At 69.8% G+C, this 55,593-nt stretch carries 54 protein-coding genes and 7 pseudogenes (2 of these 61 running past the window's edge); 20 read left to right on the top strand and 41 right to left on the bottom strand.

Going from position 1 to position 55,593, the window contains the following annotated elements:
* A protein-coding gene (locus OG594_RS23310; protein WP_266602036.1) for a pentapeptide repeat-containing protein crosses the window boundary here: on the bottom strand, positions 1 to 1,259 show its 5' portion. 988 nt of this gene lie to the left of the window's left edge; only the first 1,259 of its 2,247 coding nucleotides appear in the window; it begins with the start codon at positions 1,257 to 1,259; its stop codon lies beyond the left edge, outside the window.
* Between the two features lie 1,721 nt (positions 1,260 to 2,980).
* On the opposite strand from OG594_RS23310, the gene OG594_RS23305 reads away from it, so the two are divergent.
* The 3 genes and pseudogenes from OG594_RS23305 to OG594_RS23295 all read left to right on the top strand — a co-directional run.
* On the top strand, positions 2,981 to 4,525 hold the full coding sequence (locus tag OG594_RS23305) for a S8 family peptidase (protein WP_266602034.1): 1,545 nt from the start codon (positions 2,981 to 2,983) through the stop codon (positions 4,523 to 4,525).
* A 109-nt stretch (positions 4,526 to 4,634) separates the two neighbouring features.
* Positions 4,635 to 5,102, top strand: coding sequence for a hypothetical protein (locus tag OG594_RS23300; protein ID WP_266602032.1), 468 nt, complete (start codon positions 4,635 to 4,637; stop codon positions 5,100 to 5,102).
* Positions 5,103 to 5,415: 313 nt separating this feature from the next.
* Positions 5,416 to 5,517, top strand: a pseudogene (locus tag OG594_RS23295) (IS5/IS1182 family transposase); the annotation flags it as partial.
* A gap of 259 nt (positions 5,518 to 5,776) precedes the next feature.
* On the opposite strand, the gene OG594_RS23290 reads toward OG594_RS23295, so the two are convergent.
* On the bottom strand, positions 5,777 to 6,085 hold the full coding sequence (locus tag OG594_RS23290; protein WP_323185284.1) for a hypothetical protein: 309 nt from the start codon (positions 6,083 to 6,085) through the stop codon (positions 5,777 to 5,779).
* A 110-nt stretch (positions 6,086 to 6,195) separates the two neighbouring features.
* Here OG594_RS23290 and OG594_RS23285 point away from each other — a divergent pair, with 110 nt between their 5' ends.
* Positions 6,196 to 6,603 carry a hypothetical protein gene (locus tag OG594_RS23285; RefSeq protein ID WP_266602030.1) on the top strand — a complete coding sequence of 136 codons (408 nt, stop codon included), beginning with the start codon at positions 6,196 to 6,198 and terminating at the stop codon, positions 6,601 to 6,603.
* Positions 6,604 to 6,736: 133 nt separating this feature from the next.
* Positions 6,737 to 8,179, top strand: coding sequence for an NF041680 family putative transposase (locus tag OG594_RS23280; protein WP_266600414.1), 1,443 nt, complete (start codon positions 6,737 to 6,739; stop codon positions 8,177 to 8,179).
* A 50-nt stretch (positions 8,180 to 8,229) separates the two neighbouring features.
* On the opposite strand, the gene OG594_RS23275 is transcribed toward OG594_RS23280, so the two are convergent.
* Complete coding sequence (locus OG594_RS23275) at positions 8,230 to 8,439, bottom strand: hypothetical protein (protein WP_266602028.1); 210 nt, start codon at positions 8,437 to 8,439, stop codon at positions 8,230 to 8,232.
* 670 nt (positions 8,440 to 9,109) lie between these two features.
* Positions 9,110 to 9,507: pseudogene (locus tag OG594_RS23270) on the bottom strand (transposase); the annotation flags it as partial.
* A gap of 802 nt (positions 9,508 to 10,309) precedes the next feature.
* Here OG594_RS23270 and OG594_RS23265 point away from each other — a divergent pair.
* Complete coding sequence (locus OG594_RS23265; RefSeq protein WP_323185283.1) at positions 10,310 to 10,792, top strand: DUF2690 domain-containing protein; 483 nt, start codon at positions 10,310 to 10,312, stop codon at positions 10,790 to 10,792.
* A 475-nt stretch (positions 10,793 to 11,267) separates the two neighbouring features.
* A complete protein-coding gene (locus OG594_RS23260; protein ID WP_266602026.1) occupies positions 11,268 to 11,555 on the top strand; it encodes a hypothetical protein in 288 nt (95 codons plus the stop codon).
* A 654-nt stretch (positions 11,556 to 12,209) separates the two neighbouring features.
* Here OG594_RS23260 and OG594_RS23255 read toward each other — a convergent pair.
* Positions 12,210 to 12,668 (bottom strand): MarR family winged helix-turn-helix transcriptional regulator, encoded by a 459-nt coding sequence (locus OG594_RS23255; RefSeq protein ID WP_266603136.1) that lies wholly within the window; start codon positions 12,666 to 12,668, stop codon positions 12,210 to 12,212.
* A gap of 219 nt (positions 12,669 to 12,887) precedes the next feature.
* Here OG594_RS23255 and OG594_RS23250 point away from each other — a divergent pair, with 219 nt between their 5' ends.
* Positions 12,888 to 13,853 (top strand): alpha/beta hydrolase, encoded by a 966-nt coding sequence (locus OG594_RS23250; RefSeq protein WP_266602024.1) that lies wholly within the window; start codon positions 12,888 to 12,890, stop codon positions 13,851 to 13,853.
* Between the two features lie 66 nt (positions 13,854 to 13,919).
* On the opposite strand, the gene OG594_RS23245 is transcribed toward OG594_RS23250, so the two are convergent.
* Positions 13,920 to 14,327, bottom strand: coding sequence for a RidA family protein (locus OG594_RS23245; protein ID WP_266602022.1), 408 nt, complete (start codon positions 14,325 to 14,327; stop codon positions 13,920 to 13,922).
* A gap of 109 nt (positions 14,328 to 14,436) precedes the next feature.
* Here OG594_RS23245 and OG594_RS23240 point away from each other — a divergent pair, with 109 nt between their 5' ends.
* The gene (locus tag OG594_RS23240; RefSeq protein ID WP_266602020.1) at positions 14,437 to 14,817 is read left to right on the top strand and encodes a helix-turn-helix domain-containing protein; all 381 of its coding nucleotides are present in this window, start codon (positions 14,437 to 14,439) and stop codon (positions 14,815 to 14,817) included.
* A 79-nt stretch (positions 14,818 to 14,896) separates the two neighbouring features.
* The gene (locus tag OG594_RS23235; protein ID WP_266602018.1) at positions 14,897 to 15,121 is read left to right on the top strand and encodes a hypothetical protein; all 225 of its coding nucleotides are present in this window, start codon (positions 14,897 to 14,899) and stop codon (positions 15,119 to 15,121) included.
* A 90-nt stretch (positions 15,122 to 15,211) separates the two neighbouring features.
* Here OG594_RS23235 and OG594_RS23230 read toward each other — a convergent pair whose 3' ends face one another.
* Positions 15,212 to 16,210 carry a YafY family protein gene (locus tag OG594_RS23230; RefSeq protein ID WP_266602016.1) on the bottom strand — a complete coding sequence of 333 codons (999 nt, stop codon included), beginning with the start codon at positions 16,208 to 16,210 and terminating at the stop codon, positions 15,212 to 15,214.
* 94 nt (positions 16,211 to 16,304) lie between these two features.
* On the opposite strand from OG594_RS23230, the gene OG594_RS23225 reads away from it, so the two are divergent.
* Positions 16,305 to 16,880, top strand: coding sequence for a DinB family protein (locus OG594_RS23225; protein ID WP_266602014.1), 576 nt, complete (start codon positions 16,305 to 16,307; stop codon positions 16,878 to 16,880).
* Positions 16,881 to 17,012: 132 nt separating this feature from the next.
* Positions 17,013 to 17,426, top strand: coding sequence for a DUF1761 domain-containing protein (locus OG594_RS23220; protein ID WP_266602012.1), 414 nt, complete (start codon positions 17,013 to 17,015; stop codon positions 17,424 to 17,426).
* 62 nt (positions 17,427 to 17,488) lie between these two features.
* On the opposite strand, the pseudogene OG594_RS23215 reads toward OG594_RS23220, so the two are convergent.
* Positions 17,489 to 18,032, bottom strand: a pseudogene (locus tag OG594_RS23215) (hypothetical protein).
* Between OG594_RS23215 and OG594_RS23210 the strand changes: the two are divergent.
* A pseudogene (locus OG594_RS23210) lies at positions 18,031 to 18,882 on the top strand (IS5 family transposase). The pseudogenes OG594_RS23215 and OG594_RS23210 overlap by 2 nt on opposite strands.
* A 15-nt stretch (positions 18,883 to 18,897) precedes the next feature.
* Here the strand turns inward: OG594_RS23210 and OG594_RS23205 are convergent.
* Positions 18,898 to 19,896, bottom strand: a complete 999-nt coding sequence (locus OG594_RS23205) for an SMP-30/gluconolactonase/LRE family protein (RefSeq protein ID WP_266602010.1) — start codon at positions 19,894 to 19,896, stop codon at positions 18,898 to 18,900.
* Positions 19,897 to 19,954: 58 nt separating this feature from the next.
* Positions 19,955 to 20,857, bottom strand: coding sequence for a helix-turn-helix domain-containing protein (locus tag OG594_RS23200; RefSeq protein WP_266602008.1), 903 nt, complete (start codon positions 20,855 to 20,857; stop codon positions 19,955 to 19,957).
* A gap of 140 nt (positions 20,858 to 20,997) precedes the next feature.
* Here OG594_RS23200 and OG594_RS23195 point away from each other — a divergent pair, with 140 nt between their 5' ends.
* Together OG594_RS23195 and OG594_RS23190 are read left to right on the top strand one after the other, a co-directional pair.
* Entirely contained in the window at positions 20,998 to 21,513 is a 516-nt protein-coding gene (locus tag OG594_RS23195) for an SRPBCC family protein (RefSeq protein WP_266602006.1), read from the top strand.
* Positions 21,514 to 22,263: 750 nt separating this feature from the next.
* Positions 22,264 to 22,679: pseudogene (locus OG594_RS23190) on the top strand (LysR family transcriptional regulator); the annotation flags it as partial.
* A gap of 118 nt (positions 22,680 to 22,797) precedes the next feature.
* Here the strand turns inward: OG594_RS23190 and OG594_RS23185 are convergent.
* Positions 22,798 to 23,004, bottom strand: a complete 207-nt coding sequence (locus OG594_RS23185) for a YozE family protein (protein ID WP_266602004.1) — start codon at positions 23,002 to 23,004, stop codon at positions 22,798 to 22,800.
* 748 nt (positions 23,005 to 23,752) lie between these two features.
* Positions 23,753 to 24,100 carry a three-helix bundle dimerization domain-containing protein gene (locus OG594_RS23180; protein WP_266602002.1) on the bottom strand — a complete coding sequence of 116 codons (348 nt, stop codon included), beginning with the start codon at positions 24,098 to 24,100 and terminating at the stop codon, positions 23,753 to 23,755.
* Between the two features lie 315 nt (positions 24,101 to 24,415).
* Here OG594_RS23180 and OG594_RS23175 point away from each other — a divergent pair, with 315 nt between their 5' ends.
* Complete coding sequence (locus OG594_RS23175) at positions 24,416 to 24,664, top strand: hypothetical protein (protein WP_266602000.1); 249 nt, start codon at positions 24,416 to 24,418, stop codon at positions 24,662 to 24,664.
* Entirely contained in the window at positions 24,661 to 26,436 is a 1,776-nt protein-coding gene (locus tag OG594_RS23170) for a cupin domain-containing protein (protein ID WP_266601998.1), read from the top strand. Before OG594_RS23175 ends, OG594_RS23170 begins: the two co-directional genes overlap by 4 nt.
* A gap of 171 nt (positions 26,437 to 26,607) precedes the next feature.
* Here the strand turns inward: OG594_RS23170 and OG594_RS23165 are convergent, their stop codons facing one another.
* Positions 26,608 to 26,988, bottom strand: a complete 381-nt coding sequence (locus OG594_RS23165) for a helix-turn-helix transcriptional regulator (RefSeq protein WP_266378548.1) — start codon at positions 26,986 to 26,988, stop codon at positions 26,608 to 26,610.
* 162 nt (positions 26,989 to 27,150) lie between these two features.
* On the opposite strand from OG594_RS23165, the gene OG594_RS23160 reads away from it, so the two are divergent.
* Complete coding sequence (locus tag OG594_RS23160; protein WP_266603134.1) at positions 27,151 to 28,365, top strand: MFS transporter; 1,215 nt, start codon at positions 27,151 to 27,153, stop codon at positions 28,363 to 28,365.
* Between the two features lie 203 nt (positions 28,366 to 28,568).
* On the opposite strand, the gene OG594_RS23155 is transcribed toward OG594_RS23160, so the two are convergent.
* The 7 genes and pseudogenes from OG594_RS23155 to OG594_RS23125 form a co-directional block, all read right to left on the bottom strand.
* Positions 28,569 to 29,006, bottom strand: a complete 438-nt coding sequence (locus tag OG594_RS23155) for an NUDIX domain-containing protein (protein WP_266601995.1) — start codon at positions 29,004 to 29,006, stop codon at positions 28,569 to 28,571.
* A 30-nt stretch (positions 29,007 to 29,036) separates the two neighbouring features.
* A pseudogene (locus OG594_RS23150) lies at positions 29,037 to 29,837 on the bottom strand (SDR family NAD(P)-dependent oxidoreductase).
* Complete coding sequence (locus OG594_RS23145) at positions 29,809 to 29,985, bottom strand: hypothetical protein (RefSeq protein WP_266601993.1); 177 nt, start codon at positions 29,983 to 29,985, stop codon at positions 29,809 to 29,811. The pseudogene OG594_RS23150 and the gene OG594_RS23145 overlap by 29 nt, the downstream one beginning before the upstream one ends.
* A 29-nt stretch (positions 29,986 to 30,014) precedes the next feature.
* Positions 30,015 to 30,305 carry a hypothetical protein gene (locus OG594_RS23140; protein ID WP_266601991.1) on the bottom strand — a complete coding sequence of 97 codons (291 nt, stop codon included), beginning with the start codon at positions 30,303 to 30,305 and terminating at the stop codon, positions 30,015 to 30,017.
* 769 nt (positions 30,306 to 31,074) lie between these two features.
* Positions 31,075 to 31,800 carry a bifunctional 2-polyprenyl-6-hydroxyphenol methylase/3-demethylubiquinol 3-O-methyltransferase UbiG gene (locus tag OG594_RS23135; RefSeq protein WP_266601989.1) on the bottom strand — a complete coding sequence of 242 codons (726 nt, stop codon included), beginning with the start codon at positions 31,798 to 31,800 and terminating at the stop codon, positions 31,075 to 31,077.
* Between the two features lie 287 nt (positions 31,801 to 32,087).
* Positions 32,088 to 32,543, bottom strand: coding sequence for a WYL domain-containing protein (locus OG594_RS23130; protein WP_266601987.1), 456 nt, complete (start codon positions 32,541 to 32,543; stop codon positions 32,088 to 32,090).
* A gap of 25 nt (positions 32,544 to 32,568) precedes the next feature.
* Positions 32,569 to 32,979, bottom strand: a complete 411-nt coding sequence (locus OG594_RS23125; RefSeq protein WP_266601985.1) for a YafY family protein — start codon at positions 32,977 to 32,979, stop codon at positions 32,569 to 32,571.
* A gap of 97 nt (positions 32,980 to 33,076) precedes the next feature.
* On the opposite strand from OG594_RS23125, the gene OG594_RS23120 reads away from it, so the two are divergent.
* On the top strand, positions 33,077 to 33,712 hold the full coding sequence (locus OG594_RS23120; RefSeq protein WP_266601983.1) for a TIGR03086 family metal-binding protein: 636 nt from the start codon (positions 33,077 to 33,079) through the stop codon (positions 33,710 to 33,712).
* A 401-nt stretch (positions 33,713 to 34,113) separates the two neighbouring features.
* Here OG594_RS23120 and OG594_RS23115 read toward each other — a convergent pair whose 3' ends face one another.
* Positions 34,114 to 35,670: an alpha/beta fold hydrolase gene (locus tag OG594_RS23115; protein WP_266601981.1), complete on the bottom strand. Its 1,557-nt coding sequence runs from the start codon at positions 35,668 to 35,670 to the stop codon at positions 34,114 to 34,116.
* A 538-nt stretch (positions 35,671 to 36,208) separates the two neighbouring features.
* Entirely contained in the window at positions 36,209 to 36,379 is a 171-nt protein-coding gene (locus tag OG594_RS23110; protein ID WP_266601979.1) for a hypothetical protein, read from the bottom strand.
* Positions 36,380 to 36,874: 495 nt separating this feature from the next.
* Here OG594_RS23110 and OG594_RS23105 point away from each other — a divergent pair, with 495 nt between their 5' ends.
* Positions 36,875 to 37,915 carry a methyltransferase gene (locus OG594_RS23105; RefSeq protein ID WP_266601977.1) on the top strand — a complete coding sequence of 347 codons (1,041 nt, stop codon included), beginning with the start codon at positions 36,875 to 36,877 and terminating at the stop codon, positions 37,913 to 37,915.
* A gap of 100 nt (positions 37,916 to 38,015) precedes the next feature.
* Here the strand turns inward: OG594_RS23105 and mgtE are convergent, their stop codons facing one another.
* From mgtE to OG594_RS23010, 19 genes and pseudogenes are all read right to left on the bottom strand, one after another.
* Positions 38,016 to 39,374, bottom strand: a complete 1,359-nt coding sequence (mgtE, locus tag OG594_RS23100) for a magnesium transporter (RefSeq protein WP_266601975.1) — start codon at positions 39,372 to 39,374, stop codon at positions 38,016 to 38,018.
* Positions 39,375 to 39,636: 262 nt separating this feature from the next.
* Positions 39,637 to 40,380 (bottom strand): VOC family protein, encoded by a 744-nt coding sequence (locus tag OG594_RS23095; RefSeq protein ID WP_266601973.1) that lies wholly within the window; start codon positions 40,378 to 40,380, stop codon positions 39,637 to 39,639.
* 181 nt (positions 40,381 to 40,561) lie between these two features.
* Positions 40,562 to 41,515, bottom strand: a pseudogene (aroC, locus tag OG594_RS23090) (chorismate synthase).
* Positions 41,515 to 41,676: a hypothetical protein gene (locus OG594_RS23085; RefSeq protein ID WP_266601971.1), complete on the bottom strand. Its 162-nt coding sequence runs from the start codon at positions 41,674 to 41,676 to the stop codon at positions 41,515 to 41,517. Before OG594_RS23085 ends, aroC begins: the two are co-directional and overlap by 1 nt.
* Positions 41,673 to 42,644, bottom strand: a complete 972-nt coding sequence (gene metF, locus OG594_RS23080) for a methylenetetrahydrofolate reductase [NAD(P)H] (RefSeq protein ID WP_266601969.1) — start codon at positions 42,642 to 42,644, stop codon at positions 41,673 to 41,675. The genes OG594_RS23085 and metF overlap by 4 nt, the downstream gene beginning before the upstream one ends.
* Complete coding sequence (locus OG594_RS23075) at positions 42,641 to 43,627, bottom strand: carbohydrate kinase family protein (protein ID WP_266601967.1); 987 nt, start codon at positions 43,625 to 43,627, stop codon at positions 42,641 to 42,643. The genes metF and OG594_RS23075 overlap by 4 nt, the downstream gene beginning before the upstream one ends.
* A gap of 1 nt (position 43,628) precedes the next feature.
* Positions 43,629 to 44,822 carry a methionine adenosyltransferase gene (metK, locus tag OG594_RS23070; protein ID WP_266601965.1) on the bottom strand — a complete coding sequence of 398 codons (1,194 nt, stop codon included), beginning with the start codon at positions 44,820 to 44,822 and terminating at the stop codon, positions 43,629 to 43,631.
* 208 nt (positions 44,823 to 45,030) lie between these two features.
* A complete protein-coding gene (wrbA, locus tag OG594_RS23065) occupies positions 45,031 to 45,654 on the bottom strand; it encodes an NAD(P)H:quinone oxidoreductase (RefSeq protein ID WP_266603132.1) in 624 nt (207 codons plus the stop codon).
* A gap of 20 nt (positions 45,655 to 45,674) precedes the next feature.
* Entirely contained in the window at positions 45,675 to 46,199 is a 525-nt protein-coding gene (locus OG594_RS23060; protein ID WP_266601963.1) for a flavin reductase family protein, read from the bottom strand.
* 24 nt (positions 46,200 to 46,223) lie between these two features.
* Positions 46,224 to 46,871 carry a phenazine biosynthesis FMN-dependent oxidase PhzG gene (gene phzG / locus OG594_RS23055; protein ID WP_266601961.1) on the bottom strand — a complete coding sequence of 216 codons (648 nt, stop codon included), beginning with the start codon at positions 46,869 to 46,871 and terminating at the stop codon, positions 46,224 to 46,226.
* Between the two features lie 10 nt (positions 46,872 to 46,881).
* Positions 46,882 to 47,715: a PhzF family phenazine biosynthesis protein gene (locus OG594_RS23050; protein WP_266601959.1), complete on the bottom strand. Its 834-nt coding sequence runs from the start codon at positions 47,713 to 47,715 to the stop codon at positions 46,882 to 46,884.
* Entirely contained in the window at positions 47,700 to 48,083 is a 384-nt protein-coding gene (locus tag OG594_RS23045; RefSeq protein ID WP_266601957.1) for a hypothetical protein, read from the bottom strand. Before OG594_RS23045 ends, OG594_RS23050 begins: the two co-directional genes overlap by 16 nt.
* Entirely contained in the window at positions 48,073 to 49,965 is a 1,893-nt protein-coding gene (locus tag OG594_RS23040; protein WP_266601955.1) for an anthranilate synthase family protein, read from the bottom strand. The genes OG594_RS23045 and OG594_RS23040 overlap by 11 nt, the downstream gene beginning before the upstream one ends.
* The gene (locus OG594_RS23035; RefSeq protein ID WP_266601953.1) at positions 49,962 to 50,585 is read right to left on the bottom strand and encodes an isochorismatase family protein; all 624 of its coding nucleotides are present in this window, start codon (positions 50,583 to 50,585) and stop codon (positions 49,962 to 49,964) included. The genes OG594_RS23040 and OG594_RS23035 overlap by 4 nt, the downstream gene beginning before the upstream one ends.
* 41 nt (positions 50,586 to 50,626) lie before the next feature.
* Positions 50,627 to 51,811: a 3-deoxy-7-phosphoheptulonate synthase gene (locus tag OG594_RS23030; RefSeq protein ID WP_323185280.1), complete on the bottom strand. Its 1,185-nt coding sequence runs from the start codon at positions 51,809 to 51,811 to the stop codon at positions 50,627 to 50,629.
* 73 nt (positions 51,812 to 51,884) lie between these two features.
* Positions 51,885 to 52,364 carry a PhzA/PhzB family protein gene (locus OG594_RS23025; RefSeq protein ID WP_266601949.1) on the bottom strand — a complete coding sequence of 160 codons (480 nt, stop codon included), beginning with the start codon at positions 52,362 to 52,364 and terminating at the stop codon, positions 51,885 to 51,887.
* 82 nt (positions 52,365 to 52,446) lie between these two features.
* Positions 52,447 to 53,655 carry an acyl-CoA dehydrogenase family protein gene (locus tag OG594_RS23020; RefSeq protein WP_266601947.1) on the bottom strand — a complete coding sequence of 403 codons (1,209 nt, stop codon included), beginning with the start codon at positions 53,653 to 53,655 and terminating at the stop codon, positions 52,447 to 52,449.
* A gap of 162 nt (positions 53,656 to 53,817) precedes the next feature.
* Positions 53,818 to 55,140, bottom strand: a complete 1,323-nt coding sequence (locus tag OG594_RS23015; RefSeq protein ID WP_266601939.1) for an NAD(P)/FAD-dependent oxidoreductase — start codon at positions 55,138 to 55,140, stop codon at positions 53,818 to 53,820.
* 333 nt (positions 55,141 to 55,473) lie between these two features.
* Positions 55,474 to 55,593, bottom strand: the 3' portion of a protein-coding gene (locus OG594_RS23010; protein ID WP_266601937.1) for an SAM-dependent methyltransferase. Its footprint extends 741 nt past the window's final position; 120 of the gene's 861 nt are visible here — the last part of the coding sequence; the start codon falls outside the window, past its right edge; the stop codon is at positions 55,474 to 55,476.

The raw sequence follows: 55,593 nt of genomic DNA, 5'->3' as shown, positions 1-55,593 counted from the left end.
CAGGAGAAGGAGGCCGTTGCCGCCTCGATGGCCACCGGCCCGCCGAAGTGCGCGCCTGAGAGATCCAGCTCCCCCTGGCAGGCCAACGGGCCGAGTCGGGACAAGGTGTCGAAGGTAGCTCCGCTGAAGGAGGCACCGGTGGAGAAGGTCGCCGCGCCGAAGACGGCGCCGCCGGAGAACGTCGCCCTGCGGAAGGCCGCCTCACCGGAGAACACCGCCCCGCTGAAGTCGGCGCTGTCCGAGAACACCGCCCCGAGGAAGCGGGCCCCGCCGGAGAACGCCGTTCTGTGGAAGGCAGCCTCGCCAGAGAACGTCGTAGCGTCGAAGCGGGCACTTCCGGCAAGAGCCGCCGAGCTGAACCGGGCGCTGCCGGAGAAGATCGCCAGGCCGAACCAGGCTTCGCCGGAGAACGTCACGCCGCGAAAGTCGGCGCTGCCGGCGAACGTCGCCTTGACGAATCGGGCGTCGCCGACGAACAGGGCTCCGCCGAACCCGGCGTCACCGGAGAACACCGCCTCGCGCAGGCTCGCCCCGCCTGAGAACCTCGCCCCGTTGAAGAGAGCCGTACCGGAGAACGCCGCCTTGCTGAACCCAGCGTCCCCGAAGAACACCGCGGCGCGGAAGTCGGCTTTGGTGAACTCGGCACGGTCGAAGCGGGCGTCATGACGGAACTCCGCCCCACCGAACCAGGCGTCACCGGAGAAGGCCGCTCTGACGAACGTGGCGTCGGTGAACATCGCGTTGTCGAAGCGGGCGTCAAGGGCGAACATCGCCCCACCGAAGTCCGCAGCACGGGAGAACACCGCCCTGCTAAACCCGGCGCTTCCTGCGAACGTCGCCCTCCCGAACCCGGCGCTCCCTGCGAACGACGCCCCGCGGAAGAGAGCATCGCCGGAGAACACCGCCCCGTCGAACCAGACGTCCGCGAAGGCCACTCCGCCGAAGTCGGCCGTGTCGGAGAACGTGGTGGCCTGGAAGTTGGCGTGGCTGACCAGCAGTCGCCCGCTGTTCGGGTCCCGGAGCGCGTGGAGCAGCCGATGCAGCAGATCACTGGTGAAGGTGGTGCCGGAGTGATTGATCTCGGTGTCGGGGGTCAGGCTGGCCAGGTACGTCGCGCGGAAGGCTTCCGACAGGTGGGTCAGGCAGGCGTCGTACGGGTCGACGATGAGGCCACGACAGCCCACGGGATCGTCCGGGCTTGCTCCGACGGCGCAGTGCGGCCAGGGCGGCGGATCCAGGTTCGGCGAGGTCGTGGTCACCAGGAGAAGAGATCACGGGAGTGGTGATTGCAAGGACCGTCGACACGACACTGAAGCCGACTACACCGATATGGCGCGCGCTGACGTCGCGCCGATCGGCGAGCCGCTTGATCGTGCGGGAGCGCGAGGGCGGACTGAACCCCATCTGGTTGCATCTGGTTGCATCTGGTTGAGGCAGAGAGCACGGAATTCGAGATCGTCGACAAGAAGATGACGGTCGGCGTGAGAATGACGTGGCCATTCGCCACTCGTGTCGGCACCAGTGCGTCATGGCCCGTCAGTGTCGACTACCGGGTCGCTGGGGCTACACCGCTGACAACCAGCTGACGAAACTCCACTGACACTCCCCCGCAGGCCATCAGTGGTCGGTGGCGGGCAGCGGGGTCTCGTCACGGTCGTGCACGGGTTGCTCCGAAGGGTGGGGGGCTGACCGATGATGTGGCCGAGGCGGAAGTGCAGGCGACGGCGGGTGGGGTAGCGGAAGCCGGTCAGGATGGTGCCCAAGGCGGTGTCCATCGCCCAACGGACCCCCGGTGGCGGGTGCCTGCTGCGGAGTCCGTGCGATCGGTGTCGGCTTGCCCGAGCGCTGCCGGGTCGAGCCGGGTGCGGGGCAACCAGTCGACGACCACGCTCGGCGGCGTCGAGGTAGACCAGGACACCGCCCCGGTCCTCGTCCACCGCCGGCTCGGGCGGCGCCATGTGCAGCCCAGCTGTGGCGAGGGTCGAGCCGCACCTGTTCCAGGAGCTCCGGCTCGTCGAGCCATCGGCGGACGACCGTGGCGAGACGGCCCCGAAGACGGCGTGGCGGAAGACCCCTGGTACGCCAAACGCCATCACGGGCAAGGCCTCGCCAGGCCCGCGCCTGGCCCGCGCCTGGCCCGCGCCTGGCCCGCGCCTGGCCCGCAGTACGCCGCGAGGACGCGTGCACACTGCGGAACGGTCCTCCGCACGTCTACGACTTCCACCAGGACGAAGCCACGGGGCCGATCAACCCGTTCCCGCTCGACCCTTCGCGCAGCAGTGGCCGCGTGAACGTACACCACAAGCCTGACCAGCCCCTTTCAACGGGAGCGGGAGCGGGCAGGCCGCTACCGGCCAACCATCCCGAAGCGTGCGCCTCGGCGCATCCCCGGCAAGATGTTCAACGCGTTGTTCGCCTCTCTCCGGCACAACCGGGACCGTGCTTGCTGGCCTTCTGGTTCTCGAACGGCGTCCGCGCCGAGGAAGGCGGCTCTGGCGCCCGCTGAATTGCGACGCGGCTCGGGCGACGTTCAACCGGGCCAACGACGTACTCGGATCGAACTGGACGCTCCACCACCTGCGTCACACGGCGTCCTACCGACTCGCCCGCGACCCCAGCACGCCGCTGTCGGAACACCCGTACGAACGTGGAGCCGGTGTGAGCACCCGTGCCCTGAGGCGGCCGGATCAGCAGGTTTCGCCGGCGCGTTTTCCCTCCCATGGCAGTCCGCCCTGTGGATGTGCGACCGGCCGCGACCTGTGTCAGCGTGGTGGGGAGAGCTATCGGCACCGTCATCCTGTCGATGTCATTCCGGCCGGTCAGCCGGCGGGCCGTAGTTCAGCAAGTACGGTCGCGCGGCGGGTCCAGAGGCTGAAGCCCCGTACGGCAGATCCATGACTTTCCGGCGCAGGCACATGCGGATGTTCGATCCGACGCCAGCCGAGACTCCCACGCGTCATGACGTGGAAGAGGTGCGGATATGCCCAGGCAGGGAGTGGATGACGGAAACCGCCGACCGCAGTACGACGAAGTACGAGGACATCCCGAACTCATCTGTGCGGTGGCGGAGGACGTGGGCGTGGCGATCACGCCGTCGGGCGCGTCGTCGACCCGAGGCGCTGATGTGGCCGGGCTGAATGAGCTGGCGGCTGCGCCCGACATCGTCCTGAAGCCGCTGTTCGATGCCGACCTGGCCCGGCTGCGCCGCCAGGCCCAACAGACGCCGCAGGCTGGCGAGTTCGCCGATCAGGTCGAGGAGAACCTGGGCAAAATGGCGCGCTTCTACCAGGTGGACGCGCCCGAGGAGCGGCTCGAGGAGATCGCCGAAAGACTCCGGGAACTCGACGTCATCGAGGCCGCCTACGTCAAGCCGGCTGCCGAACTCGCCCGAGCCAGAACCGAGGCCCGGCCCCGAATACGCCCCCTCTCCAGGGGCGAGTCCCGGGGCGAGGAGCGCAAGGAAACGCCCATCAACGACATGGCTCCCATTGGGCCGGACGCACCGTCGATGACGCCCGACTACACGGTCCGCCAGATCTACCTGGACCCGGGACCGGCTGGCATCGACGCCCGCCACGCATGGAAGCAGCCGGGCGGCACAGGGGACGGGGTCCGAGTGATCGACTGCGAATGGGGCTGGCGCTTCGGCCATGAGGACCTGCTGCAGAACCAGGGTGGTGTCATCGCGGGAATCAGCAGCACCGACACCGATCACGGAACCGCCGTCCTCGGCGAGATCAGTGGCGACGTGAACGGGTTCGGCGTCACCGGCATCGCGCCCGACGCAATGATCAGCGCCTCGTCGTTCTCTCTGCCGACCGCGACCGCCATCCGGGCCGCCGCGGACCGACTGGGTCCCAGGGACCTCCTTCTCCTGGAGATTCACCGGCCGGGGCCACGGGCCACCGGGATAGGCCAGCAGGGGTTCATCGCGGTCGAGTGGTGGCCGGATGACTTCCTTGCCATCCGGTATGCCACGGACAGGGGCGTGGTCGTCGTCGAAGCTGCCGGCAACGGCGCGGAGAACCTCGACGACCCGGTGTACGACAGGTCCCCCGGCTTCCCGCTGTGGTGGACCAACCCCTTCCGGCGCAGCCTGCTCGACTCCGGTGCCGTCATCGTCGGCGCCGGCGCTCCCCCGCCTGGCACCCACGGCGCGGACTGGGGTCCTGACCGTTCCCGCCTCGGCTTCTCCAACTTCGGCTCGTGCGTGGACGCGCAGGGTTGGGGCCGAGAGGTCACCACGACGGGATACGGCGACCTGCAGGCCGGGGGGAATCCCGACTTCTGGTACACCGACAGGTTCAGCGGGACGTCGAGCGCGTCCCCGATCGTCGTTGGCGCTGTCGCTTGCGTACAGGGCGTACTGAAGGCGAGCGACCGTAGTCCGCTGGACGGGTGGCAGGTCCGGGACCTACTGAGGCACACAGGCTGGCCTCAGCAGGACGCGCCCGGACGCCCGGCCACCCAGCGGATCGGAAACCGACCCGACCTGAGTCAGCTGATTCCGGCCGCGCTGGCATGATCACCGGCGATCGCCGACGACAGCCGGCACTGCGGCGGACGGACCGCCCGCCCGCCGCAGTGCCGGCTGGGCGCCCCAGCGCCGCAGGAAAAGAGACGGGAGGCGCAACATGACCTCATTTTCCGATGATCGCTGCTACCGGATAAGCGTTCCCGGCGGCGACCTTCTCACCCTGGAGGACGCGGACGGCGACTCGTCACCGGTACAGATCCTTCCTCCCAACGGCAGTGGCGAGCAGGAGTGGAAGATCCACCCCGCCCATCACGGCACCTTCACGATCACGAACGTCAGAAGCAAGACGTTCCTGGGCTTCGCAGGCGAGCCCGACCACAATGTTCTGGTGGGCGGATCACCCGAACCCCGCGCATGGCAACTCACTCCCGTTGAGGAGCCGGACCACTTCGTTGTCGGTCCTCCCGGCACCGAACTCGTCCTCGGGCGCAGCCCGATGCGTATCGATCCGCCACGCACCGCCCTGGTGGAGCCTCTTGGAGAGGCGACCGCATGGCACTTCCAGCTGGTCGGTCAGGTTCTGGCAGCACCGGCTGAGCAGGACTCTCCCGTGCCCCCTGAGTGAACTCCGCCGGGCCGAAACCTCGACAAGGAAGGCCCCGAGAGCGTCATGTCAGACACCCCATGTCGTCGGCTGTCGAGCGGCATGGGGTTGGGCGTGATGCGACGAGCATGCGGTTACTTCGTCGTGAGCGTGCGGGTTTTGAGGCAGCCGTGGATGCGGGCGTCGAGTCTGATCACTTTGAGCGCGATGGCGGACAGGCCCGCACACGAGCGGGCGACAACAACGGCTTCGCGGTCTCCCACACCCCCCGCCTGCTTCGGAATATATCGAAGTCGGCGGCCCACCGCCGGTTCCTGATCCGCGCTGTCCTCGGATCCGCCCACGCCAGGGCGAAAGTCCGAGCCCTGTGGACCGGGGTGAGCCGGGTTCCAAGATGCACGTCCTGTCGGACGCGGCAGGGCTGCCCCTCCTCGTCGGCACCTCGGCCAAGCGCTAGAGCCGATGCTGCTCGGTCGCCAAACGAGACACGACCCCCACCGTCCACGCGGACACGCGGACACGCGGACACGCGGACACGGCCTACGACGTTCCCCACCTGCGCAGGTGGTTCCGCGACAAACGGATCGGGGTCCGTATCGCGCGCAAGACGATTTCTCAAGCGGTGATCACAATAACTGCCCGCAGGTTATGTGCCCCTGACGTTCCAACAGACCAACCGGGCGGCACCACCAGGTTCAGGGGACGATCTCGAAGATCTGGTCCTCGTTGCTGTCCACGTTGAACAGGAACATGTCAGCGTCGAAGGAGTCGGTGCTGGCCGTCCATTCGCACCAGCTGAACTCCCGCAACGGCATGGCACGGATGATCCCCGAGCCTGGCCACACCTGCCCACCACCCATGATGAAGTCGCACCACCAGACGCTCACGTCGTCCAGATCACCGCCGTACGGGATCTTGGAGCCGCCCGGTGGAACGTTCCACCAGCCTTCCTTCGTCCAGTCGCCGCCGTCCGGGCAGCCGGGGGTGAACCGCATGATGGCCACCGAGACCGTAAACGGGCACCGGTTCAGCTTGTTCTTTAACCTCGGGACCTTCTTGTCAGTGCCTGGTTCTATCCTCCGCTGAACGTCACGGATGGACTGGGAGTCAGGCTGTGCAGATCGCAGGGGTAGACCTGTATGTGAATCACCCGGTGATGGCGCTCGGTTCGACCGAGTGGATCCCCACTACGTTGGCCCTCGACGGCGCTCCTGCCGCTGCGTGCGACACGCACCTCATCGTTCGGGTGCAGGCCCAGGTTGCGCTGGTCAAGGTTCGAGTCTTTCAGGGTCACGGTGACGCGGATGACCACGGAAGTGACAGAGAGCCTCTGACCACCGTGTTCGACGGGCATCTTCTGCTGAGTGACGGTCGGCTCGTAGTTGGGGATGTCGTTGGCGAGAGCCGATTCACCACTTCTCTGCTCGGGAAGCCAGGTAGGCGGCGGGTTCGGGTCTCGGTTGACGATCCGCAGGGATGGGCTCGCGTGGTTGATGTCGTCATCAGCGCCGAGACAGTGTGACGGAGCCGTGTATCAGCTCGAATGATCTTCGAACTAGGTGGCTCACGTGTGGATTCGCCGGACGTGGGGGCGGCCTTCGTTTGATCCTGTGCTCCGACCAAGGTGCACGTGACCCAAGACGAAGGCCGTGAGGGTGAGTCTGCTGCCTGATGCTGTCCGGAGGGAGGCGCTCGCGGAAGCGTCACGCTTCCGGGGCGAGTTCTACGAGTGTCTGACCGCGCGACGCGACGAGTTGTTCGAGCTGGTGGACGCGATGCTGTGTGCGGACGGGGCGGTGAAGACGCCGGTGGACTTGACGTTGCTGCCCGAGCATCGACGTGGCCACGGAGCGATGTACGGCGGCCTGAACCACGGCAGGATCGACGCCGACCAGCTGCGTATGGCGCTGGCCGGGCTGTCGCTGCCGCGGTTCGACGGTGGACGCCTGGTCCTGGCGGTCGATGTCTCGCCGTGGCTTCGTTCGGACGCGCCTTGTTCGGCGGACCGGCTGTTCTGTCATGTCTACGGCCGTGCGAAGACGGCCTCGCAGTTCATCCCGGGCTGGCCCTACTCCTTCGTCGCTGTGCTGGAGCCGGGCGCCACGTCCTGGACCGCGATCCTGGATGCGGTGCGGCTGGGGCCAGTGGACGACGCGACCGCCATCACGGCCGACCAACTGCGAGGTGTCGTGGAGCGGCTCATCACCGCCGGCCAGTGGAAGGCCGGGGACCCGGCCATCGTGATCGTCAGTGACGCGGGCTATGACGTCACCCGTCTGGCCTGGGTCCTGCGCGACCTGCCGGTCGAGCTCGTCGGCCGGGTCCGCTCCGACCGCGTCATGCGCCTGCCCAAGCCACCGAGGATGCACGGCGTCAATGGCCGACCGCCTAAGCACGGCCCGGAATTCCGCTTCGCCAAACCGGAGACCTGGCCCGAGCCGGCCATCACCACGATCACGGACACCACCAACTACGGCAAGGCCGAAACCCAGGCATGGGACCGGGTCCACCCACGGCTCACCCACCGGTCCTCATGGCTGGACCACGAAGGCGAACTGCCCTTGGTTGAAGGGACGCTGATCCGCCTGAAGGTTGAGCACCTGTCGAAGGACCGGGATGCTCCGCCGGTGTGGTTATGGTCCTCCAAGACCGGCGCCACCGCGGATGACGTGGACCGCTTCTGGCAGGCGTTTCTCCGCCGTTTCGATCTGGAGCACACCTTCCGCTTCGCGAAACAGACCCTCGGCTGGACCACCCCGAAACTCCGTACTCCTGACGCCGCGGACCGCTGGACCTGGCTCCTGATCGTCGCGCACACCCAGCTCCGGCTCGCCCGGCCCCTGGCCGCGGACCTCCGCAGGCCCTGGGAGAAGCCCACCACCTCCGGCCGGCTCACCCCGGCCCGGGTCCGCCGAGGGTTCAGGAACATCCGCGCTCATCTCGCCTGCCCGGCCCGTGTTCCCAAACCTCAAGGCGCCGGACCCGGACGGCCACCCGGCGCCAAGAACAAACACCGGGCACCCCGCTACGACGTCGGCAAAACCGTCAAGCGCCCCGAGACCCTCAAGGCCATCGGCAAGCCCGGAAGATCTTGGTAGATAAAGAACAAGTTCAGATACTGCAGCATCGTGGCATCTCCCTCCGGTCTTCAGCTCTTCCCGGACCCCGTGGCCCGGCCAGGAGCCGGACGCACGCCCTCGCGGCCCTCGCGTTCGACGAGCGCGTCGGGGACCGGAGTTGTCCGGTAGGGCCGGCGCACCGTGACGTTCGTCCTGCGTTCCGGGGTTTTCTCGTCGCCGGGTGCTCCGAGGTCTTCTCTCTTGCTCACCGGCACGGTGAAGCGCTCTTCTTCTGCCATGTCCGTCGTCCTCCGACCTGTGTATCGAGGGTTCGGGGAAGCTCGGAGCAGACGGTCCGCCGCGATCGCGGCGCTCACCGGTATGCGGCCGACTGCCGCTGGGAACAGGCCCTTTCCTCTATCGTCACGCCGCGCCGAGTGCGGCGCAATGCGGCTGGTTCAGCCGAGGAGACGCCAGGTCTGCGGCCCGACGACGGCGTCGACGACGAGCCTCTCTGCCCCCGGAAGTCGCACACGGGCCTCCTCAGTGCGGGGCCCGAACCGGCCGTCGACCCAGGCCCTGATCCCGCGCGTGAAGGGCATGCCTGCGAAAGGCCGGCGAAGAGCAGCTGCTACTCGCTCTTCTTCGGGCGGGGAAGTTTCCAGCGGTCCGCCCGATAGCGCGCCGGCTCGTCACTGCCAGGCTTCGGCGGGTTGAGCGTACAAACCATGGCGCAGTCGGGCGTCAACGTGAACGTCACCACGTCACCTTTAGCCCGGTGACCGTAATACACGTTGGCCCGATGGCCACCCTGCACAAGCGCTGTTCACCACCGTCTCAGGCGGACTGGCGATCGTCTCCTGCCGAAGCTGCCGCTCCCCCGCGAGGCCCCGCCGGGTCGGCTCCGCGTACCAGGCTCAGGCCTCGGTGCCCGCGGGGCCGACCGTCGATCCGGACTCACTGATCGTTTCAGAATGATCTCCGGAGTCGTCGGAGGGAGATGATGCTGGCTGCCCGTTCCCGACCACCCAGCATGTGCCGCCGAGCCCGGAGCCATGCGCCGTGCCGCGACGCGCGATCTGCGGCTTGATCCCTCGTTTCCACGGCAAGCGGCGGTACTCGTAGCCGCGGTCCGCGAACAGCCGCTTGGGTCTGCTGCGTGACGTCGTGGCGGTTCCCGCCGGTGAGCGACACGGCCAGTGGGGTGCCGGGCCGGTCCACGATCACGTGGTGCTTGGAACCCGGACGAGCACGGTCTACTGACGAGGAACCCACATGATCCCCGCTTTCAGCGCCCTGACGTGGGAGCCGTCAAGCGCGCAATCATCCATGTCCAGGCCGCCGTTGACCCTCGGCTCGGTGAGCACTGGTGTGTAGGTTGCGCGCATGGTCATGTACGGAGAGCCGGGAGGGTCCCGCGCCAACGACTGCCAGCCGGCGTGGGCGCGGCCCTCCAGACCGCGGGCGCGGGAGCGCGGGCGGCCTGCTCGAAAGCATCGGCCACCGCCCGGACACGGTCGCGGACGAGCGCCGCTGGACCCGGTGCTGGGCGGGCGCCCAGTCCGCGGGGGCGACGTGCGGGGTGAAGCGCTCGCGGCAGCACGCTTCAGCTTCCGGTCATAGCCGCGCCACACGGTACCCATTCCGCCCGACGCGATCGGCTCACGGTCGAGGACGTAACGACCCCGATCTAACTCCCCCGGCGACCCATGGCGACGCACATAGCCGCCCAAGAACCGCGCTGGCGAGGCTCGCGTCCGTGGCCATGCAACGCCATGTCCCTCGCGCGGAGAAATGCGTTGCCATGGGCACCGAAGCGGGCCGGTTTCCCCTGGCCCCTGATGCCCGTTCCCGGCGAAGGTGAACGATTCCCGCAACATTTGACAGGAAGCTGGTCGATTCCCGGCGGTTCTGACATCACGGCCACGATGTGTGTGCGAGGAAAGAAATGTGACACCCCGCAGCTTCGCGATCAAGGTGATCAAGGTGATCAAGCAGCTGGGGTTTGACATTGGGACGCGGCGCGAGCGAGACACACACGCCCGGACCGAGCTGAGGCCAAGTCCCACGCGCGCCGTCGCCCGCACATCACTCCGGGGAGTGGTTTGCCCGTACCGCTGTTGTGGACCCTGCACCCGGGCGGCTATGAAATGAAACGCAATATGCTGGATGCGCCATCTGCGCATTCTTCCTGGTATGTCGAAGGGATCCAGCATGGCCGTTCGCCCCTTAGCTCTCTCCTGCCTTAGCACCGCAGTTTTCGCGTCATCGCTGCTGCTCGTCCCCGCCCTGCCCGCCGCAGCCGAGGCGCCGACCTCATGCAGGGGTTCCTCGTGCACGGGGAAGAACCCCCAGAGCGAGGGGTGCAGCTCCGGCGCCAGGGTCATCGACCGGGTGCAGCCGGCGGGTGGTGGGCCAGAGGTGGAGTTGCGGAACTCGACCCGGTGCAGCGCCGCGTGGGCGCGCATCCAGAAGGCCAACAGCAACTGGCGGTTCAAGATCGAGATCCGGCGCGGGAACTCGTACACAGCGAACGCCTCGCCCTCCTACGCCGCGTACACACGGATGGTCGGGTCGAGCAACGCCTACCGTGCCTGCGTGGAGATCTACGACGGCCGAGGGGGCAGCTGGTCCTGCACCGACTGGCACTGACCCGCACCCGCCCGGCCGAGCCCGACCACATCGGGCCTGGGCGGGGTTCCCTCCTTCTACCGCAACCACAACGGCGCGGCACCCGACCGACCAGCCCCCCCTTCGAGGAGGCCCCGGCGGAGGCACACGCTCTTGATTGCCGGCGCCGAGTCGGCGTCTGTGTGACTGCTGCGACCCCGTACCGCGCTTCCGTGTCCGCTATACCCCGCTGCCGTGAGCGGCACCGCTGGTGGTTCGAGATGTCCGCGGACCTGTGCTTACGGTGCGCGCGATGAGGAGCGATTTCGAACAGGACAGGGGACAGGGGGCACGGGTGAGCACGACTCCGGCAGCATCGGTGAGCGCGGCAAAGCTGCGGCGGCGGGTTCGCGCTGTAGAAGCGCTCCAGGCGAAGACGCGGGAGACGGCCGCGGCAAGCGTGTGGACCACGCGCGGAAGGGCGGCGAACGCCGCACGAGCGAAGGACGAGGCCGACATGACGGCACGGGAAGCCGCTGCCGTAGCTCTACGGTTGTTCGACCACGACGCAGAGCTGGTCGCGGAGCTGCTGGGAGTGCCGGTCGAGGAACTGGAACGCGAGGCGAAGCCTGTTACCGCCGCTCGCGCGAAGGAGATCATCGAAAGGTTGCGGGCCCGCGCAGAGCGCCCGCGCTCCTGCCGCCCCCGTACGCCTCGGGCGGAAGCGTCGACCCCGCTCCCTCCGGCTCCTGGCACCGCAGCTCGGGTCCTCGCCCCGGACGACAGCCGGGCTGATGCCGCCTGAGAACGACCTCGGACCCGGACTCTTCCTGCTCTTGGCGGTGAACGGGTCCGGGCCCGCGAGGTCGACCGCACCTCGTCAACCTAGGACCGCTGGTTCTTCTGCGGCGGGATCTCCAGCACCGGCCACGCCAGTTTTCGGGCCACCTCGCGGCCGGGCGGGACGCGGCGCGGCACCTTGCCAGCTCACCTGTACGGGTACCAGCTCGCGAACGGCGTCATCCCTCGCCTCGGCTGGGGGACGGACAGCCCGACCGTCTGCCGCACCTGCGACAACCACTCCTGCCAGCAGCCACCGCACCTCCGGCTGGGCACGGCGGCGGAGAACCGGGCCGAATGGCCGGCCCGCCGCCGAGATCCAGGCAGTCCCCCTGGCCGACCTCCGCGGCCCGGCCGGACGCTCCCGCTCGATCGGCGCTGCCATCCGCGCCGGCCTGGCGAGCAACCACCGGGTCTGATCTGCACGGATGGATGTCCCGACTCGGCGTGCACAGTTCGGCAGCTGTCGAAGGCGGGGCGTTCTGGCTCAAGCAGCAGAGCTGCGCGCTCATCACCCCTGAGATCGCAGGTTCCAATCGTGGCCCAGTACCACGAAGTTCGGGCCCCCGTCGAGCGCGTACGCTGCGATACGCCTGGCGGCCGAGGTCAAGGGCCGCGCTCACCTGCGGGTGACGTTCTCCGTGATCAGGCGGAGCAGGTATCTGGCCGTGGCGTCCTGTTCCGGAGTCAGGTTCATCGCATCGCCGATGGCGAGCGGGACGGCCCGGGCCTTGCCCTGAAGGGCCGCTCCAACCTCGGTGAGGCGCACGGCGACCGAGCGCTCGTCGTCCACGCGCCGCTCGCGCAGGACCAGGCCGTTTGCTTCGAGGCGCTTGAGCAGCGGGGAGAGCGTGCTGGACTCCAGCTGGAGCGCGGCTCCCAGGTCCCGTACGGAGAGGGAGTCCCGCTCCCAGAGGGCGAGCATCACCAGATACTGCGGGTAGGTCAGTCCGAGTTCGTCCAGCAGGGGCCGGTAGCTCGCAGTGACCGCGCGCGAGGCGGCGTAGAGGGCGAAGCAGAGCTGGTCCTCCAGCCTGAGCGAGTTGCCTTCCGCCTGCCCGGGCGCCGCCTTCTCCATGTCGCTGTTTCCCTCTGCTTCCGCCTGGTCCGCTGCTGCCATCGGCTCGGATCCCGGCTTCTCATCCTACTATTCGAAGCGCACGCGACCATAGTGCGGTCGATTGAGTTGTGCACGACTTAATCGTGTATTACTTTCCTGATGTGCCTGCCGGGCGGCGGGCACGACGACCGCCGAGGGTCACCAGCCCTCGATGCCCTACGCCTTGGAGAGTCCGACATGACTGAGAAGAGTGCTCGTCCGGTCCTGGAACCCGCTGCGGCCGCATTCGCGGAGGCCACGGCGAAGCCGCCGTTCCTGTTTCAGATCCCGCCGGCCGAGGGCCGCAAGGCCGTCGACGAAGTCCAGTCCGGTGACATCGTCCTACCCGCCGTCGACGAGGAGTGGGTGACCGTCCCCGGCGGTCCCACCGGCTCGGTCCGTGCGCGAATCGTCCGCCCGACGGGGGCATCCGGGTCGCTCCCGGTGATCATCTACATCCACGGAGCCGGCTGGGTGTTCGGCAACGCCCACACCCACGACCGCCTCGTGCGCGAACTCGCCGTGGGAACCGGCGCGGCCGTCGTCTTCCCCGAGTACGACCTCTCCCCGGAGCACCGCTACCCGGTCGCCATCGAGCAGAACTGGACGGTGGCCCGCTGGGTCGTCACCGACGGCGCCGGCCACGGCCTGGACGCCACCCGGATCGCGGTCGCCGGGGACTCCGTCGGCGGCAACATGAGCATCGCCCTCACCCTCATGGCCAAGGAGCGCGGCGGCCTGGACCTGCGCCAGCAGGTCCTCTTCTACCCCGTCACCGACGCCGCCTTCGACACCGGCTCCTACCACCAGTTCGCCGAGGGCTACTTCCTGCGTCGCGACGGCATGCAGTGGTTCTGGGACCAGTACACGACGGACGAGGCTCAGCGGGCGGAGATCACTGCCTCCCCGCTGCGCGCCACCACCGACCAGCTCACCGGCCTGCCCCCGGCCCTGGTCATCACCGGTGAGGCCGACGTCCTGCGCGATGAGGGCGAGGCGTACGCCAACAAGCTCCGCACCGCCGCGGTCCCGGTCACGGCCGTCCGCTTCCAGGGCATCATCCACGACTTCGTCATGCTCAACACCCTGCGCGAAACCCACGCCGCCCAAGCCGCGATCGACCTCGCCACCACCACCCTGCGCACCGCACTCGCCAGCGCCTGAGCAGCCCGGCCCGCCGCACGGCAGCACCCCGCCCCGAACAGACCGGCGCGACCGAGGCCCGCCGGTTCAGTCGAGGACGGCGGTTGCTTCGATCTCCACCAGGTGCTCGGGGACATCCAGCGCCGCGACGCCCAGCAGCGTGGCCGGCGGGACCGGTGCGGCCCCCAGCTTCGCGGCCGCCCGACCGACCCCCTCCATCAGCAGGGGCATCTTGTCGGGGGTCCAGTCGACGACGTAGACCGTCAGCTTCGCCACGTCGTCGAAGGATGCGCCGACCGCGGCCAGGGCGGTTCCGATGTTGAAGTAGCACTGCTCGACCTGGGCAGCGAGGTCGCCTTCACCGACCGTGACACCGTCCGGGCCCCAGGCGACCTGCCCGGCGAGGAAGACCAGCTTCGACCCGCTCGCGACCGACACCTGATGGTAGATGTCGGTCTCCGGCAATCCGTTGGGGTTCACCAGGGTGATGGCCATGCTGCCTGCCTCCATTGCTCTGCGAGCCACTCTCTTGTGGTTACTGAGAAACCGTAGGAGAGTGGTCGCTGACATGGAAGAACGCACTTTTCAGTGACTGGGGAACCTGATGGTGACCAAGCAGCTCACGGGCTCGCCCGACGAAGCGGACCTGAGGCGCGCGGACTCTCTGGGGCGGCAGATCTTCTCGGATGTTGCCAACAAGTGGGCACTCTTGATCATCGAGGCCCTGGGGGACCACACCCTGCGCTTCAGTGAGCTGCGCAATGAGATCGAGGGCATTAGCCACAAGATGCTCACCCAGAACCTGCGCATGCTGGAGCGCTACGGTCTCATCGAGCGGACGGTGCACCCCGTCGTACCGCCGCGGGTCGAGTACACCCTCACCGAGCCGGGCCAGGCCCTGCGGGTGACGATCGACGGACTGTGCGACTGGACCCACCGCTACCTCGGCCACATCGAGGCCTCCCGCCACCGCTTCGACAGCTGACAGAGCAGGCGCTTGCACACGATGCCAACGGCCGGGCCTCGCTGAGGCGGGCACGGGATACAAGGCGGAGATCAAGCGATTGCGGGCGCGGCTGACCAAACTCGCTGCCCTGGTCTCGGCCCTGGCCGAGGCCCTGCGCCGACGCGGCGTCGCCGACCCGGCCGCGATCCTGGCCGCCGAGGTCGGTGTCGCCGCCTTCAAGGTCGCGTTCGGACACTGGATCAGCGAGCCCGACCAGCAGGATCTCGCGCGCCTGGTCAGCGACTCGCTGGAGGAACTCAAGGCCGTGACCGCGGGCAAGTGAAAGGCCAAGAACCAACCCAGGGCGAGGAATTGAAGGTTCAAGAAACCGCGGGCCAGTCGTGGTCGACCTACGCGTGGCTCATCGGGCCGGTTACAGCGTGGCGATTGCGGCGTTGGCGTAGCGGCGGGCCAGGTGGGCAAAGGCGTCCGTGAGCTCGGGCGGGCCTACGACCTCGATGTCGGCGTCGAAGCGGCCGAAGGAGGCGGCCAGGGCGGGCCATGACCAGGAGCCCAGGACGAGCCGGCAGCGGTCGCGGCCGAGTTCCTCAACGATGCCGTCGCGGGTGTGGCGGAAAACGGCGGCGGCGGGCATGTGGAGAATCACCTCTCCGCGGCAAGGCCAGTCGTCGGAGCCATCGGAGCCCCGGAACTTGCCGGCCACGAAGGCGGCCACATCGCCTCCGGGCAGTTCGCGTGGGGTGAAGCGGGGCCCCGTAGGGATGCGCGGGGTGATGCGGTCGGCGCGGAAGGTGCGCCAGTCCTCGCGGTCGAGGTCCCAGGCGACGAGGTACCAGCGTCCGCCCCAGGTGACGAGGTGGTGGGGCTGCACCCGGCGCGGTGGAGTTGCGGCGGAGTCATGGCCGTCGTCTCCCGGTGGGGAGGCGGGGGCGTAGTCGAAGCGCAGCACTTCGCGGGCATGGACGGCGGCACTGAGCGTCATGAGCGCACCGCTCTCCACCTGCGGGTCGGATTGTGGTGCGGGCCGCTCGACGGCGGTGACCTGGAGTGCATCGATGCGTCTGCGCAGCCGGGCGGGCATGACCTGCCGGACGGTGGTCAGCGCCCGCATCGCGGCTTCCTCGATGCCAGCACCGGTGGTGGTGGCGATCTGGAGTGCGATCGCGAGGGCGACGGCCTGCTCGTCGTCGAACAGCAGCGGGGGCAGCTCCGTACCCGCGTCGAGCCGGTACCCACCGTCGGGTCCCTTGAAGGCAACGATGGGATAGCCGAGCTCCCTCAGCCGGTCGACATCACGGCGTACGGTGCGCGGGCTGACGTCGAGGCGCTCGGCCAGGAGCGCGCTCGGCCAGTCGCGGCGCGCCTGGAGCAGCGAGAGCAGTGACAGCAGTCGCGCTGAGGTCTTCGGCATGCCTCCATGGTGCCCTGAGAAGCGGACACATCCTGGCCGCTTCCCCTGTGATCGTCGTCCCGTACCCGAGAACAACCGGAAGGACCTGAAGACGATGACCACCACGGCAACGTCCCCGAACCTCGACGACGAGCGGGCCGGCCTGCTCGACCAGCTCAGGGCCGCCCGATCCGCCCTGCTCACCACCATCCGGGGGCTCAGCGACGAGCAGGCGGGCGAGCGCCCGACGGCCAGCGTGCTGTGCCTGGGAGGTCTGGTCAAGCATGTCGCGTCCATGGAGGACGCATGGATGCGCTTCGTGGTCGAGGGCCCGTCAGCGATGCGCTACGACCTGCCCGAAGGGGTGACCTGGGAAGACTTCGCGGCGGGCACCGCCCGTGAGTACCCGCAGTGGGCGATCGACCACCGGAACGACTTCGAAGTGCTACCCGGCGAGACGCTGACCGGCATCCTCCAGCGCTACGAGCAAGTCGCCGACCGGACCGTGGAGATCATCTCCGCTGTTCCCGACCTGTCGGCCACGCACCGGCTGCCGAAGGCCCCGTGGAACGAGCCTGGAGCCGTGCGCAGCGTACGGAGGGTGCTGATGCACCTCATCGCCGAGACCGCCCAGCACGCCGGGCACGCGGACATCCTGCGGGAGGCAGTCGACGGGCAGAAGTCGAGCTGACCTGCGGACGCCGCCGGATCGGACCGTCGTCCTGATCCGGCGCCGTGCGCCGGACGCGATGGGTCCGGCGCACGGCCGTCCGGCTCCATCAGGCCTGTCAATCAAGAATCAACGGAGAAAGAGGAATCAAGCATGTTCAACGTTCTGGGCGATGTGAACTGGACCGGCGCCCTGGCCGCCTTCATCGCCTTGGTCCTGCTGGGAGGGGTGTGGTTCGCGTTCCTGTTCAGCAAGCCCTACAACATCTCGCTGGGGCGGGATGCGTCGGCGAAGCCGGTGGCCTCTCCCCTCTTCTTCGCCGGCCCGCCGCTGACCTCGCTGGTCATCACTCTCACCAGCGCGTTCCTGATGGCGGTGTTGAAGATCGACTCATGGGCGGACGCCCTGGTGTTCGGCCTGGTCGTCGGCGTCGGGTACCTGGCGGCCAACACGGTCACCATCTCCATCAACCCCAACTTCCCCCGCCCGCTCCAGTACGCGCTCGTCTCGGGCGGCTACAACCTCGTCGGAAGCGTGCTCGTCAGCACGGTCCTGGTGGTCATCTAGGCCGTTTCTTTTGGATCACCGGATCGCTGCTCTGGGATGTAGCACCCGCTCCTCTTCGGGCTTCAGCGCCGCCGACCGAGAAGGGCAGCCTGCTGCTTCTTGAGTCGCGCGAAGCGAGTGGTGGCGTACTCCTTCAGCTCGGGCCCCGGGAACTGGATGACGGACTTGTATTCGCCGAACTCACCAGATGCCCAGCGCCGCGGTGATCTCGTAGCCAGCGACATGGGCGCACAGTACGAGCAGGACAGGCGGCACCTCCTCCTCGATGAGGAGGTCGGCCTTCGTGACGACCACATCGCGCATCTTCTGGATGTTGGGCAGGAAGACGGTCGTGGCCCAGATGCGCCACTCGGCGAGCTCCTCCTCGGTGGGGGGAACGTCGTGGTCGAAGGGGTGGACCCCATCGGGGCGGGCATACCGCTCGCAGAACGCCTCATAGGCACGACTGTTGGCCTCCATGAGCGCGAAGAGCGGGCCGTAGAAGTCACTCAACTGCTGGCTCACTCGGGCGAGCCGGGCCTGCCGCTGCGCGAGCCGCAGCCCATTGAGGTACGTCGCCAGGTATCCGACGAAGGCCAGACTGACAGTCATGATCACGGTGCCCATGGCGAGGATAGTAGGCCCGCTTCCTTCAGACCATCTGATCGTTGGTCTAGTTGTGCCGTTGACTGACGTGCAGTGGGCGCGGATCGAGCCGTTGCTCCCAGACCGGGCGCCAAAGCGGGGTGGCCGGTGGCGGGACCACCGCGAGGTGATCGACGCGATCGCCTGGAAGTTCCAGACCGGATCGCAGTGGGTTCACCTGCCCGAGAAGTACGGCAACTGGCGGGGCGTCTACAACCGGCTTCGTGGCCCAGGCCGACGCCGACGAGGACCTGAGCTGGACGGTCTCGGTGGACTCCACGATCGTGCGCGCCCACCAGCACGCGGCCGGGGCCCGCAAAAGGGGGCCCCAGCCGACGAGCCGGACGACCATGCCATCGGTCGCTCCCGCGGCGGACTGACCACCAAGATTCACCTCGCTGCCGACGCCGGTTGCCGGCCGCTCGCCTTCGTTCTCACTGCCGGACAGGCCGGTGACGCACCCGCCTTCGCGCACGTGATGGCCAGTTTGCGCGTTCCCCGACGACGCGGACGGCCCCGCACCAGGCCAGACGTAGTCCTGGCTGACAAGGCGTACTCATCACGCGCCATCCGCGAACACCTACGCAAACGCGGCATTCGGGCAGTCATCCCCGTTCCGGCGGACCAGCAGGGCCACCGGCTGCGGCGAGGCAGCCGGGGCGGCAGGCCACCCGCCTTCGACCGCGAGGCATACAAGCAGCGCAACACGGTCGAGCGATGCATCAACCGCTTGAAGCAGTGGCGGGGCATCGCCACTCGCTACGAGAAGACGGCGACCATCTACCTGGCAGGACTGCACATTGCAGGCATCTTCCTCTGGTCCGCCCGATGATCCAAACGAAACGGCCTAGCCGCCCAGGTGGGCCAGGAGGAGGTTGGGGTCCTTCGCCGTGACGTACGCGGCGCTCAGGACGTAGGCGGTGTCGCCGCGCAGGGCGATGGAGGTGGGGTTCTGCAGGCCGTCGGCGGCGGTCAGGACGGTGGAGTGGGTGCCGTCGGGCTGGACGACGACGACCTCGCCGGGGCCGTTGAGGGCGGCCAGGATCTGGTCGCCGTGGCCGGTGAAGGCGAAGTCGTCGATCCCGGCCAGGCCGGTTGCCCGGGTCTGGACCGGGCCGGCGCTACCGTCCCGCAGGACGGGTATGCGCAGGACGGTGCCCCGGTCGAGGTTGGTGACCCACAGCGCCCCGCCCCTGGTCTTCAGCCCGTTGGCGCCGAGGAATCCGGTGGAGGCCAGTTCGGGGGCGGTGGACCAGGTACGGGGGGTGCCTCCGGTGGTGGGCACGCTCGAGATGGTGCCGAGGACGGAGTCGGTGATGTAGAGGGTCCGGGTGCGCGGGTCCAGGGCCAGGCCGTTGGGCAGGCCAGCCGCGGGCAGCTCTGCGATGCGCTGCGGGGTGCCGCCGGGGCGCAGCCGCCACAGGCCGGTCAGGTCGGCGGTGCCGGTGGCGTACAGGAAGTACAGGGTGCCGTCGTGCGCGCGGACGATGCCGGTGGTCAGGGCGAAGCCCAGTACCGGGGTGTGGACGCCGCCGTCGGCGGGTGCGGGCAGGGTGGCCAGGATCCGGGTGGATCCCCCGGGGGTGATGTGGGCGACCTGGCGGGCGGCGGCGAAGGTGACGTACGCGCTGCCGTCGGGAGCCACGGCGATGTTCTCGGGCGTCTGGTGCCGGGCCAGGTCGAAGTGCGCGGTGATGCGCGCGCAGCTCAGTGGGGCGAAGACGGCGGACGCGACGCCGGGGGTGGCCGCGACGACCGCCGCAGCGGTCAGTACGACGGCTGCTGCGGCGGTTTTGGACAGCGTGAACTTGTTCTTGAACATGGTTCCTTCACTGTTTTCGGGCATGCGGCAGCGGTACGCCGATGCGGGGGTTGGGGGTTGGGGGCTTGTGGTGTGTGCCGGGTCAGCCGGAGCCGGCCCGGATTCCCCGTCGCGCCGGGTCGTGCTGCGGGGTGACCTGGTCGAGCAGGGCCAGCGTGGTCCGCGCGGGCGAATCGGCCTCGGTGGTGGCGACCACGATGTTCTGCCCCTGGTCCGGGCCCAGGCCCTGGCTCAGGGTCTGTTGGGTGACGGTCAGCGGGCCGACGAGCGGATGCCGCATCTCGTAGGTCGCGACGGCGCACGCCGTGACGCGGTGGTCGGCCCACATCGAGGCGAAGTCGAGGCTCTTCGCGCTCAGTTCACCCACGAGCGCGTGGAGCGCGGTGTCGTCCGGATGCCGTCCCGCCACCAGGCGCAGATTCCCCACCACGGCCCTGGCCTTGGCCGGCCAGTCGGCGTACAGGTCACGGGTGTGCGCGTCAAGGAACACCAGCCGAGCCATGTTGGGCCGATCCGCCGGCCGGTTCGGGGCGTCCGGGTCCACGTGTCCGGCGAACAGCGCATGGCCCAGCCGATTCCATGCCAGGACGTCACTGCGGCGGCCGGTCACGATCGCCGGGACGTGGACCAGTGCCTCCAGCAGCTGGCCGGTCGCCTCCGTCACCCACTCCGGAGCGGGCCGGCGGACTCGCCCTGAGCCCGTGGCCGATGACCGGGCCAGGTCGTGCAGGTGCAGGCGCTCGGCCGCCTCCAGCCGCAGGGCCCGGGCGATCGCGTCCAGCACCTGTGGTGAGGCGTTCAGGGACTGCCCCTGTTCCAGCCGGGTGTAGTAGGAGACGCTGACACCCGCCAGCGACGCCAGCTCCTCCCGCCGTAGACCCGGCACACGGCGCCGCTCCCCGTAGCCGGGTATCCCGAGATCCTCCGGTTGCAGCTGGGAGCGCCGCGTCTGCAGGAACTCCCCTAGCCGCACTTTTCCGTTCATGGATCCGAGTATGGGCCGGGTGCCACCGCACAGCCTGACCCTGGCGTGGATAGGCACCAGCGGGTCTGGCTACCCGGCGGGAGCGGTGGTGATGTGGGCGTCGCCGACATGGCCCCACCCCACCTGTCCAGGAGGACACCTTGAGCGCCAGCGCCACCACCAGCGAACACGACCTCTTCGAGGTCCTGGACGCATCGGATTTCAGCTTCACCCGGCGCGCCTGGGTCGCTGCCGCGCCCGCCCGGGTCTACGACCTGGTCAGTGACGTGTCCGCCATCGGGCGCTGGAGCCCCAACGCGAGCGACGTCACGTTCGACCAGGGCGCCGAACCCCGGGTCGGGGCCTGGTTCAGCGGCCGCAACCAGAGGGACGGCAAGCAGTGGACCACCCGCTCCCAGGTCGTACGGGCCGACCCCGGCACCTCCTTCGCCTTCGTGGTCGGCGGCGCCGAGGACGGCATCGTGCAATGGAGCTGGACCTGCCACCCGCAGGGACGTGGAACCATCGTCGAGCAGTCCTGGCAACTCCTACGCCTCGACCCTGTGCTCGGCGCCACCCGAGGCGACCTCGACGCCCTGCGCGACTACATGACGCACAGCGCCGAAACCACCCTGCTCTCCCTCGCCCAGTGGATCGCCGAAACACCGGCCAGGTGAACGACCCCGCGGGCCGGTACACCTGGACCGTCTCGCGATCCGCAGGAATTCCGCAGCCCGAGCCCGCAAGGGCAACCACGGCGGCCGGCCACCAGTGATCACCGACAACATGCCGTCCACCGTGCTCTGCAGCCGGGCGATCACCCCGGATGCCGAGCACCACCTAGCCACCGCATCGACGTCCGGGCCGCGACGACCGGTCCTGCGCCTGCCCGCCGACCCCACGGCGGGCCGCACCGTCCAGCACCCCCCTCCCCTCAGGCGCTGCGTAGCGGTGGGACTGCACCGCAAGGGCCATCCGCCGTACCCGGCGCCCAGAGGATGCAGGCCACCCGCAGCTCCCCCTCGTAGGGTGCGAACTGCCTACCCAGGGCCACGTGGGGCCTCCAGCCTCGCCCGCCGCCCCGGAATGTGCCTTCGCGACACACATGCTTTACGCTTCAACCGCTGCCCCACCCCTTCGGCCTGCCCCGAGCAGTCGAGGCGTCCGGGGCTCCGCACACCACGGCCGCCGACACATCGCCCCCGTATCCGGCGGCCCTCCACCGGGGGCTGGCGCTCTCCCCCGGTGCGCGCCAGCCCCCGCCCCCACTCCAATCATTCCCATACCACCGGCCGACCGCTGGCCCACCTGAAGTCACAGCCCTGTCGTCGCCAGCCAGGTGGTGACGGCCATGGCGACGAAGAGCGAGATGTTGAGGGCCACGTGGCGGTTTGTGCGGCTCATGTAACCCGGTTGCGCCGATCTGCAGCCTGACGGTGCACGAGCTGCGCGCCCATCCGGTGGGCGCCGTGCCCGCGCCGTCGATCCGCCGGCTCGCCTGGACCGTCAGACGCTGACCGACCGGGCCGACCGGGCCGACCGGGCCGACCGCCGCTGATTCCAGTTCCCGGACGGCACCGAACCTTTCCGGCAGTCGTACTGGAACGGCGGCGAGCCACGCGAGGGCCCGGTCGTGCGCGCCGTCCAGGAATGCCTGCAAGCCGTGCTCTGGAACGGCAGCGTCGGCATGACCCCGCTCGTACACCACCCACCAGAGGAGCTGACCGCGGTACCGGTGACCGACGTGGCGCCGAACCGCGTGGTGGCGGCGTAAAACGCGGGCGACCCGAACCCGCTGATCCGCTCGTTCGCCCAGATCGCGACGGCTGCCTACCGCCACTGAGTCCTCGCCGTGCCGGACTCCAACCCCACCCGGCGAGGACGACGGCCTGGACGCGGTCGCGCAGTCCGAGTCTCGCCAAGACCCGCGTAGCCGCGCGTGCCGGGTGAAGCGCCCTCACTCAGTGGGAGGCGTAGCGGATCCAGGCGTCGGTGAGGTTCTGCAGAGTGGCTCGCGAGGCACCGCTGCTCTCCAGGTGATCCGTGAAGGTCTGCAGCCGGTCGGGGCCTTCGGGCCAGTTCGGATCAGCGGCGGCCAGCCTGGCGAGCTCCCCGAGCGCGCCCTGGTCCGTCACGTGGCGCAACAGCCACGCCTTGAACCCACCCATCGGGCCACCCGTGTATCCGAAGTCGTCAGAACTGGCTGAAGTTGCTGAGCAGCGACGCCGTCGGCGTTCATCCCGAACATGGAGCGGCCGAGCGCCAAACGCCGCGGCGCACGATACGCGATCACCACCAACCACCGGAACGGACGCAGCAGATTCCGGCCTGCCAGCCACGGCAGCCGACCTCCGGCAGCAGATGATCGGCTTCCCGGCCGAGCGCACCCTCATATTCACTGGCCTCCGACGGACGAGGCGAACGCAATGCCTGACGGTCGGCCCCCACCCCCCGTCTGAGCGCCGCGCCGATGTGCGGCCGATCGCGCCCAGGCGGCGAGCCGGGGCCACCAGCAGGCCGTCAACTCCGTGACCCTCGACTGCGGGTGTGCGCACCGCGCGTCGAGTCACCACTGCTGGCGCTCGAAACGCTCACGGAGCGCGCCCTCCATGTCTGCCTCCGCCGCACCACCCGGCGTCCGCCTCCTGCCGTACGCGGCGGACCGCAGGAACTGCGACCGCTGCTCTTGGCGGGGCTCCCCCAGCCGCCGACCGCGCCCGTCACCCCGCCTCGGCATTGCGGGCCGCCGCCATCGCGACCGACGATGGCGCCGCGCGCAGGGAACAAAGCCTCCGTCTCCGGCGGGGTCCTGACGTCACTGATCCGTGGCCAGGCCTCGCAGCACAGGGCACCGGGGCGTCGTAGACCGGCGTATCGGATGCCTGCCGGAACTCCGCGCCTATCTGCGGCCGGAGGTCAGGTTCCGCGTTCCGTCTGCTCTTCGGAGCCCAGCAGGTCCTTGGCTCTGCGCTCTATCAGGATCGGCAGGTAGGTGCGCACACGTGCGTACCTGAGTTCTTCGTACGCCGTCCGCACTGAGCTTTCCAGCAGGTCTGCGTCCAGCTGAGGGTGCGCCTTCATCAGCCGCTCGGTGACATGGCGGATCGTGAGGGCATCCTCCTCTGGGCGCAGTTCTTTCGTGACGGCCCGTTTGGCGTCCTTGCGGGGCTGGAAGGTGTGGGTGCCGGGCTGCCAGTCATTGGAGTCGCCGACCACGCTGAAGGTGATCTCGGTACGGTCCTTGCGCAGCGTGCGCTCCAGCATGGCAATCGGCTCCTGACGGCGCGGGCGGGCGGGGTAGCGCTCATCTTCGGCACCAGGCCTGCGGCCCGCATGCCGACGCATCCGCACCCGCCCGGACACCACCCTGCCGCCACATTCCGTAGCATAAGATGTGCGCAGTGTGATGCCTGGTGTCAGTGTGGGCGGGAGGAGTCCGAACCCCACGCGTTGAAGAGTCGCCGTCATGGGCGGTCAGCAGGTCAAGCGGCAGGAGCCGGGCAGGGGCCGCGAGGAACAGCAGCACCCACAGCGGCCTGGTCAGGACGCCGTCCCCCCTGAGCCCCGCACCCCCTCCCCGTGGCCACCGACGCGGCCGTCTCCGTCCTCACCGTCACCGCCGCCGGACTCGGATGCGCCATGCTCCCCGGCCTGACCGGCATCCTCACCAGCGCGGCCCTGATCGGCGCCGGAACCGGCCTGATCACCCCGCTCGGCTTCGCCGACCTCGTATCGGCCGAGAAGAAGCCCCCCGGCATTTTCACCTGTGAGGAGCCCGTCACGACGGCATCGAGACGGACGCCATCGACGGGCTGCTCGACGTCATGAGCAAGAACCCCGTCGCGGCGACGGCCTTCTTCGACGCCAAGGGCAACGGCCCGGACGGAGACAAGGTCTCCAACGACCACCTGCACTACCTGGCCGGCAGCGGTGACGGCACCCGCGACTGGCCGCGCAACACGGTCCTCGGCCATCACAACACGGACCTGGTCGACCCGACCAGCCACGCGGGCCTCGGCGCGGCCCTGGAGGCTGCGACCACCGGCCACGCGCCCCTCGGCCCCCAGCAGGACCCCTGGCCGGTGACTCCGCACACCGACGCCCGGGCGCGCGTCATGCACGACGTCATCGGCGAGCTCGGCCCCTCCCAGAAGATCCACGAGAACCTCCGCGAGCCCATCGCCCGCGCCCCGTCCTCCTCCACCGAGGACACCCACCAGATCCTGGGCGGCATGGGCAGCAGCCAGGACATCACCTCTGCCACCGGCGACGGCTTCTTCCACAACGGCGACAAGACCCACATGGCGGTGACGCAGAAGGACCTGGCCCAGTTCATGCGGGGCCTCTCCGCCGACCCGGAGGCGTACGCCACGCTGCACAAGGCGGAGTCCCGCTACATCAGCCTGGAAATGGAGAAGATCCCACAGGCCGCCACCGGCTTCGCCCAGAGCAATCCGCTGAGCAACGCCGGCGCTGTCCTGGGGGCGTACAGCGCGATCAGGGAAGATGTCCTCAACGACGACCGCATGGCCGCATACAGCGCGGCGGACCGGAAGTCGAAGATGGCCTACCACGTCATCGGTGGCGCGGTGACACCGCTGTACTTCACGACAGCCGGAGGCATGTCCATCGCGATCGGCGACTCGATCCAGCGCGGTATGGACACCTGGGCCTGGGTCATGGGCAACAACCTGAAGGCGGAGGCGGACGTCACGGCGAACGCGGGCATCGCCGACCACTACCTCGATGCCAACAACCAGCTGAATCTCATGGTCGAGTCATGGGCGAACGGCCGACAGGACAAAGCATCCTCAACCGTGGCGTCCAGGCGTAGTCGTACAGTGCGCAGCGAGAGTCTCCGCGCTCCCCGGCCGGTGAAGTGTCTCCGTCGGCTTCGGCTACCAGCCCGGAACCGACGAGAACGGGTCCCAAGGGCTGGCGGCTCCCCCACGCCGAAGGTGAACCGCGCCTCCCACGAGTGCCCGGGACCCATCGGGAGCAGGTACTCACTGCTGGCCCTGTCGCGGACAGCGCAGGCACCAGGAAAGCCCCGTCAACGACTGCAGGAGGACAGCGTGCTCACAGCGCACCAGTGGATCGACGCCCTAGGCCTGGAAGCCCACGTGGAGGGCGGGTACTTCCGCCGGACCTTCCAGGCAGACCACCGCCCCCGGATCCAAACACCCCATGGGGACCGCTACACACTGACCTCCATCCACTACCTGCTCACCCACTGGTCCCCGATCGGTCACTGGCACCTGAACAGGTCCGACATCCTGCACTTCCACCACCACGGCGAACCCATCACCTACCACCTGCTCCACCCCGACGGCCGCCACTCCACCGCTGTCCTCGGGCCGGACCCTGGCCAAGGACAGCTCCTCACCCTCGCTGTGCCGGGAGGCGTCTGGAAGGCCTCCCACCTCACCGCTGGAGACCACGCCCTGATCAGCGAAGCCGTCGCGCCCGGCTTCGACTACGCCGACATGACCCTCGGCCGGCCCGACGAGCTCATCGCGCGCTTCCCCGCGCATGCCGAGCTCATCCACCGCTACTGCCGCCCCGCCCAGCCGCACACAACCGTCAATTCCTCTACGTGACGTAGCTCGTGGCCGGGCCCCATGGGGCGGGGCACGCTCATCCGCGGACGCGTCCAGGCGTAGGCGCACGGACCGGAGCGGTACCGATAGACGCTGCCTGAGAAGGCCCAGCAGAGCGAGGGCTGAGATGACCAGGAGGACGGGGTACTGCAGCGAGCCCGCCACGCCCCACTACCGCGAGGCCGGCGTCCAGTCCGCGACGAGGTCGAGGAGTCCGGGGAAGCGCGCGTCGAGGTCGTCGACGCGTACGTGGCTGCGCCGCTCCAGACCGTACTGCCGCTGCCTCGTGATGCCCGCCTCGCGCAGCGCCTTGAAGTGATGCGTGAGGGAGGACTTGGGACGGTCCAGGCCGAACCACCCGCAGGAATGGTCGAACTCCTCGGACTCCAGGAGGAGTTTGCGCACGATACCCAGGCGCAGAGGATCGCTCAGCGCCCCCAGCACCGTTTCGAGCCGCAGTTCACCCACCGCCGGTTCGGCAAGGGGCTCCGGGAGCCCGGCAGGCTCCGGCAGAACCTTGATGGTGGTCACTGATCGCGTCGTCGCTGACATAGGCCACTCCTTATCACCCGAATCCTATGTACGACTTGAATCGTACAACTGCTAAGTTCGACTTAACTCGTACATACCTCGACGGAGGAAACGCTCATGTCGGAAAGTCGAACGGTGCCCACGTACGCGGCGTGCGGAGCGCGGCACGCCAAAGCGGCGCAGATGGCACAGGGCTCGGGCCCGGCCGCCGCCACCCTGGCACCTACCTGGTGGGTCTGGCTGGCCGCCTGGCCCGTCACCGCGGTGTTCATCCTGTCCAACGCGGCCACCCCGTTGTACGTGCTGTGGCAGAAGGACATCGGTTTCTCCAAGGGCACCCTGACCGTGATCTTCGCGTTCTACATCGTCGGACTGCTCGGGTCCCTACTCGTCTCGGGCGTGGTCTCCGACCGGCTCGGCCGCAAGCCCGTACTCCTCCCCGCCCTCGCCCTCGGCGTCGCGGCATGCGTGATCTTCGCGACCGCCTCGTCGGTGGACGCGCTGATCGTGGCCCGTCTGTTCACCGGCATCGCCGTCGGCGCCGTCGTCTCCGCTGGCATGGCCGCGGTGACCGATGTGGCCGGGCAGGCGCGCAAGCGCCTCGCCGCCCTGCTCGCCTCGTGCGCCATGGTCTTCGGCGCGGGCCTCGGCCCGCTCCTCGCGGGCATCCTGTCCGAGACGGCGCCGGCCCCCACCATCACGGTCTTCATCGTCGAGATCGTGCTGCTCACGACCGCGATCCTCGCGGTGCTGCGCATGCCCGTACGTCGGCCCACCGCACCCCCGAAGGGCGCCTGGGTCCGCATCCCGGGCGTACCGAAGGGCAATGGCCTGCAACTCGTCCTGGGTATCGCGGTGTTCGCCCCCGGCATCACCGCCACCTCTTTCGTCCTCTCGCTCGGCCCCTCACTCCTGTCGGGCCTGCTCGGCACCACCAGCCGGGTGGTGGCAGGGGTCATGGCCTTCGCCATGTTCCTCTCGGCCACCGGCGTGCAGTTCGCCGTCCAGAAGTTACGCCGCCGTACCATCCTGATCACCGGGGCGGCCGGCACCACCCTCAGCATGGCCGCCCTCGTCGTCGCCGTGCACTCCTCGTCGGTGGCGGTCCTCATCGCCTCCGCACTGCTGGCCGGCGCTGGGCAGGGGATGGGCCAGCTGGGCGGGCTCTCGCTGCTCAACTCCACCGTGCCGCCGCAGCGGCTCGCCGAGGCCAACGCGGCCCTCAATGTGGGCGGTTACCTCCCCGCCGGCATCCTTCCGGTCTCCGCCGGCTACCTGAGCGACGCCGTGGGCCTGACCGATGGGGCGACCGTCTTCGCCGCCGTCCTGACGGCCCTCGCGGTGATTGGCGGCCTCGTGGTGATCAGCACCCGCCGCCGGGCCCCCGAGCCCGCCTGAGCCCCCTCGACCGCAGACCGCCGTACGGCAGTGCACCGCAGCCCCCTGCGGTGCACCGCCGTATGCCGGTACGGGCGGATGCCCCGACCTGGCGGGGGCGCGGACGTTCTCACAGCAACCAGTAGCCGCAGCACACCGTAGACGCCGTCGAGGCCAACGCACCTCGGCGTTGCCCCCAACGGCAAGTCCACAAAGATGGACAGCTAATTCGCAGCCTCTGCCCGAAGCGTGCCGGCGCCGATGGCGCCCCGGAGGACGTGGGCGATCTCCTCGGGCTTGAGGTCGATTCCGTCGAGCCCCTCCACGGTCAGCGGGATCTCCTCCAGCGCGTACTCGCCCCGACCCTCGGCACTGAACTCGGGCCCGGTGCGATCGTCGAAGGACCAGGTGGCGATGCGGGCGAGGTAGAAGAGCTGACGCTCGTCGTCGGACTCCATCGTGTGGAAAATCCGCACGATGTCGGCCGTCCCTGCGATCTCCTCGTGGATCTCCCGATGGAGTGCGGCCTCCCGCGACTCGTCGCTGGGCTCCACGCCCCCGCCAGGGAGCACCCAGTACGTGGGGACGTCGGGCTTGGTGCGGCGGATGACCAGCATCGTGTCGTCAGCGGTGACGAGGACGGCGCGGACTCGTTCCTTCATTTCGGTCTCTCTCCTTGCTCGATGTCGGTCTCAGTGCAGCATCCAGCCGCCATCGACGTGGACGGATTGCCCGGTGATGAACGACACGGAGGGACCCACGAGGAACGCCACCGGGGCCGCGACATCTTCGGGCCGATCACGGCGAGGGACACGCTGGCGCTTGATCTGGTCCTCCGGGCGCGCGCGGTGCTGGGCAGGGATCGCGTTCTCGGCCTCGACCTGGATGGCGCCGGGCATGACCGTGTTGACGCAGACCCCGTACGGGCCCAGTTCGCGGGCGAGGGAGCGGGTCAGGCCCAGTAGCCCGGCCTTCGCGGTACTGTACGCGACGAGGTTCGTCCGGCCAGCGCGGGCGTTGACGCTGCCGATGTTCACGATCCGGCCCCAGCGGCGATTGATCACGCCGGGGGTCACGGCGTGGCAGGTGCGCTAGTGAGCGGTGAGGTTCACGTCGAGGGAGTAGCTCCAGGCCGCCTCGTCGGTGCCCTGCCAGGGGACGCGGGGGTAGGAGCCGGCGTTGTTCACCAGGATGTCGATGGGCCCGATCTGGGCGCGGACGAGCTCGACCACGGTCTGGACGGCGCCGGGATCGGTGAGGTCGGCGTTCGCCGCGATCCCGGGGCTGCCGTCTCGCTCGAAGGCGGCGAGGAGGGTGTGGGCATCGGGGTCCTGGCCGAGGTGGTTGACCGCGACGGTCGCGCCGGCGGCGGCGAGCGCGCGCCCGATCTCGGCGCCAATGCCGGTGGCCCCGCCGGTGACGAGGGCGGTGCGGCCCTGGAGCGGTCGGGCCTGGAGAGGGGTCTCACGCAGGGGCAGGGATCGGCCGCGCAACGATCTCGGCCTGGGTCGTGACGTACGGGGCGCGCGCGTCGAAGTGCAGTACCCGACTGCTGCATTCGCCCGGCACCATGTGCTTCACGGGGTACCAAGCAGCGTCGAACTGGAAGAGGTCACCGAGCTTGACCTCGTGAGGGAGCAAGAACTCCTCAGAGGTTCAGAGCGGGCGGCTCACGCGACGTGCTCCCGGTCGGCGTGGCCACGTGCGGGCCGAACCTCACCGTGCGCCTCGAGCCAGCGGCCGAGTTCGTAGGCGTCGGCCGAGCCGAGCGAGATGTGGACCAGCCCTTCGAGCTGACCATCCCGCCTCTCGTTTGCACCTGCCGGGTAGACCGCAGCCGCGATGCCCGCGCGCTGAGGAGCCTGCTGTATCGCAGGCACGGCGCTCCTCGCGATGATGCCGTCCGTCTCACGCGGGGTGGTACCGAGCTGCTGAGTCAATGCCGTGGTCTGCGTACTCAAGGTGTTCGTCCGCCTCGTACAGCGGCCGGTCGCCGACCGTCGCCCGGTCCCGCGGGTGCTCGGCAGCTCCTCGCCATCCGCACGCGCACACGGCCTGGAGGGCCACGGCGCGCGGGCGGCGGGCCCGACCGTCGTAGGCCGACCAGTGCGTGGTCGACGGCGCGTTCGGGCCGCTACCGACGCCGAAGTACACCGGCCCCCGGCTCGCTACCGCCGACGAGCACACCCGCCGCGCCCACCCGCGCACCCGCGCACCGGCCGCCCCACAACCAGCGCAGTTGGATACCGGGCCCCGCCATGCAGCACTGCTGAAGAGGGAGTCGCAGTTGCCGTCTCCGAACGAAAGGGCACGGCCGCGTGAGGCCAGCGCAGTCACACAAGCCCGGCTCGCGATCTCATTGGAGTCGACACCACAGGGGGGCGAAAAACCGGGAAAACGGCCGCCTGGCGACCCCTCCCCTCCGTATGAAAGAGCCCCGACCAGCCGGGGGGGGTGGGCTGGCCGGGGCGGGCCCCCGGCCAGCGGGGGGGTGCCGGCCGGGGGCGTACGGGGCGGAGCCGCAAGGGCAGTCGCTTCACAGCGGATCCCCCGACTCCAGCCGAACGATCCTCGCAGGCAAACAACCACCAAACCTGCCGGACACGCATCCTGACGCAAACCGCACGCACGAACAGCCTCCCTGACCGGTGAAGAACGGGGCGCTCTTCCAGCCCCGCCCGCCCCTCACGGACCGTGCCGCCTGTCCTGCATGGCGTGGATCACTGTGGATCAGGGGCGTCGTGCGAGGAAGACGAACTCTCCGCCCGGCCGGTCAGGCGCATCGCGCACGCCTTGCACCACGTAGCCATGGGCGACCAGGTCCGCCTCGACCTCGTTGCGCTCTCGGAAGCGCAGCGTCGAATCCGAGGTCAGCACCTGTCCGTCCGCCGCGAAGACGTAGGTCCAGCGGAAGGTCACCAGGGGCCAGCTCACCTCGATCAGCTGGACCCAGCTCTCGACGGAGCCGACGCCCGGGATCTCCGTCATGCGGTAGGAGTTCTCGCGGGTCCACTCTTCCCAGGTGCGTCTGGCCGGATCACGGGTCTCGAAGACCAGGTGCCCGCCGGGCCGTAGTGCCTCGTAGGCACCCCGCAGCGTCTTCTGCCAGGTGTCCGGATCAACGATGGCCTGCGCGACGTTCGCCGTCATCGTCGCGAGGTCGACCTTCAGTGACGGGAGGGCTGTGGCGTCACCGCAGATCCAGCGCACTCGCTCACTGCCCGGTTTGGCCCGGGCGACGTCGATGGATGCCTGGGCGGGATCGATGCCGACGACGTCGGCCCCGCGGTCGGCCAGGAGAAGCGCGAACACCCCTGTGCCGCAGCCGATGTCCAGAACGTGGCGCGCCCCGAACTCTTCCGCCATCCCGAGGTAGGCATCGAGATCGCTGCGGTCGGGGTCGAGCGGATCGTAGATCGCGGCGAGCCATGGATGCCCGAAGCAGTCGTCAGCCATGCGGCCGAAGGTACGCAGCGCCGACCCCGAAGAGCCACCGGGTTTCGGCGGCGGATTCCCACCGACCGACCCCGTATCGGCCGCACGTTCGATGACTTCTCTGCACCAAGTCAAGAGAGCTGGACGGGTTCGCGGCGGCCGTACGCCACGCGCCGGCCAGCACCGCCGTGCGCTGCCTGCACCGTGGCAACCCTTCCAGTTGATACGGCCCTCCCCGGCCATCCCCGGCCGGGCCCTGAGTCCGGGCCCCGTGACCTGCGACCGGACCGAGATCGGTTCGCCGTCGGCTACTGGCCGTGGGGTGCGTGCGGTTCCTCCCCCGCGTACATCCCCGTGAGTTCGGCGGCGATCCGGGCCAGCCACTGTCGTACCTCCGGCGGTTCCAGTACCTCGACCCGCGCTCCCAGCCCGGCCAGATGTCCGGCCAGGGCCTTGGCGGCCGGGCCGTCGACCCACACCTCGGTCCAGCCGTCCGGCAGCGGACCGCCGACGCGTACGCGGCCGCCGAGGAACCGTTGCAGCAGGTCCAGCGTGTCGGGGTGCACGCGGGCCCGGGCGGTCACCGCGTGCATGCCGTCCTGGAAGGCTCCGGACAGCGTCCGCCAAGCCGTGGCGAGGTCGAAGTCGCGGGGCCGGGTCACCGGTTCGCCGGTCGGCTCGACGGAGGTGACCCGGCTGAGCCGGAAGGTGCGCAGGCCCTTGTCGGTACCGGCGACTAGGTAGTCCACCCCTGCCTTGGCCACGAGCCCGAGAGGGTCGACGGTGCGTTCACCGATTGGTTTGCCGATGCCCGTTGCGGGACCAGTCCGTGGCGTCGACGACCCCCGCGCGGGTCGCGGCTTGGGCCTGCGCCCGCATCGGCGGCGGCAGGGCCCGGACCAGCTTGCGCAGCGTGGCGCGCAGTTCGGGGGTGGCCGACAGGGGGCCGGTGACGAGGAAGAGCGCCCGGATCTCGTCCGCGGTCAGCCCGGTGAGGTCGGTACGGGCCCCGCCCACGAGGGACCAGCCGCCGCCGCGGCCGCGCTGCGAGTAGACGGGGATGCCGGCCGCGGCCAAAGCCTCCAGGTCTCGGCGCGCGGTGCGCTCGGACACCTCCAGTTCGGCGGCCACTTCGGGGACGGTGACGCGGCCGCGCTCTTGGAGGAAGAGCAGGGTCGCCACCAGCCGGTCGGCTCTCATGTGCCCTGTTCCTCCTTCGTGGGTGCTGCGTCGTCGCCTTTCATTCTCTTCGGAAAACAGGCCAGAAGGTGGCCACTTTTGCTTACAGGATGAACCCATGAACAAGACCGAGCAGCTCATCGAGACCCCGTCCGACTCCACCGGTACCGTCGCCGCCCCGTTCTCCTTCGATCCGCGGACCGACCTCGCCGCGGCCGTCGAGCTGGCGGGGCGTACGCTGGCCGCGGTCCGGCCCGATCAGTACGACGCCCCGACCCCCTGCGAGGAGTTCGATGTACGGCGACTGTCGAGCCACCTCGTCGCCGTCGTCCGCAGGATCTCGGTGATCGGGCGCGGCGAGGACCCGTTCAGCGTCCCGTCCTTCGCCGACGAGATCGCCGACGGCGCTTGGGCGGCGGCCTGGGTGCCGGGCGCCCGCGAGGTCGCGGAGGTGTGGGCGGATCCGGACATCCTCGGCCGGCAGCTGCGTCTGCCGATGGGCGTCCTCCCGGGCGCGGCTGCCGCGGCCGTCTACACCCACGAACTCACGGTGCACACCTGGGACCTGGCCAGGGCGACCGGACAGGACCCGGACTGGGACCCGGCTCTCATCGAGCGTGTGATCGGCGTCGTACGTCGCGCGCTGCCGGCCGAAACCCGCGGCGAGGGGATCCCCTTCGGAGAAGTGGTGGCCTTGGACCCCGAGGCCCCGGCCATCGACCGGCTCGTGGCCTGGGCGGGACGCCGGCCCTGAGGGCCCCGGTGCGGAGGACGGCCGCATAGGTCCTCTCGTCAGAGTGGCCCGGCCGAGCCCGCGGCGTCCGGTGCCAGGGGTCTCCCCCAGGGCTCCAGGGCCGAGGGGAAGCAGGGCCAAGGCGGAGGGGCGCCCGTGTACGGGACGTACTCGGGCGCCGCGGGCCCGGCAAGATCCGGAAGAGACGGCCTGGGTGCCCGCTGGCAGTGCTGTCCCCCAGCCGCACCTCCGGTCCGGAGTGATCTTTGGACAACAGCCTCCGTTGCCGATGAGAGGCGGGCAGCGGCCTGACTCCGGGGTGCGCTCCGGTCCGCACGGCTCCCTGGTGCCTTGCTGGCCGCTGGTCACAGCTGAGTGGCCGTAGGCGGCCTCCACCTGGCCGGGGCCATGCCGTCGGCTCCCTACGGGAACGGCGGCGGGTCCTGGCAGGTCACGTCTGCGGCAGGCAGCCTGCCCGTGGCGAGGTACTTGTTGACCGTGGCGTCGGCGCAGGAAGCCGGTTCGGAGAGGTACACGCCGTGCTTCTCGCCGCCCAGCGCCAGCACCATCCGTGAGCCCTTGAGCGCCTTGTGCAAGCCCTGGCCGCTGACCAGCGGGGTCTGGGAGTCCCATTCGTTCTGCACGGTCAGCACGTTGGCCCGGGTCTTCATGGGCGTCGCGGGCTCAACCGGCGGCTGCCAGAAGGCGCACGGCTTGATGTTCGACGCGAAGTCCCCGTACAGCGGATACTTCGCCTTGTCCCGCGCCGCGTCCCGCGCGTACTGATCGGGGTCGCGCGGCCAGGCGTCCGTGTCCCCGCACACGACGGACCAGTAGACGGCCATGCCATCGGAAGCGGAGTCGGCGGCTGCGGTGCCCGGCCCCGGGGTGTTCAGCTCGGAGGCGGCAGCCCCGGAGGGCCGGGACCCGGCGAGCAGTTGCTTCAGATCCGGCGCGTCGCCGTTCGCCGGCCCGGGCCCGTTCTCGGCCAGGGACTTGAGGTACTTGATGACGGCCGAGGCTCCGTACGGGGAGAAGAACAGGGAGGGGTCTGACCTGAGGCTGTCACCCGTGACCTGCTCCCCGTTGTGGTTGATCGGATCCCTGTCGGCGCGGGCCACCAGGCTCCAGAAGGTGGCGGACACCTCTTCGGGAGTGGTGCCGAGCCCGTACCGGTCCGAGCGCTCCGCGGCCCACCGCGTCCACCGCGCGAACGCGGGCTCCGCTTCGGTGGCCCACACCTGGATCATGCCGCGCCAGACGCGCTGCGGATCCACCCCGCTGTCCAGCACGAAGCGGTCGGTGCGCTGCGGGAACATCTGGGAGTACACCGCCCCGAGGTAGGTCCCGTACGAGTAACCCAGGTACGAGATCTTCCGTTCGCCGAGCGCCGCACGGATGACGTCCAGGTCGCGGGCAGTGTTGCGGGTGGTGATGTGGGGAATGACGTCACCGGACTTCTCCCGGCACTTGTCGGCGACACTTCGTGCCCAGGCCACGTCGGAGGGGAAGGTCTCGGGCCGGTACGGGCCACCGAGGCCCCGCTCGTTCGCGCTCAGCCCGCCACAGGAGATCGGGCTGCTCTTGCCGACCCCGCGCGGGTCGAAGCCGATGAGGTCGTACTGGTCCCGTACGTCCTTGGGGATCTTCGTGTCCAGGACCACCGGCCGGAACAGCGAGGAAGCGCCGGGGCCACCGGGGTTGAAGAGCAGGACCCCCCGCCGCTTCCCCGGGTTTTCGGTCTTGATCCGGGATATCTCAAGGTCGAGCATCCGGCCTTGGGGGTGCTGGTAGTCGAGCGGCACCTTGAGGGTCGCGCACTCGTACGTCACCGGCTGATCGGGCCTGCAGCGGTGCCAGTCCGGCTGCTGGCGCATGTAGCCGGGGACCTGGGCGGCAGCTGCCTGGGGGGCCGTCAGCAGGGGTAAGGAGGTCGCGATGAGTCCGACCGTGGCGAGCAGCGGTGCGAGGCGTTTCATGGGAGGCGTGCCATCCTTCTTCCGGTGAAATCGCTGGTGTGACCACCGTGTGGCATCGGCGGGCAGGAGCGAATCCCCAGGAAGACCCGTCCCTGGTCCCTCTCCAGTACCACGCGATATCCAGACAGGCGGCCGAAATCCGGCTCCCGAATGCTCCGCTCCGCCTTTCGGGCGCGACCACGGCACCGGCCTGACACAGACATGATCACCGCTGGTACGCAGGGTCCTACGACCGGCTCGGCGCGCCCGGCGGACGCCGCCGTGCCCCGGTAGTCCGCTCCCCCTCAAGTAGGACCGCCGCGCTGGCAACGGCGGAACCGCCCCGAGCAGGCCGGCCATACCGAGCCGCCGCCGACGGCCACGCAGACACGGCGGGGCCGGGTGACGGTCCTTCCCCCGTCCGGTCTCACGACCGACCCGGACGGCGCGGGACAGCAGCATCGAGCGGACCCGGGTAGAGCGCGGCACCGGCCACTGACGCACTGTGACGGAGCAGTCGTCCGAGCGACTGGCAACCGGCGACCAGCGACCCGTGCCGTTACCTGTCCTGCGCGGTGAGGAGCAGGACCAAGGCCTTGGACCGGGTGGTCCCGAGCGCCCCGGCCACCGCTTCGGCGGACACGCCGTCGTCACCCAGCGCGCCAGCGGCCGTCCGGCCCTCCCGGGCGGCGATCCGCACCAGCACACCGGCAGCGCGCAGCGCGGCCAACGGCGCGTCCGCAGCCGTGCCGGTCAGCTGCTCGGCCCAGGAGTAGGCGGGGCTACTGCTTGACCGTCGTGACCGGACTCGGTGCGGACCGTACCCCCGGTGTTGCCGAGCTCGCGGGGCGACGGGCGGCGGGCGGCGTCGCAGCGCCGGTGACGGCGGGCGACGGCCTGCAGCAGAACGTCGAGGGCGCGATGGTCCGGGCTGAAGACTGCGAGGCCATCGACGTGCAAACGCGTGGATCAGGGCACGGGTCCGGGAAGCCCGGCTTGCACGCATCCTTCACCGAAGGCCTGCTCCGTGGAGCAAAGTTGCAGATCGCTCAGAGCGCGCTACCGGCGTGCCCGAACGGGCCAACAGAATTCTCTCAGTTCACCGCTCGGCCGCAGGCGCTCAGGCAAATGACTCCTCTTCTACGCGTCATTCGAAGGGGGAAGAGCGCCGCGCCACGGCAGGTACGACGACGACCGCGACGACTACGAACGGAAGTGATCGAGGGTGACCGCCGATATTGCCGCCAACAACGAGCTGAGTCCGGATGCCGCGAAGGGGCGCATGCTGGACTTCCAGAACGGCCTGAGGCTGGCGCATCTGCTGTACGTGGTGGCCGAATTGGGAGTGGCCGATCAGCTGGCCGCCGGTCCGCTGCCGGTGGACGAGATCGCCAAGCGCGTCGACGCGCACCCGGGCACCCTGTACCGCGCGTTGCGGGCCATCGCCAGCAAGGGGGTGTTCACCGAGGTGGCTCCGAGTACCTTCGCGCTCAACACCATGGCCGAGACGCTGCGCTCGGACGTCCCGGGTTCGCTGCGGGACCACTTCCGGTACGAGGGGCAGCCGGCGTTGCAGCAGGCGTACGCGGCGCTCGGGCACAGCATCCGCACCGGAGAGTCCGCGTTCGAGCACGTGCACGGCACCGACCTGTTCTCCTACCTGACCGCTCGCCCGGAGATGGGGCAGATATTCAACAACGCGATGGGCGAGATCGTCGGCCACCTCCAGAGCGTCGCGGTCGCCTCCTACGACCTGACCGGGATTCGGAAGATCGTGGACATCGGCGGTGGTCACGGGTATCTCGTGGCGCGGATCCTGCAGCGCTACCCGGAGATGCGCGGTGTGGTGTTCGACCTGCCCGAGGTCGTGCCCGGGGCCGTCGAGGTGCTCACCGAGGCCGGTGTCATCGACCGTGGCGAGACGGCGTCCGGTGACTACCTGGCCGCCGTTCCCGCCGGCGCCGATGCCTACGTGATCTCGCACGTGGTGCACCAGCTGAGCGACGCGGAGGCGATCACCGTTCTGAGGAACATCCGCGAGGTCATGGACCCCGCCGGCCGGGTCGTCATCCTCGACCCGGTGATTCCCGAGGGCGACGTCCCGCACCCCGGGAAGTTCCTGGACATCGTGATGATGGCGCTCACTCCGGGACGGGAGCGCACGGAGGCCGAGTTCGACGCGTTGTTCAAGGCGGCCGGTCTGCGCCACGCGGAGACGGTGGCGCTTTCGGCGCCGTCGAGCGTCATCGTCGCCGTCGCTGACTGAGTCGGCAGCGGACAGGGCCTCCTGGCGGCCGGAGTGGCTGTCCCACTCGGGCACCAGGAGGCCCTGTCGTCGCGCGCCCTGTCGTCGCGCCCTGTCCTCGTCACATGCCCAGGACGGCCCGGGCGGTGAGGAAGTAGATCACGAGTCCGGTGGCGTCCACCAGGGTCGTCACCATCGGGGCCGAGACCACCGCCGGGTCGATGTGAAGACGCTTGGCCAGGAGCGGCATGGTGCCGCCGACCGTCGCGGCCCACCCGCAGATGATCACCAGGGCGACGCCCACCACCAGGGCGATCTGCGCGCCCACGAACGCCGTACCGAGCGCCATCCCAAGGGTTGCCAGCATCGTTCCGAGCACGAGCCCCACCCTGCATTCTCGCCAGATGATCACGGGCAGGTCGGAGCCGCGGACCTCGCCCAGAGCCAGCGCGCGCACGGCGGCGGTGGCCGCCTGGGCGCCGATGTTGCCTCCCGTACCGATCAGCAGCGGGATGAAGAGGGCGAGCTGGGTGACCTGCTCGAGGGTCTGTTCGAAGGCATCGGTCACCGCCACGGTGAGCGTCGCGGCCAACAGCAGGAGCAGGAGCCATACGACCCGGTGGCGGGCCAACTGCCACACGGTCGCCGCCATGTAGTGTCCGCTCCACGGAGCCGACCCGGACTGACGTACGACGTCCTCCGTGTCCGCCTCCTCTATCACCTCGACCGCGTCGTCGATGGTGAGCAGCCCGACGAGCCGCTCCTCGCTGTCGACGACGGGCAGGTCCAGGGTGTTGGTCGCGCGCATCAGGCGCGCCGCGTCCTCGGCGGGATCCGAGGCGTACGCGCGGGGCGCGTCGGCGGCGACGAGGTCGAGGACCTCCCGTCCCGACGGGCTGAGTACGAGCTCGCGCAGCTCGACGACGCCGATCAGGCGGCGTCCGGCGTCCACCACGGGCAGTGTGTAGATGGTCTCGGCGTCCGCGCCCTTGGCCCGGACGTGATCCAGCGCCTGCCGGACGGTCAGGTGCCGGTCCACCGCGACCACCTCCGGTGTCATGTAGCGCCCCACGGAGCCCTCCGGATACCCCAGCAGGGCGGCGGTCATCTGGCGTTCGTGCGCGCTCAGCCCCGCCAGGACCCGCTGGACCACCTTGGCCGGGGCCTCGTGGAGCATGCGTACGCGGTCGTCTGGATCCAGCTCCTCGACCAGCTCGCGGAAGGCCGTGTCCCGCAGCCCCATCAGGATGGCCTGCTGGTCGACCGGCTCCAGTTCCTCGAAGACCTTGATGGCTTCGTCCTTCTCCAGGAGCCGGAAGGCGACGACCGCGTCGACGGCGTTCATCCGCGCCAGCTCGTCGGCGATCACATGGGGCGGGCGCTGGCCCAGCAGGAACTGGGCGTCCCGGAGGTCGTGGCGTTCGAGAGCGTCCTGGAGTTCGGTGGGCAGCTCGTCGTCGGAGAGTCGGACATGCGTCATGGCAAGAGTCACCTCGGCAGGCAGGGGGACGCGATGTTCTACTGCTCGGGACGCGTACCGACGCCGGCCCCCGCGTGGTGGAGATCAGCTCTGCCGGGGCACAACACGCCCCGGCCGTAAGGCGGTACGCGAGGTTCGACTGGGAGGCTCGCTCTGCACGGCGAACCACCTCCTTCCTTCGCATGCGGGCACGCGAGCGGGGCACCACCCCGGTGGGAAGGCTCTCCGCCGGAGCCGGCCCACCGGTGTGGTGCGGCTGGTCTCAGGCTCGGGCGACCAGCGCGAAGCGCACGCCGGACGGATCCTTCAGGACGGCGACACGTCCCACACCGGTCACGTCGGTGGGAGCGGAGACGACCGTGCCGCCCAGCGAGGCGGCCGTCACCGTTGCCGCTTCGACGTCCTCGACGCCGAAGTGCAGGCTCCAGCCCGTCGAGTCCGCGGGCCCCTCGGTGATCCCGCCGAACTCCTCCGCGTCACCGGCTGCGGTGACGCGCGTGGTGTCGCCTGCCGTCGGCGGCAGGGCCGTCCAGCCGAAGACCTGCTCGTAGAAGGCCGCGGAGCCGTTGACGTCCGGGGTGCTCAGCCCGAACCAGGACGGCGTGCCGGGTTCGCGCACCAGACCGGAGCCGGGGTGCTTGTCGGGTTCCCAGGCACCGAAGAGGGCCCCGTCGTGGGCCCTGTACACGGCAGCACTGCCGGCGACCGACACCTTCCGCGGGGGACTGACCACACGGCCGCCGGCCGCCTCCACCGCCTTCGTCGTCTCGACCAGGTCGTCCGTCATGAAGTAGACGCTCCAGCCCGCGGAGTGCTCCTCACCCTCCTTGAGCTTGATCGCGCCCACGATCTTCTCCGCGCGCAGCGCGAAGTTCACGTAACCGCCGGGCAGTTCAAGGGCCTCCCAGCCGAACAGGGAGGAGTAGAAGGTGCGCGCGGAGGGGACGTCGGGAGTGTCGAGGTCCGCCCAGCACGGTGCGCCCGGAAGGTGGCGAGTGATCTTCATCGTTCTCTCCTCGTACCGCAGTGATCCATCGTCGTCACGGTGAGCCGGCAAGCCCGGGCTCAACTCGACCAGCGTGACGGTCCACCGCAGTGCGGCTCCAGCAAGCGGCGACACATCGCGGATTCTTTCCACCGGTTGTGCCGCCCGTGCCGAATTCACTCACGGTGGGCGGACGCCGCGCTCACCGGATCGTCAGGTGGTCGAGGTACGACCGGACGGCGCGGCGGGTCTCAGGTGTGCTGTCGCCGCCGAACTTCTCGGCTACCGCGTCCGCCAGCACGAGGGCGGCCATCGCCTCGGCGACGATTCCGGCCGCCGGCACCGCGCACACGTCCGAGCGCTGGTGGTGGGCCCGCGCGGGCTCGCCGGTGGCCACGTCCACCGTCCCCAGGGCCCGCGGCACGGTCGCTATCGGCTTCATCGCGGCGCGCACCCACAGCAACCCACCGGTGCTCAGACCCCCCTCGACGGCGCCGGTGTCGCCCTCCGTGTGGGCCCGGTCCACTGCGGCGACCATCGCCTTCGACGCGTCCGGGTCCAGGCAGCGCACCGGGTCGGCGTCGAGCCTCGCCACGTCGGCGGGCGTCGGGCGGACGCCTCGGGGGGGCCTTCGCGGAGCCGAGTTCGATGACGTGGCTGACGATCTCGATGCCGGTGGTCTGCTTCAGGTACGAACGGGCACCGCGCCCAGCGCGACCCGGGCCGCCGTCTCCCGGGCCGAGGCGCGCTCGAGCACCGGCCGCGCCTCGGCGAAGCCGTACTTCTGCATCCCCGACAGGTCCGCGTGGCCGGGCCGGGGCCGGGTGAGCGGCGCGTTGCGGGCCAGCCCGGCCAAGACCTCGGGGTCGACCGGGTCGCCCGCCATCACCTGCTCCCATTTGGGCCACTCGGTGTTGCCCACGGTGATCGCGACCGGGGAGCCCAGGGTCAGCCCGTGCCGGACACCGCCCAGGAAGGTGACCTCGTCCCGCTCGAACGTCATGCGCGCACCACGTCCGTGGCCGAGACGCCGCCAGGCCAGCTGGTCCGCCAGCATCCGCGTGGTGACCGGTACGCCGGCGGGTAGACCCTCCAGCGTGGCGACGAGTGCGGGGCCGTGGGACTCTCCCGCGGTCAGCCAGCGCAACCTGCTCATCAGCCGCCCTCCTCACCGGACGCGCCCGCACCGGACGGATGGCCGCACCACGGGAAGGGTCTTCGCAACTCGGCGCGGAACGTCGGGAGGGTCTTCGTCAGGCGCTTCGAGCCCGGCATCCGGGCGACCGGGTGGGTGCCGGATGCGGTGTCCGTGGTCATGTCTGCTCCGGGATGACGGCCGCCGGGGTTTCCGGCTGCCGGTGACCGGGGGGTGCGGGCAGCCGCAGCGCCCGGTGGATGTCCATGGCGGCGGACGAGTCATTGAGCGTGATGTAGTGCAGGCCGGGCGCGCCCTCGTCGAGCAGACGCTGGGCGAGTCCGGTGGCGTGGTCCACGCCGATGCGGTGGGACGTGCGGGGGTCGTACTGCGCGCTCCGCAGCCGCATCGCGAGGTGGTCGGGGAACGTGGCGTTGCTGAGCCGGGCGAACCGGCTGATCTGTTCGTAGCGGGTGGCGGGCATGATCTCGGGGATGACGGGGGTGTAACATCCGGCGGCCGCGAGCCGGTCGCGCAGCCGCAGGTAGTCCTCGGCCCGGAAGAACATCTGGGTGATGGCGTAGTCCGCGCCCGCCCGGCACTTGGCCACGAAATGGCGGATGTCGCCCTCCCAGTCGGGCGAGCGCGGATGCCGCTCGGGGAAGGCCGCGACGCCGATGCTGAAGTTGCCGCAGTCGCGGATGAGTTCCACGAGTTCGGCGGCGTGGTTCAGCCCGTTGGGGTGGGGGACCCACGGCCCGTTCGGATCTCCGGGCGGATCTCCTCGCAGCGCGAGGACGTCGCGGATGCCGGCGTCGGCGTAGCGGCCGATGATGGCGCGCAGTTCGGCCGTGGAGTGGCCGACCGCGGTGAGGTGTGCGACCGGGCGCAGCGTCGTGTCCTCGGCGATGCGTTCCGTGAGGGAGGTGGTGCGTTCCCGGGAGGAACCGCCCGCACCGTAGGTCACCGAGACGAAGGCGGGTCGGAGGGGCTCGACGCGGCGCAGCGCCCTCCACAGGGACCGTTCGCCCTTCGCGGACTTCGGCGGGAAGAACTCGAAGGAGTACGACCGGTGGTCGGACGCGATCAGTTCGGCGGGACCCGGCTGGACCGCCGGGACGGGCGCGGGGGCCAGGGTGGTCGCGGTCATGGCCGGGCGTCCTCCGGCAGCAGGCCCGTTGCCGGGCGGCCGGGGGCCTCGTACGACGTGGTCAGCAGGTCGCGCAGGAGGGCGGGGGAAGCGGTGTAGGTCTGGGTGCCGACGGAGGCGAGGGCGAGTGCGGCCAGGGCGGAGCCCGCCTGCGCGCAGTCCACGGCGTGCTCGCCCTTCGTGAACGAGGCCAGGTATCCGGCCCGGAAGGCGTCCCCGACACCGGTCGGGTCGGTGACCGTCGCCCCCGCGACCGCGGGTACATCGAGCACGGGATCACCGGCGCGTTCGATGCGGCTGCCCTTCTCGCCGAGGGTGGTCACCCAGGTGCCGACCTGCCGCAAGACGTCGGTGCGCGTCCAGCCCGACTTGGCGAGCAGCAGTCCCCGCTCGTACTCGTTGGTGAACAGGTGGTCGGCTCCGGCCACCAGTTCACGGATCTGCTCGCCGTTCAGACGGGCGAGCTGCTGGGACGGGTCGGCGATGAAGCGGAGGCCGAGGGCGCGGCAGGCGCGGGTGTGGCGGAGCATCGCGGCGGGTTCGTCCGCGCCGACGTGGACGAGGTCGAGGCCGGCGTGGTCGCGGACGACGGCGGCCAGGTCGATCGCCGCCGCCTCGGACATCGCGCCCGCGTAGAAGGAGGCGATCTGGTTGCCGGCCTGATCGGTGGTGCACAGGAAGCGAGCCGTGTGCCGGGTGGGCGAGATGTGGACAGCCGAGATGTCCACCCCCTGGTCGGCCAGTCGCCAGCCGTACGGGTCGAAGTCTGCGCCCACCGCGCCCACCAGGAGGGGACGGTGTCCCAGAGTGGCCAGCCCGTACGCGATGTTGGCGGCGACGCCGCCGTCCCGGACCTCCAGGGAGTCGACCAGGAACGAGAGCGATACGTGGTCCAGGCGGTCGGCAAGGAGTTGGTCGGTGATGCGGCCGGGGAAGGTCATCAGGTGATCGGTGGCGATGGAGCCGGTGACGGCGATCCTCATGTCAGCACCCCGCTGCGCGGCGCAGGGCGTCCACGCGGTCGGTGCGCTCCCAGGTGAAGTCCGGCAGCTCGCGTCCGAAGTGGCCGTAGGCGGCGGTCCGGGCGTAGATCGGGCGCAGCAGGTCCAGGTCGCGGATGATGGCAGCCGGGCGCAGGTCGAAGACCTCCCTGATGGCCGTCTCGATGGCCGCGTGCGGCACGGCGGCCGTGCCGAAGGTCTCGACGAAGAGGCCGACCGGCTCGGCCTTGCCTATGGCGTAGGCGACTTGCACCTCGCAGCGGCGGGCGAGACCGGCGGCGACGACGTTCTTCGCGACCCAGCGCATGGCGTAGGCGGCCGAGCGGTCCACCTTCGACGGGTCCTTGCCGGAGAACGCTCCGCCGCCGTGCCGGGCCGTGCCCCCGTACGTATCGATGATGATCTTCCGGCCGGTGAGTCCGGCGTCGCCCATCGGGCCGCCGATCTCGAATCGTCCGGTGGGGTTGATGAGCAGCCGGTGGTCCTCGGTCTCCAACTTGATCCCGTCGTCCGCCAGCCGCGCGAGTTCGTGCTCGACGACGTGCGTGCGGATGTCGGGAGCCAGCAGGTCGTCCAGGTCGACGTCGGCGGCGTGCTGCGCGGAGACGACCACCGTGTCCAGGCGGACGGCACGGCTGCCGAGGTACTCGATGGTCACCTGGGTCTCGCCGTCCGGACGCAGATACGGTGCGATGCCGTCCTTGCGGACCTGGGAGAGCCGGTACGCGAGCCGGTGCGCCAACTGGATGGGCAGGGGCATCAGTTCGGGCGTTTCGTCGCAGGCGTATCCGAACATCAGCCCCTGGTCGCCGGCGCCTTGCGTCTGCAGGGCGTCGCCGTCCTCGCCGGACGGGTCCACGCCGAGCGCGATGTCGGGGGACTGTGCGCCGATCGAGACGGAGACGCCGCACGACCGGCCGTCGAAGCCCTTCGTGGACGAGTCGTAGCCGATGTCGAGGACGGCCTCGCGGACCAGCCCGGGAATGTCGGCGTACGCGGTAGTGGTCACTTCCCCGGCGACGTGGACCTGGCCGGTCGTGATCAGGGTCTCCACGGCGACCCTCGACCGCGGGTCCTCCTGGAGAAGGGCGTCGAGGATCGTGTCGCTGATCCTGTCGGCGATCTTGTCGGGGTGGCCCTCGGTCACGGACTCGGATGTGAACAGGCGGCGGGGCATGGCTCTCCCTGGGTCGCAGCGGCTGCTGACTGGTGGTGGAACGTGCGTGGGGTGGCTGGGGCCGGGCCGGAGGGCCCCCGGGGGACGTGGGGGCTCTCCGGCCGGCGGGAACGCGGACCGGGCCGACGGCGCCGTAGTCCGGCCTCTGCCGACGGGCAGGGGCATCGACGGGGGCTGCCCTTCGTGTTCCGTACGGGGTGCGGAGCCGCTAGCGGCTTCCGCCGGACCGGGCGGCGACCGCCCGGGCGAGGGTCACCACGCGCTCGGCCTGGACGCGGGCCGCGTTGCGGGTGACGTCGCCGACCGGCGCAGTGCCACCGGCGTCGTGGTGCGCGGTCCCGTAGGGGTTGCCGTCGACGAACTTGTCCGGGTGCGTGAAACCGGGGGCGACGACGATTCCGCCGAAGTGGTGGAAGGACTGCATCAAGGCCAGCAGAGTGGACTCGTTGCCTCCGTGCGGGCTGCCCGTCGAGGTGAAGCCGCTGTAGATCTTGTCGGCGAGTTCACCCTTGCGCCAGGCACCGCCCAGGGTGTCGAGGAACTGCTTGAGCTGGGCGGACACGTTCCCGAACCGCGTCGGCGACCCCATGAGGACGGCGTCGGCCCACACGATGTCGTCGACCTCGGCCACCGGGATCCCGGCCGATGCCGCCGCGTGGGCGGCCCAGGTCGCATTCGATTCGATGGCGTCCCGGGGAGCCAGCTCCCGCACCTTGCGCAAGCGGACCTCGGCGCCCGCCTTCTCTGCCGTCTCCGCGATCTCGTGGGCGATGTCGGCGACATGGCCCGTGGAGGAGTAGTAGACGACGGCGACCTTCACCGCGTCCTTCACGGTGTTCTCCATGGCAGCGGTCACCAGTCCGCCAGGTGCAGGATCTTGACCGGCTCCTCGGTGCCCGTGTCGGCGTCGGTGGCCGGGTGGGCGAAGGCCCGGTTGTAGTACACGAGCGGGGTCCGGTCGTTAGTGTGGGTGTCCACCACGCGGCCGACGAGGATGCTGTGGTCGCCCGCGTCGAGGACGGCGTGCATCGAGCAGGCGACGCGGACGCAGGCGCCGTGCGACCCGGGCAGCCCCAGTTCGCAGGGCTCCATGTCGGCGTCGGCGAACCGGTCGACCCCGGACCGGGCGAAGCGCAGCGCGACGTCGTCCTCGCCGTGCGCGAGTACGTTGATCAGGAAGCGGTCGGCCGCGGTGAACGCCTCGTGCGTGCTGGCGGTCTTGTTCAGGCAGACCAGGACGAGGGGAGGCTCGAGGGAGACGGACGTGAACGAATTGGCGGTGAATCCCCAGCGTTTGCCGGTGCCGTCGATCGTGGTCACGACGGTCACCGGTCCGGGGACCCGGGCCATGGCCCGGGTCAGGGCGGTGCGTTCCATGGTGTCAACTCCGGTTCGTCGTGGTCAGGGCTGGAGCCGGCTCACCTGCCACCCGTGGTCCTGGCGGTCGTAGCGCAGCCTGCGGTGCAGTCGCTCGGAGTCGGCGCACCAGAACTCGACGACGACCGGCGCCAGCCGGTAGACGACGAAGCGGTCCGGGCGGGGCAGCGGGGTGCCGGCGGCCTCCAGACGGGCCGCTTCGGCGCGCAGGGCGGCCACTGCCGCCGTGCCGTCGAGCGGTTCGCTCTGCCGGGAGAGCGAGGACATGGCGTGCAGGGGGACCGGGCGGCCGGACCAGAAGGCGTCGGACGCGGCGTCGCTCGGCCGTGCCACCGGGCCGGAGACGATGAGCTGCTGGCCGGTCTCGCGCCAGTAGAAGAGGCCGGAGGCCCATCCCGTGACGGCCAGTTCGCGGCCCTTCTGGCTGGTGGTGTGACTGGCGAACGCCAGTCCGCGGTCGTCGACCTCGGTGACGGCGACGATGCGGTTGGAAGCCCGTCCCCGGCTGTCGGCGGTGGCCAGGGCGAGCGAGCGGGGTTCCCGCACGCCGTACGCGGTCGCCTCGGCGATCCACCGGTGGATCAGCGGCATGGGGTCGGGCGGTGGGGCGTCGTACTCGGGGAAGTCGATGTCGATCTCGCCGGTGAGGCTTTCGAACTGACTGGTGTTCACGTGGTCCTCGCTAGACGTAGATCGTGCCGCGGGCTGCGATGGCGCCGTGGCCGCCGACCTGCACGCTCCGGACGTGCTCGCCGGTGCCTTCCGCGGTCACCAACATCAGCGAGGGGCGGCCCATCTCGACCCCCTGAAGGATCCGGAGCCCTTCCCCGTACGTGCTGAGCCCGTGCCGGGCCAGGTGGATGGCGAGCGGGCCGGCGGCCGATCCCGTCGCCGCGTCCTCCACCACCCCGTAGGCAGGGGAGAACATACGGGTCCGCCACTGGGTGCCCTCGCCGGCGAAGCAGTTGGCCGCCATGTCGGGGAACCGGCTCAGGGCCCGGTGGTCCGGGCGGAGCGCCGACAGCGCGGCCACGCTCTCGAGCCCCACGAAGACGTGCCGGGGGCCGTTGCGGTAGATCTCGACCGGTGTCGTGGACTCCGCGACGCCGAGCGCCTCCAGGAGCTCGGCGCTGTGCTCGTACGGCTGCCAGGTGGGTACGGGCTGCTCCATCCGCACCGCCGGGACGCCGTCGTCGTCGCGGAGCCGGAACGGGACGGGGCCCATCGCGGTCTCCAGGAGCAGCCGCTCCTTCTTCATGGTGTGACCCAGGGCCACCGCCGTACCGAGCAGGGGATGACCCGCGAACGGCAGTTCGTTGACGGGGGTGAAGATGCGGATCCGCGCGTCACCGCCCTGCTGCGGCGGCAGGACGAAGGTGACCTCGGAGAGGTTCATCTCCCGGGCGATGCGCTGCATCGTCTCGCCGCTCAGGTCCGCGGCGTCGAAGAAGACGGCCACGGGATTGCCTTCGAGCGGCCGGCGCGCGAAGGCGTCCACCACTATGTATGCGTGCACGGTGTCTCTTTCCCGGGTATGAAGGTGGTCGGTGCAGCCGATGGCGCGAACACCGGGCCGAGGCCCTGCAGTTCGCGGAGTGCGTACGCGCCTTCGACTGTGGCCTCGACGTCGAATCCGGTCCGGTGGGTGGGCGGGCGGCCGATCAGTTCGGCGGCGCGGTTCGCCGGGAGGCCGGCCGGACGGTCCGACTCCCAGAGCATGACCGCGCCCCAGCGGTTGCGCAGCCGGTCGGCCATCCAGAACTTCAACCGCAGGCCCGGGACTTCGCGCCACGCGTCGACGGTGCCGTCCCGCAGGTGCTCGCGCAGGGAGTCGATGGTCTGTGGGGAGCCGTCGAGGTCCCACCAGGCGATGTCAACCCGCACGGTCGAACACCTCCCGGATGGTCTGCCCGACGATGCGCGGCCCGTCGACGGTCAGCACCGACTCGGCGTGGAACTGCATCGAGGCGAAACCCGGGCCGCGGAGCGCGTGCACTTGGCCGGTGCCCTGGTCACGGCTCACCTCCACCCGCCCGATCCCCTCGATGTCGAGCTTGTCCTCGGTGCTGCGGGCGGCGAACGTGTTGTAGAAGCCCACGCGTTCCCGGGAGCCGAACAGGTCGATCTCCCGCTGCACGCCCTGGTTCGGGACCTTGCGGCGCACGAGGTCGAGGCCGAGGGACAGGCTGAGCACCTGGTGGCTCAGGCACACGGCGATGAAGGGCCGGCACTGCTCCAGGAGCCCGTCGATCGCCGAACGGAGATGACGGACCTTGGGGTCGTCGGCGGCCCGGGGGTCGCCGGGGCCGGGCCCCATCACCACGAGGTCGTGGCCGTCGAACCGGTACGGCTCGTCGAAGCGGCTGACCTGCACCCGCAGGCCCTGGGCGCGGAGTTGGTGTCCGATCATTGCCGTGAAGGTGTCTTCCGCGTCGATGACCAGTGCGTTCAGTCCCTCCAGCCCGGTGACGGCGGGCCGGCGGCCGGCGGCGTCCTCCAGCCAGAACCGGGAGATGCCGCTGTTACGGCGGCTGAGGGCGGCACGGACTTCCGGATGCGCCCCGAAGCGGCGCACGGGTCCGGCCTCCAGGGCGGCGAGCAGCCCGGCGGCCTTGGCGCGGGTCTCCGCGACCTCCGAGACCGGATCGGAATGGCGCACCAGGGTGGCGCCCACTCCGATGCGCACGCGGCCGTGTTCATCGATGTCGGCGGTGCGGATGAGGATGGCCGAGTCGAGTGAGCGCTCGCCGTCCACGTCCCGGCCGATCAGCGCGGCCACACCGCTGTAGTAGCCGCGCCCCTCGGGTTCGTACTTCCGGATGACGCGTGCCGCGCTCTCCAGCGGGCTGCCCGTCACCGTGGGGGCGAACATCGTCTCGCGCAGGATCTCGCGCACGTCGCGGTCGGTCTGCCCCTCGATGAAGTACTCGGTGTGGGCCAGCCGGGCCATCTCCTTGAGGTACGGCCCCAGGACCCGACCGCCGTCCGGGCAGATGCGGGCCATCATCTTCAGTTCCTCGTCGACGACCATGTACAGCTCGTCGGTCTCCTTACGGTCCGCGAGGAACTCGGTGACACCCTCCAGCGTGGGGCCGGCGGGAGGATACCGGTAGGTGCCGCTGATCGGGTTCATCACGGCGGTCCCGTCGCTCACGGAGATGTGACGCTCGGGCGTGGCGCCGACGAAGGTCCGCCGGCCGGTGTGGATGAGGAAGGTCCAGTACGCCCCCTGCTCGCGTTCCAGCAGACGGCGGAAGAACGCCAGCGCGCTGTTCAGCGAGTAGTCGCCCATCTCGGCGACGAGGGAGCGCTTGATGACGAAGTTGGCGCCCTCGCCCGTGCCGATCTCGTCTTCGACCACGCGCCGTACGGTCTCGGCGTACTGCTCGTCGTCGACGTCGAAGCCGCGGGCCGTCACGGGGGTCGGGGTGTCCGGGAGGCGTGCGAGGAGCTCGGCCAGGGGCACACCGGCCTGCTCGCCGATCGACAGCGCGACGACCGGCTCGCCGTCGTCGGGCGCTGTGAACCCCCGCTCGGTGATCTGCCGGTACGGCACCACGACCAGGACGTCGTGCTCGGTACGGGGCGCGCCGGCGTCCGGCCCCCGGAAGGGGACGTCCGCCAGCGTCCCGTACAGGGTGACGTCCCCGGTCAGGACGTCGACGGTGTCCGGGAGACCGGACTCCGGCCGGTGCAGCAGGGCGAAGGCAGCCGGCTCCAGGCCCAGGACGGCGTCGAGCAGGTCGCCCTGCTTCCGGCCGCTCATGCGAACACCTTCGCGGACAGGACGACCATCGCGCACCGTCGGGCCGCGTAGTCGAGGGCGAGCCGGTGGTCGTCCTCGGAGAAGTCGCCCAGGGCGTCGGCGGCCAGGAAGGGCTGGATGTCGTGGGTGAAGGCGTCCAGCGCCGTCGCCAGGATGCCGACGTGTGCGTAGACACCGCAGAGGATGAGCTGGTCGCGGCCCTCGGCCCGCATGCGCGGCAGCAGCTCGGAACGGAAGAAGGCGCTGTAGCGCCATTTCGTGAACGTCCAGTCGCCCTCGGCGGGCGCCAGCTCGGGCGTCACTGCGCGGTCGGCGGGGTCGGTGCGCATGCCCGGCCCCCAGAAGTCCTTGAGCAGCCCGCGTTCCTCGTCGGTCATGCGGCCGGGCTGCGCGGTATACGCCACCGGCACGCCGGCGGCGGCACACCGCTTGCGCAGCTGGGCGGTGTTGTGGACGAGCTCCGTGCGCAGCGGGTCCGGCAGGGCGTTCAGGAAGTAGCGCTGCATGTCGTGGACGAGAAGGACGGCGCGCTCCGGATCGGGGGTCCACTGCGCCAGGTTCTCGGGCAGGCTCTCGGCGGTGGGCAGCGGGTAGGGCGCGATGGGCGGTAATCCGGCCATCGAACCACTCCTTTCCAGTGATGTGGCCGAAACGGCGGTGTTCACAGAGCGTCGGACCATGCGGTGACCAGGGAGACGGCCTGCCGTGAGTTGAGGCGGGGATCGCAGAACGTGGTGTGCCGGTCGCCGACCGATCCGAGCGAGGTGATGTCGGCGACGCACTCGGTCACGTCGTCCGGGGTGGTCTCCAGGTGCAGTCCGCCGACCACACCGCCCGCGGCCGCCACCGCGCGCCGGAATCCGGTGATCTCCCGGGCGAGGGTGGTCAGCAGGCGGGTCTTCTTCCCGCCCGGTGCGGTGACGGTGTTGCCGTGCATGGGGTCGCACAGCCAGATGACGGGATGCCCCGCGGCGCGGACCGCCGCCACCAGGGACGGCAGGCGCTCTTCGACGGCATCGGCGCCCATGCGCGAGATGAGCGTGAGGCGGCCGGGCTCCCGGAGCGGGTCGAGACGCTCGCACAGGGCGGTGATCTCTTCGGTGGTCATGGACGGGCCCACCTTGCAGGCCACGGGGTTCACGACGTCGGCGAGCATCTCGACATGGGCGCCGTCCAGTTGCCGGGTCCGTTCGCCGATCCACGGCCAGTGTGTGGAACCGAGCCAGCGCCGCCCGTCTCCGACTTCGCGGATCATGGAGACCTCGTAGTCCAGGAGGAGTGCCTCGTGGCTGGTCCACACCAGGGGTTCGATGCCCGGCCACGCACGCAGGGCCGGTGCGCGCCAGCCCAGGTGTTCCATGATGTCGCCCGCCGCCATGTATCCGGTGAGGATGCGCAGTGGGTCCGGCTGCCGCTTCTCCAGATCGGGTTCCGGGCTGTTGACCATGTGACCGCGGTACACGGGCAGGACCAGGCCGCCGGCCTGCTCGAAGGAGTTGGACCGCGGCTTGGCGAACTGTCCCGCGATGCGCCCGACTCGGATGACGGGCTTGCCGGTGACCATCTTGAGCGTGGTGGCCAGCAGGTCGAGCACGGCGGACTTCCGCCGCACGTGCTCCGCGGTGCACTCCTCCGGGTCCTCCGCGCAGTCGCCCGCCTGCACCACGTGTGCTTCGCCGGCGGCGACGGACGCGAGCAGCGAGCGGAGCGTGTGGACGTCGTCCACGCGGACCAGCGGCGGGCGGGAACCGAGGATCTCCCGCACGCGCTGGACCTGTGAGAGATCGTTCCATTCGGGCTGTTGCAGGGCTTTGGCGATCTGCATTTCGGTTACTGCATGTCCCACGATTTTGCCCCCCGTGAGGCTACGTGAATGAACGGCCGGATCATGTCGGTCCCGTGCTCGTTTCGGCAGCCTGTCAGGTCGGAATTCCCTCGCGCTCGACGCGCGGGACGGGGATTCCCAGGGACCGGAACTGCTGGCACGGGTTCATGAACTCGCGCTGCTGCTTGATCTTCCCGTTCTCGAACAGGAAGGAATGGATGAAGTGATTGCGGTAGAGGCCTTCGGGATATCCGGGGAAGAGAATCTTTCCCTCACCGTCGCATTCGACCCAGAAACGGTTGGGGTCCTGGGTGTCGAAGATCTCGATGTTGGTCCAGGCCCAGTCGGGGAAGCACTTGAGCGACCAGACGGCGTGCTCGCCCAGCCGGTCGCGGCTGCGGATGACGATCGGCTCGCCGCTCTCCGTGGTCCACAGCCCGCCGACACCGTCCTCCGTGAAGAGGAGGTGCCGCCGGAGCCGGTCCTCACCTCGGGTGTTCATGTACTGCTCGACGACGGCGCGGTTGTGGTCGCGCAGCCCGGTCTCGTCGGTGGGTATGCGGGGCTCTGCCATGGGGGTCCTCAGCGGTGGATGGCGAACGGTCAGGATCAGCCGTGCCTCGGTCATCGGGGCATCGGGGCATCGGGGCATCCGGTCAGACGATGAAGCTGATGTCGCGGGGGTCCTGGCCGACGAGGGCGCGGCCGTAGACCTGCTCGGGGATGCCCATGCCGAAGCCGGCGTGGCGGCTGCCGACGTTGATGTCGCGCCAGAGCCGCTGGAGCGGGTTGGCCTCGTTGAAGGCGGAGGAACCGTGGGCGGTCAGCAGGGTGTCGACGGCTTCCCGGCACAGCCGACCGACCTGGGCGGACTCCAGCCGGTTGCGGGCCCGGACGGTCAGATCGATGTTCCTGCCGGCCCGGGCGTACTCGTCGACGGTGTCGGCGATGCGCAGGGCGATCAGCTTGGCCGTGTCGATCTTCGACGTGGCGTCGGCCAGGTCGAGCTGGAAGGTCGGCGACTGCGTCTGGTCGCGGTAGGTGGAGCCAGCGACGGGACGGGTGGGGCCCTTGTCGCGGACGTAGCCGAGGGCGGCCTTGGCGCCGCCGATCAGCGCACCGATCAGGCCGATGGCGAACAGGCCGGTCAAGCTGTTGCGGTAGGGCAGATCGGCGTCGACGACACCGTCGGTCTCGCCGTTGAGGATGGGCACGTAGGGCACCAGACGGTGGCTCGGTACGAAGAGCCGGTCGGCGACGACCGTGTTGCTGCCGGTGCCGCGCATGCCGGCGAAGTGCCAGGTGTCCTTGATGGTGACCGCGTCGGCCGGCATCAGGGCGAACTGGATGTCGGGCCGGTCCTCGGCGGTAGGGACGGCGATCAGGGCGCTGACCCACTGGGCGTGCAGGCAGCCGGAGACGTAGGCCCACTCGCCGCTGACGACGACGCCGCCGTCAGCCCGCTCGACGTTCTGCGCGGGTAGCCCCAGGACCAGGGCGCACCGGGCGTCGGGGTTCTCGCCCCACACCTCGTCGCCTGCGGCCGGAGGGAACAGCGACGCCACGAAGTTCCCGGCGTTCAGGACGCCGGCTATCCAGGCGGCGGAGCAGCAGCCGCGACCGAGCGCGGTGGCGACCTCGAGGAGGGTGCGCATGTCCGTCCCGTGGCCCCCGAGCCGCCGTGGTGTCATCAGCCGCAGCAGGCCGGCCTCGGTCATGGACGAGACGACTCGTTCGGGTACGCGCCGCTCGCGTTCGCAGTCGACGGCGTCTTCCCACAGCAGGTCCCGCAGCCCTTCGGCCCGCTTCACGAGTTCGGCGCGGTCGGGAGTCTCCACGGCGGAAACGGCCACCGGATTTGACATTCCGAATCATTCCCTTCGCATTTCTCGGCTCTGGAACGCTAGGACTCCGAATACGTCGAAGTCAAGGAAGTTCTATCGGTGCACAGAGAATTCATCTGTCAGGAAAAGGGCATGGCTGACCTGCGTGACGGCCTTTCATGCCACGTTCTTCGTTTCGGATGTTCAGCGTGCGGGAGGACGTCGGCGCAGGTTTCCGACGACGACCCGCCCGATCGTGGCGGGGGCGAGCAGGATCGTCGGGGGCGAGAGGAGGGAACTGACCTTGACGAACTCCTGGGTCAGCGCCGAGTCGTGTTCCGCAGCGGTCATCAGCCAGCCGAAGTACGCGTTGAGGACGCGCACCGGCAGCGGCCGAGGGCCCGGCACCTCGGGCAGCGAGAGGTCGCTGCCGAGGGCCATCTGCCAGGCGACCTCGATGCGGCGGGCAGCCGTCTTGAAGAAGCGTCTGGGCAGCTGGTCCCGGCCCTGGGCCAGGGCATCCTGCAACGCCTCGGCCTGCAGGGCGGCCGCGGACATCCCCTGGCCGTAGACGGGGTTGAAGCTGCAGAGGGCGTCACCGAAGACGAGCAGTCCGTCGGGGAAACGTTCCAGCCGCTCGTAGCGCCGGCGCACGCTCGCCGGATAGCGGTGGGCGACCGGGTCGTCGAGGGGTTCGGCGACGCAGAGGACCTCGAAGACATCCGGCGGCAGGATGGGCTTGGCGAACTCCAGGAACTCGCCCGGGTCGGTGGGCGGGTGGTGCCCGCCGTAGCCGATCAGCGTCAGCATCCAGTGGTCGTCGCCGTGCTGGAGGAAGGTCGCGCCGGTCGGCCGTCCCGGGCACGCGCCGACGATGACGACCTTCTTGCTGCCGAGGGCGCCCGGTGCCACCTTCAGGTTCCGGCTGACGTACTTGATGTCGATGGCGAGGCGGTCTTCCTGCGGCTGGTCGTAGCCCAGATCCGCGAGCCAGCGCGTCGTGCGTCCGCCGCGACCTGTCGCGTCGACGACGAGGTCCGCGGCGATTTCCCGCTCGGCTCCGTCGTCCCGGTCCACCACACGGACGCCGACGACGCGTCGTCCGTCCGGGGAGTTGATGAGACCGGACGCCTCGCACCGGTCGATGATCTCGATGTTCGCCAGTGCCCTCAGCCGTGCGCGTACTCCGCCTTCCAGTTGGGGCCGGTTCGGCTGGTAGGTGGGGATGGGGTCCCTGCGGCGGCCCTTCTGGCTGAGGAGGTGGCCTCCCGGCGCGAAGTGCATCTCGTCGGGTTCCCGGACCACGGACACCCCGTCCGCCTCGAACTGCTCCAGCAGACCGGGGAACGTTTCCTGGAGCCACTTCGTGCCGGCCGGCAGGATGGCGTGCGCGTGGCGGCCCTGCGGGACGCCCTTTCGGTTCTCGTCCGTCTCCGGCAGCGCGTCCCGGTCGATCAGCGTCACCCGGTCGAAGGTGTCGGACAGCACCCGCGCGGCGAACAGACCGCCGATACTCGCTCCCAACACCACGCAATGGCTTTTCGCTAAGCAGGGCTCCTCTGGATGACGTGGGCGTGCGGTGTCGTCTGGCATGCGATTCCTCCGCTGGGCTTGGGGGATTCAGTAATGGCGTGGTGACGGCGCGACGCCTCGGTTACCTGTCGCTGGTACGAACGCGTGCAACAAACGGGATGCCACTCCGCCATGGCCGGCGGCGGACCGCCCTACGGTAATCTGACAAACTCATGGATGGCACCTGACATTTTTTCGACAAGGAAACCGTACGGGCGTCCGGGATTGCGGTTCCGCTGCGGAATTTTGAGTTCCGGTTTCCCCTCCGCCCGGGCCGGCGGTTTACCGTCAGTCCACCGGATCGCCGGCGGGCCGAGTGAGCGTGCCCGTCGCCAGCCAGCACGCCGGGAGCGGCGCCACCGTGCGCCCGTATCCGATCCGCGGATCGTCGCCCGCGTACACCCGGGC

Origin of the sequence: Streptomyces sp. NBC_01214 (assembly GCF_026340975.1) — a bacterium.
Taxonomy (GTDB): domain Bacteria; phylum Actinomycetota; class Actinomycetes; order Streptomycetales; family Streptomycetaceae; genus Streptomyces.
Note: the sequence above shows the minus strand (reverse complement) of the source record. Positions and strands in the feature narration are given on the sequence as shown.

What these genes read in the sequence shown, in the direction of transcription:
- OG594_RS23305 (WP_266602034.1), top strand. Translation starts at nt 2,981, where the DNA reads ATGCCCAGGCAGGGAGTGGATGACGGAAACCGCCGACCGCAGTACGAC.
- OG594_RS23300 (WP_266602032.1), top strand. Translation starts at nt 4,635, where the DNA reads ATGACCTCATTTTCCGATGATCGCTGCTACCGGATAAGCGTTCCCGGC.
- OG594_RS23275 (WP_266602028.1), bottom strand. Translation starts at nt 8,439, where the DNA reads ATGGCAGAAGAAGAGCGCTTCACCGTGCCGGTGAGCAAGAGAGAAGAC.
- OG594_RS23265 (WP_323185283.1), top strand. Translation starts at nt 10,310, where the DNA reads ATGCGCCATCTGCGCATTCTTCCTGGTATGTCGAAGGGATCCAGCATG.
- OG594_RS23260 (WP_266602026.1), top strand. Translation starts at nt 11,268, where the DNA reads ATGACGGCACGGGAAGCCGCTGCCGTAGCTCTACGGTTGTTCGACCAC.
- OG594_RS23255 (WP_266603136.1), bottom strand. Translation starts at nt 12,668, where the DNA reads ATGGAGAAGGCGGCGCCCGGGCAGGCGGAAGGCAACTCGCTCAGGCTG.
- OG594_RS23250 (WP_266602024.1), top strand. Translation starts at nt 12,888, where the DNA reads ATGACTGAGAAGAGTGCTCGTCCGGTCCTGGAACCCGCTGCGGCCGCA.
- OG594_RS23245 (WP_266602022.1), bottom strand. Translation starts at nt 14,327, where the DNA reads ATGGCCATCACCCTGGTGAACCCCAACGGATTGCCGGAGACCGACATC.
- OG594_RS23240 (WP_266602020.1), top strand. Translation starts at nt 14,437, where the DNA reads ATGGTGACCAAGCAGCTCACGGGCTCGCCCGACGAAGCGGACCTGAGG.
- OG594_RS23230 (WP_266602016.1), bottom strand. Translation starts at nt 16,210, where the DNA reads ATGCCGAAGACCTCAGCGCGACTGCTGTCACTGCTCTCGCTGCTCCAG.
- OG594_RS23225 (WP_266602014.1), top strand. Translation starts at nt 16,305, where the DNA reads ATGACCACCACGGCAACGTCCCCGAACCTCGACGACGAGCGGGCCGGC.
- OG594_RS23220 (WP_266602012.1), top strand. Translation starts at nt 17,013, where the DNA reads ATGTTCAACGTTCTGGGCGATGTGAACTGGACCGGCGCCCTGGCCGCC.
- OG594_RS23205 (WP_266602010.1), bottom strand. Translation starts at nt 19,896, where the DNA reads ATGCCCGAAAACAGTGAAGGAACCATGTTCAAGAACAAGTTCACGCTG.
- OG594_RS23200 (WP_266602008.1), bottom strand. Translation starts at nt 20,857, where the DNA reads ATGAACGGAAAAGTGCGGCTAGGGGAGTTCCTGCAGACGCGGCGCTCC.
- OG594_RS23185 (WP_266602004.1), bottom strand. Translation starts at nt 23,004, where the DNA reads ATGGGTGGGTTCAAGGCGTGGCTGTTGCGCCACGTGACGGACCAGGGC.
- OG594_RS23180 (WP_266602002.1), bottom strand. Translation starts at nt 24,100, where the DNA reads ATGCTGGAGCGCACGCTGCGCAAGGACCGTACCGAGATCACCTTCAGC.
- OG594_RS23170 (WP_266601998.1), top strand. Translation starts at nt 24,661, where the DNA reads ATGAGCAAGAACCCCGTCGCGGCGACGGCCTTCTTCGACGCCAAGGGC.
- OG594_RS23165 (WP_266378548.1), bottom strand. Translation starts at nt 26,988, where the DNA reads ATGTCAGCGACGACGCGATCAGTGACCACCATCAAGGTTCTGCCGGAG.
- OG594_RS23160 (WP_266603134.1), top strand. Translation starts at nt 27,151, where the DNA reads ATGGCACAGGGCTCGGGCCCGGCCGCCGCCACCCTGGCACCTACCTGG.
- OG594_RS23155 (WP_266601995.1), bottom strand. Translation starts at nt 29,006, where the DNA reads ATGAAGGAACGAGTCCGCGCCGTCCTCGTCACCGCTGACGACACGATG.
- OG594_RS23135 (WP_266601989.1), bottom strand. Translation starts at nt 31,800, where the DNA reads ATGGCTGACGACTGCTTCGGGCATCCATGGCTCGCCGCGATCTACGAT.
- OG594_RS23125 (WP_266601985.1), bottom strand. Translation starts at nt 32,979, where the DNA reads ATGAGAGCCGACCGGCTGGTGGCGACCCTGCTCTTCCTCCAAGAGCGC.
- OG594_RS23120 (WP_266601983.1), top strand. Translation starts at nt 33,077, where the DNA reads ATGAACAAGACCGAGCAGCTCATCGAGACCCCGTCCGACTCCACCGGT.
- OG594_RS23115 (WP_266601981.1), bottom strand. Translation starts at nt 35,670, where the DNA reads ATGAAACGCCTCGCACCGCTGCTCGCCACGGTCGGACTCATCGCGACC.
- mgtE (WP_266601975.1), bottom strand. Translation starts at nt 39,374, where the DNA reads ATGACGCATGTCCGACTCTCCGACGACGAGCTGCCCACCGAACTCCAG.
- OG594_RS23095 (WP_266601973.1), bottom strand. Translation starts at nt 40,380, where the DNA reads ATGAAGATCACTCGCCACCTTCCGGGCGCACCGTGCTGGGCGGACCTC.
- OG594_RS23085 (WP_266601971.1), bottom strand. Translation starts at nt 41,676, where the DNA reads ATGACCACGGACACCGCATCCGGCACCCACCCGGTCGCCCGGATGCCG.
- metF (WP_266601969.1), bottom strand. Translation starts at nt 42,644, where the DNA reads ATGACCGCGACCACCCTGGCCCCCGCGCCCGTCCCGGCGGTCCAGCCG.
- OG594_RS23075 (WP_266601967.1), bottom strand. Translation starts at nt 43,627, where the DNA reads ATGAGGATCGCCGTCACCGGCTCCATCGCCACCGATCACCTGATGACC.
- metK (WP_266601965.1), bottom strand. Translation starts at nt 44,822, where the DNA reads ATGCCCCGCCGCCTGTTCACATCCGAGTCCGTGACCGAGGGCCACCCC.
- OG594_RS23060 (WP_266601963.1), bottom strand. Translation starts at nt 46,199, where the DNA reads ATGGAACGCACCGCCCTGACCCGGGCCATGGCCCGGGTCCCCGGACCG.
- OG594_RS23040 (WP_266601955.1), bottom strand. Translation starts at nt 49,965, where the DNA reads ATGAGCGGCCGGAAGCAGGGCGACCTGCTCGACGCCGTCCTGGGCCTG.
- OG594_RS23035 (WP_266601953.1), bottom strand. Translation starts at nt 50,585, where the DNA reads ATGGCCGGATTACCGCCCATCGCGCCCTACCCGCTGCCCACCGCCGAG.
- OG594_RS23025 (WP_266601949.1), bottom strand. Translation starts at nt 52,364, where the DNA reads ATGGCAGAGCCCCGCATACCCACCGACGAGACCGGGCTGCGCGACCAC.
- OG594_RS23020 (WP_266601947.1), bottom strand. Translation starts at nt 53,655, where the DNA reads ATGTCAAATCCGGTGGCCGTTTCCGCCGTGGAGACTCCCGACCGCGCC.